This window comes from Faecalicatena contorta (assembly GCF_001404335.1).
Taxonomy (GTDB): domain Bacteria; phylum Bacillota; class Clostridia; order Lachnospirales; family Lachnospiraceae; genus Faecalicatena; species Faecalicatena contortus_B.
This window is the reverse complement of sequence record NZ_CYZU01000041.1, coordinates 1-48,181: the sequence shown is the minus strand read 5'-3', so window position 1 is coordinate 48,181 and position 48,181 is coordinate 1. Positions and strand designations below refer to the sequence as shown.

Genomic DNA, 48,181 nt, shown 5'->3' with positions numbered 1-48,181 from the left:
AGCCTTCTTGAGGCTTCTCTGGCGCTGATTTCATTGCGCTTCCACTGCCAATAGGTTTTCTCAAATGCTTTTGGTATCTTCAGGCTGCGTCTGCCAAAACGAACTCCCCGCGCCTTTGCTACTGCGATGCCTTCGGCCTGCCTCTGGCGGATACTTTCACGCTCGCTCTGTGCAACAAATGACAGCAGCTGCAGTACAATATCGGCAATCAATGTTCCTACCAGATCTTTTCCTTTTCTGGTATCCAGAAGCGGCATATCAATCACCACAATGTCCGCGCCTATCTCCTTCGTTATGTATCTCCACTGCTCAATAATATCCTCATAGTTTCTGCCCAGGCGGTCAATTGACTTTACATAGAGCACGTCCTCCTCTTTCAGGTTTTTCAAAAGTCTTTTATACTCGGGCCTGTCAAAGTCTTTTCCGGATATTTTTTCAACGTAAAGATTTTTTTCCGGTATCTTCAGGGATTCCATTGCAACCAACTGTCGTTCTACATTCTGGTCTTTTGAAGATACCCTAACATAACCAAAGCTTTTGTGCATTATTTTCCCTCCTTTTACGACACAACTATTATCGCATATTTATACACCGCCTCTTGCTGGTATATTTTTCCAATTATGTATTTTGACAGGTGTTAGGCGGGTTGCTTTTAGGGGAGCAGAATGCGTTCACAAAACGCGGGGCGGCTTATGCAATATCGTTTTCATAGGAAGATATTACAACGCAAAAGGAGGACAGCAAAGGCAAAAGTATAATCCGGATTATACCTGTTCCTGGTTCCAGAACGCGCAGCCTTCCGGCTTCGGCTGGAATGTCCAGGCTGCCTGTGCAGTCCTTCTTTTAATTACTCCGGCTGACTGGTGCATTGTAAATGCAAGTTAATTATTATTCGAGGTACTAGTACAGTAGTGCACTAATACTAGCATTTCTCCGCCCTCCGGTTCTCGACTGGCCTTTTTCTAATAATACACCCGTCCTTCTTCAATGATTTCTGCTCTTCCATTCTGTACTGTAACTTCAGTCACTGAACAATTCGCAGGTACTCCGTTTTCCCAGAATCTCGCAATATCCTTCTGTCCTTTTATAAGGTTCAGCATTGCTGTGAGGGCGGCTCCATGTGTAGAAATCAAAAGTGTTTTATCCTCATACTCTGTTCTGGCATACAACTCCTGAAGAAAGTCCTGGATCCTGTCTTCCAGTTGTCTGATCGATTCTCCCCCTTCAGGCACAATATAGTTCTTCGTGTCAGTAAAAAGTTTGTTAAACTCATCGCTGCCCGGCTCTTTGTTCTCGCCCCTGCAGCACATTCCCTCTGCTACGCCAAATCCCATTTCCTGGATCCGGATATCCTCATATAACGGTACATTTCTCCCTGCCAGAATTAGTTGCGCTGTTTCCTTCGCCCTGGACAAAGGACTCGTATATGCGGCGGCAAACGAAATATCCCTCAGCCCATTTGCCGTCTCTTCCGCCAGGTATCTTCCATACGCATTCAAGGAAATATCGGAATGTCCCTGAACTTTTTTTAATTTATTCCATGCTGTTTCGCCATGGCGAACAAGATATAACTTCATTATCTGCCTCCCTGATATATAATCTTATGAATAAACATATTTTACAGGATACTTTTTCGTAAATCATATTTCTCTGCTTATTTAGTATAATCATTACTTTTTCTTTCGTCAACTTTTACTTCTTGTCTTATTTACCAGATGCCTTTATAATAGTTGGTGAAATTAAATTAACTTAATACCCCAGGGGATTCTGCCGCCAATCCCTTGCATGTGGATCCACCCGCAGTACATAGGTTGTTGGCTGCCCCTGGGTATACAAAAAGGAGATTATTATGGAAAAAATTGCAAGTTTTACAATAGACCATTTAAAATTGGTTCCAGGTCTTTATGTTTCCAGAAGAGATGAGGTAAACGGAAATCCTATTACTACTTTTGATATTCGTATGACCAGCCCAAATGATGAACCAGTTATGAATACCGCTGAAGTTCATACATTGGAGCACATCGGCGCTACCTTTCTGAGGAACCATCCCGATTTTAAAGACAAAGTGCTCTATTTCGGGCCGATGGGATGCCGGACCGGATTTTATCTGCTTCTGGCAGGACAATATCAGCCGGAAGATATCGTTGGGCTTATCAGGGATATGTTCAGTTATATATCTGGATTTGAAGGAGAAGTGCCAGGCGCAGCAGCCAGGGACTGCGGCAATTATCTGGACATGAATCTTCCTATGGCGAAATATGTGGCGAAAAAATATCTGCAGAATGTGCTCATCGACATACAGGATTATCAAATGTATTATCCGGAGTAAGGAAGTAGTTGCTTGGACACCATAGTAGTGTAACATAGAGACAGCGCTTCCATCCGTTCCTATGTTACGCTACTGCGGATGTTTCATCCAGGAATGTGGACTCCTTCACTTTTTTAGAAATTTAATGGTTACGACCAATGGAAGTAGGCTGCATTTTAGTTTTGTTTCAAGTGTGTTCTTTTTTCATCTCATTATCCAGTGTAGTTCTTGACCTTGGAGTTTTGCTGTGGTATTCTGATTTTATCTTAAGTGGCTGGTGTTCATACCAATTTCAGGCCACGGGATTTCTATCTTATTCCGGTGCTTCATTTTCGAAGTGTTATCCGTAATTAGAAAAATTTATTTTAACAGAGGAGGAGTCTGCTTATGGCTAAAATGCTGAAGGATTATTTTCCGATTATTCAGACAAGAAAGGAGGTGCTCGGAGAGATTGGATGCCTGGCTTTCGTTTCTGGCATTTGATGAACCCGAACGTATAATGGATTTGATTGAGCGGTTCCCAGAATTCAGAGGTTTGTATGAGGATGTCTATGAGATGTGCCGCAATATCGAGGGAGTGATGAATATGTATTCTAAGGAACTTGCTGAACTCGACCGCAACACGGTGCAGTATATGATCGAGGAACAAGAGAAAGTAATTAAAGAACAAAAGGAGCAGCTCGATAAAAAAGATTCTCTGCTAATTAGACAGGCCGAAGAAATTGCCTCATTAAAAAAGAGGCTTGAAAGATTGTCGGAAAAGAAATGATATCCCCTGCTTATAATGTATTCCTGCCAAACAGATATGTAAAACAGTAAGTCAAATCTGAATATCACCCAACCATAACAGCCAGCAAATAAACTTTCCACAACCCCTATGTCCTGTGGTGAAGGCATCCCGTGCAATTGGATTCTGCATGCACTTACCTGCCCTCTGCGTTTATATGCTGGCTTTTTATCGTTCTTTTTGTTTCCCCTTATTTATGTTCTTCTGCCTCTACCCCCGGCATGATTTTGTATAGCGGTTATTTCTGCGAAGCACTTCCTCTCGGATATACTGATAGGTCGGCTCTTCGCCTTTCTCAGCGAGCATAACCAGCAGTTTTTCCAGCAGCGCCTCGGTTTCCTTGTGCATCAGATAGTGTCCCTTCCCCGCCATAAAGTACTCAAGGGGATCGGTCTTCTTATAAGCTTTGCCTTTGTATATTCTGCAGGCCGCGATGCGGTCCAGAAACATTTCTACTACATAACGGACCGGCATTTTCATGCCTGTCATATCTTTTTCGCCGTTTAATCCATAATCAATCCAATATTCATAATGATGTTTATTCCGGCCTTTATGATGCAGCCATGCCTTGGACAGGCCCTTTTCCTCCCGCTCCGCATTGTTTGGGCTTCTGTTTCCCTGATAGTATCTGCAGCCTACGCTGAATTCTGTCCAGCTGTATTTGGAAAGGTCATGCAAGAGCCCCTGCCAGTACAGGCCCACCCGGAAGCATTCCTTCATGACCAATAGTTTATGTCTGGTTATTGTACAAAAATGCCGTATTGCTTTCATACCGCTTTAACGTCCTTCCTGTCTTCCTGCCAGCCGGTATTTATTTTCCGATCAGAAGCAAGATGCTTCTTTCTTTTAATACCATTGTCTTCTGGTTTTCCAGAAGCTGCGGCTTTTCCAGTATTCCCTCTGCCGTGTCCATAACCCGGTACCACTTCTTTTTCTTTGGCAGGGCAGGCAGGGCAAATGTATGTTTAACCCAATGCATATTGTAGGCTATAAAACAGTCATTGTCGTTCTGCCCGCTTGCACAGTACAAGACCCCCAGCTGTCTGCTTGAGACATCTGCCGGTACCTGCCATGCATTTTCCCCGTGATAGGATACATCCGGAGTGCCGCACGAGATCTGATCCAGCCCCAGCAGCGCATCCGGCCTGTGCAGCACGGGATGATCCCTGCGGAGAGCAATCAGCGCTTTTACGTACTGGAATAAGGAATCATTATTCTTTAGTCTATTCCAATTCAGCCAGGATAGTTCATTGTCCTGGCAGTAAACATTGTTATTTCCCTTCTGGGTATTTTCAAACTCATCACCTGCAAGCAGACAGGGAGTTCCCTGGGCTGTCAACAGGAGAAAGAATGCGTTTTTTATCTGATTTCTGCGAAGCTCCATAATGGAGCGTTTTCTGCTGGGTCCCTCTGCGCCGCAGTTCCAGCTGTAATTATAGACGGGACCATCGTGATTATGTTCACCGTTAGCCTCGTTGTGCTTTTCATCATAGGATACAAGATCCGCCAGGGTGAACCCGGTGTGCGCGGTTATATAGTTGCAGCAGCCATCCTCCTTTGTGTTGCGGCGGAGCGCCCATATCACATCGTCTATCATCCCCTCGTCCCCCTTCAGGAACCGGCGCATCACATTCTGGAACCACTCTTCCTTTTTCAGAATCTTGACCCCCTTTAAAAGAGGATCAGCCATAAGCCCGTCCCATGATACATGATAGGGATTGACCACAAACCCGTCTACATGGTATTCCAGCATATAGTACTGCAGGCATTCCAGAGCGGTCTGATGCAGAATGCCCTCCTCAAAAGGCATTTCCAGGATGACCTCTATTTCTGCTTTGTGGAAGGCTTTTACCATTTCTTTTAACTCTGCGGCAGCATCTCCCGCAGCACTGTAGGCCGCCTTGGGCGCAAAATAACAGCCCCGGCCATAGCCCCAGTAATTTGTTCGTTTTCCCGCATACTCTTCAAACTCGTAGACGGGCATGCACTGTATCTGGTTGATTCCAAGTTCCTGCAGATATGGAAGCTTTTCCACCACTCCCATATAAGTCCCCTTATGCTTTACCTTTGAAGAACTGTGCATGGTAAATCCACGGATATGGAGACTGTAGGCAATAACTTCATGATAAGGGATGCAGGGTCTTCTGTCCTCATCCCATTCGAAGTTCCCCGTCAGAAAGGCGCCCCGTACTTTATGCGACTCCAGATCTTCTTTCTGACCAAAGTCACGGTGGCCGGTTATGCGCCTCACATATGGATCCAGAGTGACCTTCCCGCCGATCCGGTAATTATACTCATATTCCTGCGGGTTGAGCCCTTCCAGTGCAAGAAAGCGTACCTCTCCCATCGCAGGGTCTTCCTGCATGGGATATACTGCCTCAACGTCCGCACTGCCAGCCCGGTACAGCAGCAGCTCACATAACTTCCCCGGTGGTACGGAAACGGCAAAATTCATGCTTTCGGTTCCGATTGTCACGCCTAATGGCCGCGGGCTTCCCTGTACTTTTTTCATAATCTGAAGTCCTCTCTTCCTGCTGTCACTGCCAGCCGTCAGTTCCATACATCTCTACGTTATCCTTATTTATAAAAAATGTTTCCTCATAAATTTCTTTTTCATAATCATTGCCTTCCAGGATGGCAATCCCCGTTTCCACGGCTTTTTTACCGATATTGATGGGCGACTGTGCACCGGTTCCTGCAATGGAGGTCCCTGCTTTCGAGAGCTCACTCTTCACTCCCGGCGAGCCGTCTACGCCATATATCAGGATATCGTTTCTGCCCGCTTCTTCCACGGCCTCCAGCACTCCGAGCGCCACCTGGTCATTTCCGCACATGACAGCGTCTATCTCCGGTTTTTCTGCCAGTATGCGCTTCATTTCACTTTTGGCATTCTCTTTTTTTCCCTGGACATCCGCTCTTGCCAGCACCTCAAAACCGCCGTTGGCAATCGCCTCCTCAAAGCCTGTTATTCTCTCATTAATTGAATTCATGGACGGACACTCCAGAATGACAATCCTGCCCCCGTCCGGACGCTGCTTCATCAGGTCCTCACCGCACAGAAACCCGGCGTTTTTATTATCGGAACCAACATAAGCGTCTATCAAATCTGTATCCTTTACCTGTGTATCTATATTAATCACCGGTATATCAGCCTCTTTCAGCGCTTCCAAAGCCGGCGTGATCTTCTCCCAGTCTACCGGGCACAAAAAGACCGCATCCACACCCTGCTCAATCATTTCCTGAATCTGCTCAATCTGTACATTTACATCTGTGCCGGGATCCTTGACTGTCAGGTGATACTCCTGTTCGGACAGCGCGGTTTCAATGGACATCTTTAAGGTGTCAAAATAGGGGTTCCCCATATCAATACAGCTGTAACCAAATGTATAGCCAGTCTCCTCTTCCCCCTCGTCTTCACCTTCTTCTGTCTCTGTATCCTGTACGGCATTATCTTCAGGCGTACCCACATTCTTTTTACATCCTGCCAGCAGCAAACACGCCGTCAGGACAATGAGTAATACGCTCAGTAACTTTTTTTTCATTCAATACCCTCCTGTTCAGCAAAATTTAAGAACCTTCTTCCATTCTATCGTGTTTCTCCCCAATGTCAATAGGAAGTTACTGATCAGACCGTGCCGTGCACCCCGCTGCACGGCATCGGAGCCGCTGAAGTGATGGTCTCAGGGCATCTGCCCCTCGCCTTAGGCGACTTTAAATGGGCAGATGCCGTTACTGTGCACGCCCGTAGGGTGTGCACAGTAACAATAGGAAGTTACTGATCATACCAGCTCATGTTTTTCCCTTGCTTTTTATCCTTCTTTTTGTTAGAGTTAAGTTATCAATGAAAAAAGGAGACCATTTATGAACGAAAACGAATCACTTACTGTAACACTGACACTCGATAATGACGAAGAGCTGGAGTGTGCCGTCCTCACGATTTATGAGGTGGAAGGCCAGGAATACATTGCCCTGCTTCCGCTCGACGAGGAAGGCAGCAACGACGAAGGACAGGTTTATCTCTACCGCTTCTCAGAACCAGTGGAGGGACAGCCTGAACTGGAAAACATTGAAGACGACGATGAGTATGAACGTGCTGCAGATAAGTTTGATGAATGGCTGGATTCCCAGGAATTTGAAGATTTGGACCTGGATGAAGACCTGGATTCGGACGAGGATTAATGCTTTGCATCCTCAAGAAGTTCCTCGACAAAACGGGAAGGTGAAACATCCTTTCCGTTTTTTTTCTTTACATATACAATTTTCAGCTGCTCTTTTGCCCTGGTCATGGCCACATAAAACAGCCTGCGTTCTTCTTCCGTCCCCTGTTCCTTCAAAGCTTTTTTATAAGGGATCTGCCCTTCATTCGCCTCGATGATATAAACCGTATCAAACTCCAGACCCTTCGCAGCATGCATGGTCATCAGCCGGACGCCCTCCTGCTGTCTTTCCCTGCTGCTCTCCCGCATTTTCAAAGCCCTGGTATATTCCTCCACATGGTCAAACCATTCCTTCATAGATGCAAAAGGCTTAGCCGCCTCTTCCAATTCCGCCAGCACCTCGAACAAATCCCCTGCCTGCATTCTTCTGGATGAGGCATATTCCCGCAGAAAATCATCGTATCCGATCCTTTTTCTCAGATACTGGAGGGCGGCATAAGGGGCCATCTTAGCCAGCATTTTCAGATCCCATTCAAACTGGTCTATTCTGTCCTGCATCCATTCCTTGTCGCAGTAAAACTTTCTCAAATCCTCAAAAGATGCCTCCCTGCCGGATAAGCTTTCTCTGGAAATATACCGCTTGGGGCGGTTCATAATCTGCAGAAAATCCTGGCGGATGCGGCTCCCCGATGCCATCCGGAAATATGCCATAATATCTTTTGCTATAAAGTGGCTGTAAATGTTTGGCATATGTTCCTTCATCTGAAAGGATATTTTGTGTTCTATCAGCTGCTCCACGAGAGGCCGGGCATCCGTATGGATCCGGAACAGTACCGCAATGTCTTCCGGCCGTACGCCTTCGCGGATCCGTTCCCGGATCTCCTCCAGCACATATCCGCCCTCCTCCGCCGGATCCCGCACCTCCTGCACGTGGAGGCATGCTCCCCTGGGTTTCTGTGCACGTATTTTCTTCTGAAACCGGATCTCATTATGACCGATCACCTTCAGAGCATTCTCTACGATATTGGAAGTGGACCGGTAATTGATATCCAGCAATAGCTGTTTCGCCTCCGGATAGTCCTCTGTGAACCGGAACATCAGGCGTGAATCAGCCCCGCGAAACCCGTATATCGCCTGATCATCATCCCCCACGGCAAACAGATTGCTCTGTGGTTCTGCCAGCATCCTGATTACATCATACTGGATCTGATTGATGTCCTGAAACTCATCAATCAGTATATAATGAAACTTCTCCTGCCACATTTTCAGGATATCCGGCCTGGACCGGAATAATTCATAGCAAAGCACAAGCATATCGTCAAAATCGATTTTTTTTGCGGTTTTCCGCTGTGTCTCGTATTCCCTGTATATATTTCTGAAAGCGTCCGGCGCGCACTTTACGGATCTGTATTCTTCTATGTCCATTCTGTTATTTTTCACAATACCGATCTCAGTCACGATCTCCTGCAGGAAATCTTCCTCATCAAAAATCTCGATATCCTGCCTGTTCACAGCCTGCCTCACGATCTGATACTTTTCTTCCTCTGAGAGAATATTCTGAGGGCCGAAATGATATGCCCATTTCAGAATACCATAATAGATCCCGTGGAAGGTCCCCACGGTCACCGGCAGGCCTTTATTTCCCATCAGCTGTTGAAAACGGGACTTCATCTCAGCTGCTGCATACTTGGTAAAAGTAATGACCAGAATTTCTTCTGGCCTTACTTTTCGCTCCTCAATCAGGTATTTCATTCGGTTTACAATCGTCAGGGTCTTCCCGGATCCGGGACCTGCAAGGACAAGACATGGGCCCGCCCCATGAGTGACTGCATCTGACTGAGCCCTACTAAAACTCATACGTACCTCTTTCTACTTACTGACGTTCAGAAATGTGAACCGTCAGCTTAACTTTTCAATTGCAATTCTAATTCGTCTGAGAGACTCTTCTTTTCCGATAATCTCCATGATCTCGGTAGCGCCCCCCGGTGTATTCTGCTTTCCTGAGACAGCGGTTCTCACCGGCCACATCACATAACCGTTCTTACAGCCCTTCTCTGCCACATAGCCCTTCAGCATCTCAAACAGCGCATCATTGCTGTAATCTTCCTGTTTTTCCAACAGCGGAAGCAACTCGGTAAGTACTTCCAGGGAGGACTCTTCATTCGTCTTCATCTTCTTATGCGTATACATTGCTGTATCATAATCCGGAAGCTCCTCAAAAAAGTCTACCTGTTCACGGATATCCGGGAATATCTCGATCCTTGTCTTAATCAGTGAAGCAATCTTCTTCAGATCGTAATCTTTTGTAATACATTCTCTGAGATAGGGTTCTGCCATCTCATAAAATGTATCAAATTCCATGGCTTTTAAGTATTCTCCGTTCATCCATCTTAACTTTACCGGATCAAACACCGCCGGTGATTTATTCATCCTGCGGTAATCAAAAGCCTCCACCAGGCCTTCCAGGGGAAAAATCTCCTGTGTATCGGCCGGGCTCCAGCCAAGCAGCGCCACAAAGTTTACAACGGCTTCGGATACAAACCCCTGCTCGATCAGGTCTTCATAGGAAGAATGTCCGCTGCGTTTGCTCAGTTTCTTGTGGTTCTCATCGGTAATCAGAGGACAGTGCACATAAACCGGCACATCCCATCCGAAAGCCTCATACAGCCGGTTATATTTGGGAGCGGAGGAAAGGTATTCATTTCCCCTGACAACATGCGTGATTTCCATCAGGTGGTCATCAACAACATTTGCAAAATTGTACGTCGGAAAACCATCAGATTTGATCAGAATCATATCGTCCAGCTCGTTATTCGGCACCGTAATATCTCCGTATATCTCATCATGGAAGGTGGTTGTCCCTTCGTTGGGCACATTCAGACGGATAACCCACGGCGTACCCACAGCCAGGTTTGCCTCCACCTCCTCTTTGGAAAGTCCCAGACAGTGCTTGTCATATACGACAATGTCTGTTCCATCCTCCGACACGGATGTCTTAAGGGATTCCAGCCTTTCTTTATCACAAAAGCAATAGTAAGCGTCTCCCTGCTCAACCAGCTGTTTTGCATACTTCAAGTACAATCCGGAAGCATTCCTCTCGCTCTGCACATAAGGCCCGAATCCGCCGTCCTTATCCGGCCCCTCGTCATGAATCAGGCCTGTTTTCTCCAGGGTACGGTATATGATATCCAGAGCGCCTTCCACAAAACGCTCCTGATCCGTATCCTCCACACGGAGAATAAAGTCGCCGCCTTCGTGTTTTGCGATCAGATATGCATACAATGCTGTCCGCAGGTTACCTACATGCATCCTCCCTGTCGGGCTGGGTGCAAACCTTGTTCTTACTTTACTCATGTTCTCTCTTCTCCAATTCATGTTCTTTATTCCATTTGTTCTGGTATGCTGTTACCAGTTTTTCAAGGGCATCATCCACTCTGCTGTAGACAAGCACGTCTGCAAGCTTATCGGAATAATGCTCTTCGTTCGTAATCAGGATCAGCTTATCTCCATTATAATACTGGATCAGCTGATGGCAGAGCGACGCATGGAGGCTTGTTCCGAGTACAAGCAGTACATCCGCTTTCTGGATCTCCACCGCTGCTTTTGTAACAATCCCATTATCCACCATCTCTCCATAAAGGCAGATCTTAGGGCGTATCGTATTCTTGCAGTCCTCGCACAAGGGCACGCCTTTTGACTGTATCATGTACTCAATGGGATATTTTTTCCCGCAATGGGGACAGAAATTATCATAGATACTTCCATGAAGATTAATCACATTCCTGCATCCGGCCCTTTCAAGAAGTCCAAACAGTCTTTTTGTAATCTCGCAGTGTACAAGACCGTATTCCTCCATCTTTTGCAGATTTAAAAAGCCCTTTCCAGGCGGAATCGCTGCAGCCGCAAGCATCTCGGTCCTGTAAAACTCAAAGAAAACTTCTTTCCTTGTGGCATAAAATGCACTGCTCAAAATCTCCTCGGCAGAATACCCATACTTTTGTTCAATCTCGTAAGACTCTTCTCCATCACGTACTCCGGGGTAACCATTCTCAAGAAACATCTCTTTCCCACTTATCGCTACGGTATACTTGCTTTCTTCCAGTAGTTGCAAAATGTTCTTACTACGCATATTCATCCCGCCCTTTCTTCTAGCATGAACAGTCTGTTGCAGGTTATGTTGTTAATTTCATTATAAAACAAGTCCCTGTATTGTTCAATAAACAAAAAAGGCGAATTTTGGTATTTTTATACTTTCTTAAACCGCACTTTAAATACGGTGTCCATGATAAAGATAGCGAGGGCAATGACACCGGCAATCTCAAGTGTCTGGATCAGATAATAACTGCTTTTGGCGCTGTCGTTGGCTATAATATAATACACAATCCGGTACATCCCCGCCCCGGGTACAGTCGGCAGGATCCCTGCAATCAGGAAGATCGTAACCGGTGCCTTAAACACCCGTGCAAAGGTATGCGATGTAAGCGCAATCGCCAGCGCGGAAAAAAATGAGGAAAGTACCACATCCAACCCCGACTGGATGCTGAACAGATACACAAAACCTCCGATTGCCCCGGCGATTCCCGCATGGAGCAGATATCTGCGCGGCGTCTCCAGCAGTACGGCAAACCCTGCCACAGCCACAAAGGAACCTATGACTCCAAATATCAGCTTCATAAACTGCCACCTCCCGGATACATTAGCCCCGTCAGAGCCATTGCGGCCCCTACTCCCAGCGCTACAGCCGCCGCCTTGAGAAATGCCTCCAGTATCCTGGCTCCGCCGGAAATGTAATCCCCCTGCAGGGTATCCCTCACCGCATTTGTAATCGCAACACCAGGCACCATTGGCATAATCGCGCTGATAATGACAATATCCTCATCCAACCCCGGGCAGAATCTTTTCAAAAACGCCGCCGCAACAGCCAGTCCGAAGGAGGACAGCGTGTCCAGTATAAAGCCGTTAATCTGCAGGCGTTTTCCCACAGTCACCACCAATGCAAGCACTGCTCCTACGAAAGCGGCAGCAGCAGTTTCCATGATACCGCCACCAAACAGCGGGGCAAATCCCGCGGGGACGAGCACAGTTGCCAGATTATAAATCCAGACAGGGTACTGCTTTCCGCCGATGTTCTTCAGCTCATCATAAGCCATTTCCAGAGTCAGCTCCCCCGCACAGTATTTTCGTGATATCTCATTCACCCTCATAATCCGGTTCAGATTCGTTCCCCGTTTCTGTACTCTTTTAATCACCGTAATCGGCTCCATATCCGGGTTGCCGATTGTGGCTACAATACCGGTCATCATCACACTGGCCTCAACCGTCTCTGTGTCAGCCGTGCGCAGAATATGATTGATGGTATCCTCCACCCTGTACGTCTCGGCCCCGCTGCGCAGCATCATCTCACCGGCCAGGACCGCCGTATTCATCACAAGCTTATAATCCATCCATTTTCCCGCCTTTGTCCCGGGTGTGCCGGGCATACTGATTTTTTATTCTCCGTTACATATAGTCTGCACAAATCCTTAAACATTTTAACACATTTTTAGAATAAATCCACCTTTTCCGCGGAAAATTTCAGGCGGTCCTAATCTGTTGCGAAAAGTCCTCAGAGGAAATCTCTTTTTAACGTATTGTCACACCCAATTCTGCAAAAACATTCTGGTAATGCTCCAGGTGCTCCCTTGGCGCCATAATCGTAATTCCATTTCCGCCGTTCCCGCCAAACACATTGCTGCCCACTTCTACAGCACCACATTTCATCATATCTATCTTGGTCAGATTGGTGTTTAAAAACGAATAATCTTCCAGCCTTGTCACATTGGACGGAAGCGAATATATACCGATTCTTCCACGCGGGAATGCAAGAAGTGTTGTCATGCCGCTGTCAAACAGCATACCGTCCTGCCATGTATAATTTGCATTGGGTTCCGTCAGCTGAATCCAGCCAAGGTCCGTCAGTTCACTCAGAACACCTGGTTCGATATTTACAATATTCGGAGGAATAAAAAGTTCATAGATCTCCGCGCCTACCCCTTCAAAGGTCCCCCTTGCAATTCCTGAACATCCTTCTGCGGGAAGCACAAGGCGTCCTTCATTTACGATACCCGCAGAGGGATCGTAAGCACAGAGCATACCATCCGCATTTACCGTAAAACCTGCCGGCTGTTCAATCGCCGGTTCATCCGAACCGTCGGTTGGATCATCATTCTCTCCCGGAATGTCGGGTGCCTCCACATCCGGAGTATCCGGAACTATCACATCCGGCGGAGCTGCCGGGTCATCATCCACCGGCGGATTATCCGGAACAATCGGCGTATCCGGTACAATTGGTACATCTGGTACGATCGGATTATCCGGTGTGATGGGTGTATCCGGAACTGAGGGTTTATCATTAACTGCAGGAATATCCGGAATCACCGGCGGGGTCACATTTCCCGTCGGTGATTCCGGGATATGTACTCCCGTGAAATTGAGATTTGGGACCTCTGTCTCTGATATTCCACCAATAGCCGGTATTTCTATGCCCATCAAAAAGAAGTCCGAAAGCAGGTCTGTCTGCTCCGCCTCCGGCTGCACTGTCATCGACTTCACTCTTTTGTTTTCTTTCAATATTTTATTAATATTTGTCTTTACCGGTATTCGGTTCAACGCATTGCCGAAAATATCCAAGGTGCCGGCTCCTTCGCTGTTTGCCCCATATGTCAGCAGCTCTTTTCCCTCATATTTTCCGTAAATCAACCGATATGCGGCGTCCGACTCCGTAAATTCCAAAGCAGGGAGTTCACAGACAAGCCCTGCAGCCAGCATAATTACCATCAGTATCCCTATGATGCGCGATTCCCTTCTTCGCGCAACACCACTCTCAAAAATTCTAATACAACATTCCATTTTCAGTTTACCTGCACCTTTCTTTCTCAACCACAAATAATACTCACACAAATATAAATTTTACATAAGAAAAAGGAACGCCGCAATCTTTCGCAACATTCCTTTGCATTTTCTTAATGTTACCAGCTGCCTCCTCCTCCGCCGCCGAAACCTCCGCCGGAAAAACCTCCGCCGCCAAAGCCTCCGCCGCCAAAACTGCCTCCGGAACCTCCGGACTGTACCGGTTTGGATACGGTCAGCGTGGATGCCGTTTTATTCAGGCTGCTCATCATGAGTCTGTTAAACATATAGTAATCGAAAAATGAATAGCTGTGATATGGAGAGAACCATTCAGGAGCCGGTACTGAAAGGCCTTTCAGTTTTTTAGCAAAAACGTCGGAAAGACCAAACACATAAGCATAAGGAATAATATGATAGAACCACTCCGGGTTCGTTTTTGCAAGTTCATTCATGCGCTCCAGTTCGGCCGTTTCTATAAAATCACGAAGCCCGGCAAGTCTTCCCATCCATTCTATACACTGGGATGTCCGTCTCTTCATAAATCCTGCCAGCCCGATCATCACTCCGGTGGCCGCCAGAACAGGAACCAGCACCCATATATAATTAAAGACTTCATATTGGAATACACGCATAACATAACTGCCCGCATACACTGCGGTAGATAAAAAACAGACCGCCAGTGTGCCTCCCGCCGTCAGTTTGCGGGAAGTATCTGTTCTGGCATACCATGTATCAATATCCCCACAGAAAACCAGCGTGCCAACCAGCAGCATAATCCACAGCAGCACCTGGACAAAGATCCTGCCGCCGCTTGTATAAGAATAGATACTTGTGAGCAACATAAACCAGGCCAAAGGCAGCGTACAGCATACAATCGCCGCTGCCCTGGCAATTTTAGATTCTCTGGTATATATCATATCCTGGCCCTGCTTTTGAAAATAATTCTTCAGCTGTTTTTTCGCCATCTCCAGTGTGCCTGAAAACTTATACTGGAGATCGCTGATTTTACGGATTTCTCTGTATTCAAACAGTTTATTAAAAATGCAGAACTGATAGCTGGGCGCATCCTCAGGAAGCTCCTTCAGCTTGAACAGACTGAGCCCATGGTCCGGTATTTCTTTAATGCTCAGAAATCCTTTGTCCGCCCAGTATATTATCAGGGAAAGCAGGTCTTTATCTTCTACACTGCCGTCAATAATATACCCCACGGCGGCACTGTCCAGATTGTCGGGAGGCTGATACTGAATCGAAGGGATAATCGGTTCGTCCCTTCCGAATCTCACAAAAAGAAAAACAATCAGCAGCAAAAGTATCACGGCCGGCAATAACAGCAGCCATGGCAGGAAAATAAGCTGCCCGACACCTGTGAAATACCCCGCTTCCATGGGCGCAAAGAACGTAATTCCCTCCCCCAGTTCTAAATCCTTTTTCAAAATGCCCGTGACCGTATTCCCCTTCCAGGAAAGATCCAGAATTGCTGCAGCGTTCTTATTCTCCCCATGGGTTCCGTAATAAAACTCCAGAATATCGTGAGGAAATTCTTTTGGAAATGTGATAGTAAATCTGCTTCCGGCAGGAATACTGTTCTGCCATTGAGTCGGAAACACGTTATAATAGGCGTTCTGATACGCATTCTCCTGAAAGCGCGGTGTCACTGTATAAGAAAACCGGTATTCTTTCCGTCCGGTCAGATATGCATCCTCCGAACCAAAACGGATTACCTTAGATCCGCTTTCAGAATCAACTTCCGTTTCCTCCCCGGATTCCAGCTCTGTCATCCGGGCATTATAGGGCACCCCCTGAAAGTTCCCGCCGACTTTAGTTAATACGCTTCCCTTCACCGGAATATAACGGTAGATGCCATGCCGGGGCGTCAGAAAGTCAACTCCGATCTGCTCTGTCACTTTATAGGACTGGTTCTCCCCCACCTCGATGTCTGTGTTAAAATATTGCGTAGTCATATTCCGGTCTTCTTTTAGTTCTACCTCAGGGTTTACAACTCTTTCCACAATCCCTGAACCAAACATAAAAAACACCCATACAACAGCCCATATAATGATAGCGGCGGTTCTTCCGCTAAATTTCTTCATACTGGCATCCCCCTGCTAGAAAGTCACTTTCACATTCTCACGCTCACCGCTGTCATTCACTTCATACAGAGGCTTTCTCTGAAATCCGAAGATACCGGCAATAATATTGCCCGGGAACATCTCTGCCTTCGTATTAAATCGATTCACTACGCCATTATAATATCTTCTGGAACCGGCAATCTCCTCCTCAATCCGCTGAAGCTGATCCTGAAGCTGCAGAAAATTCTGATTTGCCTTCAGGTCAGGATATGCCTCAGATACTGCAAATAAAGACTTTAAAGTGCCGCTTAGAATGTTGTCGTTTGCAATCCGCTCCTCCGCCGTTGATGCATTCATCGCTGCATTGCGCGCGGAAATCACTTTTTCCAGCGTCTGCGACTCATGCTTTGCGTATCCTTTCACCGTCTCCACATAGTTTGGAATCAGATCGTATCTTTTCTTCAAAGACACATCCATTGCAGAAAATGCTTCCTCTGTCTTGTTCCTTAGCTTAATAAACCCATTGTAAGAGCCTGCAAGCCAAATAATCAAAATCACTATAATTGCTAATATAATCCATATTGCCATAAACACGGCCTCCTTTATTTATCCCTGAATTTACTATTTCCAATTATAAGACAGTTTCATACTTTCGTCTATAAAATTTCTGAAATTCAGTACTCTATTCCCGCATCCAGCGTAACTGTTCCTGCATGCCCGGACTGTCGTCATCCAGCCCCGTCCTCTTCACACGGCATGTAAACCGGATAACCGCACATGTGTCTTACTGCCCATTCGTACAGTTCGCCGCGTCAATTGCAATAACAAGAAGCAGCCCCGTAAGTTCATCCGCCGGATTTGCAAAGTCGAGCACGTAGGTATCTCCCCAATGCATAAACTCCTTAGTGATATGCACCACCGAACCGCGGCCGTCGCAGACATCATATTCCCATCCAAGAAAATCTCCTTCCACATGCCAGCCCTTAAAATCCACTTCATATCTCGGGCGGAAAAATGTAAACTTTTTCTGGATTTCTCCCAGAACCACACCGTTCATTTCGATTTCAAACTGCGGCATCAGAGTCATCAGCTTCTGACGGATGGCGCCGACTTCCCTCTGCCGCCAGTCATACACATGAATCAGATGACCCAGCGTAAAAAACTCAGCCTTCACAAAATATTTTGCCGCCCCGCCCTCATCATATACATCGTAAGAATCAGTCCAGGAAAACACCCTCTGTTTAATAAGTAAACGCATCTCCGCTCTCCTTCCAAATGTTAAATTAATAACACTTTCATCTATCATACCACAGCCCACATAAAAAAGCACCCCTTCAAAGCTAAATGAACAAGCTTTAGCCTTGTGAATGTATCCATCCTTTTATATTCCACCAACCGAATTCATCCACTGCCGCCATTAGTTTCCCACCCCGTGGACGAGCCTCTCCTTCCGCCCGGATGCACCAGCTGAAAAACCGGGAAGCCTGCCCCAGGCCGGGAGCATCTATGCCATTTTAAAAGTCCTATAGTAAACGTTAGAGGCCCTTAAGAAAAAAACATAGCAAATGGCGGGCAGAATTTGACGTATCACGTCAAATTCTGAAGCGGCCTAAGACCCGAAATTATCAAATTTCGGGTTGCATGCCGCTGAACCGCCATTTGCTATGTTTTTTTCTTTAGGGCCACTTACGTTAACGGAGCGGATTTTTAAAATGGCATAGATGCTCCCGGCCTGGGGCAGGCTTCCCGGTTTTTCAGCGTCCCCCACGCGAAAATCCCCCGCCCTCCAAAAACCTAAACATTAATTTCTGCTTTTACGCCCAAAATGTCTTTATTTTCCTCCAGCAGAGGCCTGATTACATTTTTAAGGTAAGCCTCAACCTGTTCTTTTGCCCGTCCTACATACTTGGAGGGATCCATGGTCTCCTGCAGATCTTCCAGGCTCATATTGAAGGCTTCGTCCTGTGCGATCAGTTCCAAAAGATTATTATCCAGCCCTCTTTCCTTTACATTCCGGCCTGCTTCCATGGAGAGCTCGCGGATGCGCTCATGCAGTTCCTGTCTGTCTCCCCCCGCCTTCACAGCATCCATCATAATGTTTTCCGTTGCCATAAATGGCAGCTCTGACATCAGACGTTTTTCGATTACTTTTGGGTATACAACCAATCCGTCCACAACGTTCAGGCACAAATCCAGAATGCCGTCAATTGCCAGAAATCCTTCTGGTATGCTCAGGCGCTTATTGGCAGAGTCATCCAGTGTTCTTTCGAACCACTGTGTCGCCGATGTAATAGCCGGATTTAACGCGTCTATCATTACATATCTGGAAAGGGACGCAATCCGCTCGCTTCTCATCGGGTTTCTTTTATATGCCATAGCAGAGGAGCCGATCTGGGTCTTCTCAAAGGGTTCTTCCACCTCTTTCAGGTGCTGCAGAAGGCGGATATCGTTAGAGAACTTGTGCGCGCTGGCGGCAATGCCAGCTAATACATTCAAAACCCTTGTATCCACTTTTCTGGAATAAGTCTGCCCGGATACCGGATAACAGGCCCCGAATCCCATCTTTTCCGCAATCATAGGATCGATCTTGTCAATGGTCTCCTGATCCCCGTCAAAGAGCTCCAGAAAGCTTGCCTGGGTTCCTGTGGTTCCCTTGGATCCCAACAGTTTCAGGCTGCCAAGGACATAATCCAAATCCTCCAGATCCATTTCAAACTCCTGCATCCAGAGCGTCGCCCTCTTGCCGACTGTGGAAGGCTGTGCAGGCTGAAAATGGGTAAATGCAAGCGTAGGCTGTGCCTTGTACTCGTCGGCAAACCTGGAAAGTTCCGCGAGCACATTGACCAGCTTCGTCCTCACCAGCCTCAGTGCCTCCGCCATTACGATGATATCGGTATTATCTCCCACATAACAGGATGTGGCGCCAAGGTGAATAATGCCTTTTGCTTTAGGGCACTGTACACCATAGGCGTACACATGGGACATCACGTCATGGCGCACGACCTTTTCTCTTTCCTTAGCCACATCATAGTTGATATCTTCCGCATGGGCCTTTAATTCCTCAATCTGCTCATCTGTGATATTCAGACCCAGTTCCTTTTCCGTCTCGGCCAGGGCAATCCAGAGCCTTCTCCATGTTCTGAACTTCTTATCGGGTGAAAATATATACTGCATCTCTTTACTCGCATAACGCTCAGAAAGAGGGCTGACATAACGGTCCGTACTCATAAATCTAATCTCCTATTCTTATATATAATAAATGACTGTCAATTCCCCGGTAATTGTATAAACCTGGGATTTCTGCTTCCTATCCATAAAAACGGAAAGCAGGCATCCTACCTGGTCCCCTGCTCAAATGCCTGGCTGATATCCCCGTCCGGCACCTCCATGGGATATTTTCCGGTAAAACATGCATCGCAGTAACCCAGATCTCCCACCATATTTTTCAGCTTACTGACCTCCATGTACCCCAGAGAATCCGCCCCTATCATCTTCCGGATCTGTTCCGGTGTATGGGAATGCGCTATAAGCTGTTCATTGGACGGTACATCGGTTCCAAAATAGCACGGATACAAAAACGGCGGTGAACTGATTCTGACATGAACTTCGGTGGCTCCCGCTGCTTTTAGCATCCGAATGATATTAGCACAGGTTGTTCCCCGCACAATCGAATCATCCACCATGATGATCCTTTTGCCTTTTACCACCTCGGGTATGACATTCAGCTTGATCTTCACGCTGGATTCCCTTTCGCTCTGGCTCGGCTTAATAAACGTCCTTCCCACATAGCTGTTCTTATGGAAGGCCATCCCATAGGGGATGCCCGACTGTTCCGAATATCCCTTTGCCGCAACCAGCCCGGAATCCGGCACGCCAACTACCAGATCCGCCTCCACGGGGTATGATTCCGCCAGTGCCCTGCCTGCGGTAAACCTGGAATGATAGACATTTATCCCGTCCAGAGTACTGTCTGTCCGCGCAAAATAAATATACTCAAAAATACAGCGGGCCTGTCCCGCAGACGGCACAGCCATGCTCGTATCGGATGCGATTCCTTCTTTAGTGATCGTAACAATCTCCCCGGGAAGTACATCACGTACAAACGCCGCGTCCACTGCCGCAATAGCACAACTCTCCGAAGCCAGAAAGTACGTATTATCCCTTTTTCCAATACACAACGGCTTCAGTCCCAGAGGATCCCTGGCTCCAATCATCTTGCGCGGACTGCTCACTACAAGGGCATACGCCCCCTTTATCTTCTTCATCGCATTTTTCACCGCGTCCTCCGCCCTGCTTACATTCAGGCGTTCCCTCGCGATGTGATATGCAATCACTTCCGAATCGATGGTAGTCTGGAAAATAGCTCCCGTATATTCCAGTTCTTTTCTCAAATCAATGGCATTGACCAGATTGCCGTTATGGGCAATGGCCAGTGTCCCTTTCACGTAATTGATAACGAGCGGCTGTGCATTCTCCACCCGGGTTCCCCCTGCCGTGGAATAGCGCACGTGTCCGACCCCCAGATTCCCCTTCAAATCATGCAGGGATTCCTCATCGAACACATCGTTCACAAGCCCCAGGCCCTTTTTTGATAAAACCTTTCGCTGTCCATATGTGTCAGTTACCGCAATACCGCAGCTTTCCTGTCCTCTGTGCTGCAGTGCAAAAAGGCCATAATATACGGATGGCGCCACATTGCCGCCATCCATATCATATGCACCAAAAACTCCACATTCTTCCCCCAAGCCTGTCATAACTTTATCAATTCTGCTCATGAATGTCTCCTATTTATTTGATGCCGATTCTCTTAAATACTTCCTGATATGCGTCCTCTACATTGCCCATATCTCTGCGGAAACGGTCTTTGTCCAATTTCTCGTGTGTCTCCTTGTCCCACAGCCTGCATGTATCCGGTGACACTTCATCCGCAAGGATAATATCCCCATGGAATCTGCCGAATTCAATCTTAAAGTCGATCAGCTCAATCCCCGCGTCATCAAAGAACTTTTTCATAACGTCATTAACCTTAAAGGTATATTCCGTAATTTTATCAATCTCTTCTCTCGTTGCAGCCCCAATCGCAATTGCAAAATAATCATTGATCATAGGGTCGCCCAGATCATCATCTTTATAACTGAACTCCAAAGTCGGTGCTAATAATTTTCTGCCTTCTTCGATCCCAAGCTTCTTGGAAAAGCTGCCCGCAGCCACATTACGCACAATCACTTCCAGAGGAACGATCTCCACCTTCTTCACTGCAGTCTCTCTGTCACTCAGTTCCTCTACATAGTGTGTCGGCACGCCTTCCTTTTCCAGCACCTGGAAGATATAGTTGGTCATGCGGTTATTAATCACGCCTTTCCCAACAATCGTCCCCTTCTTCTCACCATTAAATGCGGTGGCATCGTCTTTATAATCTACAATTACGATATCCGGGTCATCAGTAGCAAATACCTTTTTTGCTTTTCCTTCGTAAAGCTGTTCTAATTTTTTCATACGTTCACACCTGTCCTTTTTCGATTTTTCATACATAAAGTAGTAAGGCTGTCTTTCTAAAAGAAATACAAAGTCTCGCATGATGATTATAATACAAGGGGGACGGAAAATCAATATGGGATTTGGAGGACGAGATTTTGGTGCGGGGTGGGATGGGGACGCTTAATGACAGGGATGCCGGGGTGGGACTGGGGCTGTATATGCCGGTGCGTAATGCACCCGTGCTGCTAAGCGCACTCCAGCATTTCGCACCGGCATATACAGCCCCAGTCCCACCCCGGCATCCCTGTCATTAAGCTGGCTCATCCAGCCGGTAATAAAAAGCCCGCTCCACGGGTGGAATCCCAGGCGGGAGCAGCGAATGTGTATTGACTATGCGTATCATGGCCACATGCTTATTATTTATATGAAATATGTAACTTTTTTCCAAAAAAGCACAAATCACCTCTCTCCCTCAAAAACGATCCTCGCACCCATTCCACATCCGCAGCCCCCGATTTTAGGATCCCCAACCGGGGAACGAGATCTTCTCTGCCGACTGGATGAGTCCAGCTTACCGCGAACCGGGACGTGCTGCCAAAAGTGCCTATCCTGTTGGAAATACATATTAGCGAGCCTAGCAGCAGTAAGCGGAAATCCGCAAAACCAGACAGAACCGAACACATTCACCGCTTAATCTGATGATTAAGCGGTGAATGTGTTCGGTTCTGTCTGGTTTTGCGGATTTCCGCTTACTGCTGCTTGGCGCAGCGGGCTGTAATTCCAACAGGATAGGCACTTTTGGCAGCACGTCCCGGCTCGCGGTAAGCGGCCCCCCGTCCGCTCCCGAGGCTAAAGCTCGTGAGCTATATTCAGTTTCTGGAGAGTTTCCCCAGGAATTCTTTCATTCGTGTGTTATCGGACCCAAAGACTTCTTCCGGGGTTCCCTGTTCCGCGATAACGCCCTTATCCATAAAGATGATATGGTCGGCCACATGTTTGGCAAAATTCATTTCGTGGGTAACGATCACCATGGTCATGTGCTCTGCAGCCAGATCTTTGATTACTTTCAGGATCTCTCCCGTCAGCTCAGGATCCAGTGCCGAGGTGGGCTCATCGAAGAAAAGGATTTTGGGGTTCATAGCCAGGGCCCTGGCTATGGAAACTCTCTGCTGCTGACCGCCTGAGAGCTGGTACGGGTATGCATTTTCCTTATCCTCCAGGCCCATTTTTTTCAGAAGTACGCGCGCTTCCTTAAAGACCTCCTCTTTTTCCCGTTTCTGCACTTTGATCGGGGCATCCGTGATGTTCCTCATGACTGAAAAATGGGGAAAAAGATTGAAATTCTGGAATACCAGGCCATATTCTCCTTCGTAATGGATCTCTCCCGCATCCGGAGTTTCCAGGTTCGTCGCACAACGAAGCAGAGTGGACTTTCCGGAGCCGGATGGACCGATAATTGCCAGGACCTGTCCTTCGTCTACCTTCAGGGAAATGTCCTGCAGTACTTCAAGGTCATCAAAGTGTTTTTTGATATGTTTCATTTCTAACAGACTCATGACATTCCCTCCTATTTATAATAATTTAGCTTCTTCTCGATAAATTCCATGAAAACAGCCACGATCAGGTTAAACACATAGTAGAATATACCCGCAGCCACCAAAGGAATTATGGAGGTCTGGGCAGCCGCTATCTGTTTTGCGGTCGTAAACATTTCCGCATAGGCAATGGCAAATGCAAGGGACGTATCTTTTACAAGCGTAATCACTTCATTTGTCACCGACGGCAGAATTCTTTTGATAACCTGGGGGAAAATGATGCGGAAGAAAGTCTGCACCCGGTTATATCCCAGCAGCTTTGCCGCCTCGTATTGTCCGACCGGCATAGATTCGATGCCCCCGCGGTAAATCTCTGCAAAATATGCGGCATAGTTGACCGCAAATGCAATCAATACCGCACTCAGCCTGTAAGACGCCGTGATCCGGATTCCGAATATGTAGTACGGCCCGAAATAAACCACCATCAGCTGCAGCATGAGCGGTGTCCCGCGCATAATAGAAATATATACTTTCGTTATCCACTGAATGATTTTGATTTTTGACATTCTTCCGAATGACACAAGCAAACCTAACGGCAGTGAAAACAAAAGAGTTGCAAAAAATATCCCTATTGTCCCTAACATGCCCCCTGATAACTGGCTGATCATTGCCATAAAACTTATCTTCATCTTCCTGACCTCCGGGTAGTAAAAAGGCCAGATGGTAATTCTGACCTTTTTCATTCTTACTTTTTAATTTTATTTGCCTAAGCAGACAGCGTCTTCAACGCCCCACTTTTTAGCGATTGTCATGAATGTTCCATCCTCTGACATCTCATTCAGCGTTTTCTGAACCTGATCCCTAAGCTTCTCATTTCCCTTTTTAAATCCGACTGCATACTGCTCAGTGGAAATCGTCTCGTCCAGGGTTATGTATCCGCCTCCGCGGGATTCGATCTGATACTTTGCAACACCTACGTCCATTGCTACTGCTTCTGCAGCGCCTGCTTCCAGATCCATAAATGCCGTATTATAATCCGGTACCTGTGTCAGCTGACTGAAAGTTCCAGCCAATTCTTTCTGGTCTCCCTCCAGAGCTGCCAGTGCAGATGAATCAGCCTGTACTTCCACGATTTTCCCTGCCAGATCCTCCAGTGTTTTGATTCCGGAATCTTCGGCAACTACTACTACCTGACTGTTGTCTACGTATGGCTCTGACCATGTATAATCGTCTTCACGTCCATTCATGGTGAATCCGTTCCAGATACAGTCGATGGTGCCTGAACTAAGCTCCATATCCTTCGCATCCCAGTCGATCGGCTGCTTTTTCAGCTCCCAGCCGTTTCTGTCACACACTTCCTGTGCGAGATCCAGGTCAAATCCCACGTATTCGCCGTCATCATCCTTGTAGCCATAAGGTGGAAAACTTGCGTCAAACCCTACCGTAAAACTGTCTCCCTCGCTTTTCTCTGCGCTTACTCCATCTGTCTTTTCATCGTCTTTTGCGGAATCTTCTGTCTTGGTATCCTCTGTTTTAGTACCCTCTGACTTGCTATCTTCCGCTTTGTTTCCGCATCCTGCCAGCGCTGTTGTCAGCACAAGTGCAGCTGCCATTGCTACTGCTAATTTTCTCTTCATAGATACGCCCTCCCTGCCGTGGTGCTTTATTCTTTTACAAATTGATTACTTTACCACGCTAAAATCTTACATATAATAACATATTTCTATTCGAATGTCAATTGGGATTTGGGACGGGCTCGAGTCCTGACATGATGAAAGGGGACGCTTACCGTGGGCCGGGAGATGCTGCGGACAATGCCTATATGTGACTTCTCCGATACTGCTGTTTCCATTTTTCAAGCAGCACAGAACTTGGCTCCATTTGTATATGCTTCTTAATGTCTTCCATCTCCTGGCGCATCTGGGCGTTGACTTCCACATAGTCATCGTGCTTTGTCAGCAGGATGTGGTATTCCTCCAGGGACATATACTTGTAGGACGCGTACAGATACGGCTTGAGCAGTGCAGTGTCTTCGCAGATCTGGTAAGCCCGGTCGTACATCCTGGCCGACTCCTGATACAAAAACAGCCTCCCGTAAGCTGCGCCCAGCCCGGCGTATATCTTGCCGTAGAACTTGGGATCCACGCTTTCATCCGCCTCTTCGTTGAGAATGGCCTGATACACGAGGATCGCCTCCTCGATCTCCCCGCTCTCCAGCAGGTTATCGCCCTTATACTTCTGACGCTCAATGTCCTTCTGATTCTTCAGCCGCTCCAGCACGTTCTGAATCCGTATCATCTCCGGTTCCCTGAATATCCGGGAGCTCTTCAGGATCGTCAGTACAAACTTTTCCACCGAACCGCGCATCCGGATGACATCCCTGAGCTTCCCCGCCAGTTCCGGCATACCGATCTCTTCCTCCAGCCAGGTACAGAGCTGTTCGTTCATGATCGTGTAGTCAATCAGGTAGAGATTGTTGCACAGATAATAGCATAATTCTTCAATTGTAAATATCTTGCAGTGGATCCTTGTAATCTCATAAGGATGCGTTGCATGCCTGTCATGACAAAGAATTAAACTTCCCATCATTGCCTCCTAAATGTATAATCTTCTCTTCCTGAAAATCCGTAGGCAGGTAAAATTCCCCGAACCCTACGTCCCGCACTGTGATCTTACAGGTCTTTTCATCCAGAAACAGCGTCTCTATCTGCAGCCGCATGGAATATTCGCCTCTCTTCGGGAAATTTTCCAGCGAAATAACCTCTGTTTTTAAAGTCCCCTGCACCAGAGATTCTACATGCAGTTCTATGTTCTCCATATCCTCCAGAAGCACTTCCCACTGATTGTTAGACTCATACCAGTGCGCCCCCCAGGACACAATCGGGTACCACATCTCCTGACCGTCCACCCTCATATTCACCGTAATCTGATCCGTCAGCTTTGTATCCGAGAGGTACACCGGGTCTTCTATGTGCATAAACATCTTCCGGTAAGCCGTGTAACAGGCCCCCTTGCTGTACAGATTATTTCCGATGAAGGCTCTTCTTCCATTACAAAGTACGCGCAGAGAGGTCGGGTACCAGTTGTTTTCAAACCCCTCTCCTGTCAGAAAGACGGAGGATACAATGCGCTTATCAAATACGCTTTCTATAAATTTACAGAAACGTGAATCCGCCTCTTTCGCCTTGTCCTCATTCAGCACCGGATAAACGGCAGCCAGTTCTTTCATATGGGCGCTGGCGACTTCGTCTACCGTGACGAAAGTCGTTTTGCCCCCGCCCAGCCCGGGCTTCAGCCTTCTTAACATAAAAGCCTTGATCTCATTACGGTCACAGCAGAACAGTGCGGCATCGTACTGCCACAGCTCCTTGGGCTGGTAAAAAAGATAGTTGCAGAAACTTTCCTTATAATCCTGAATAAAAATGTGCCTCTTATCGATGTTCATGCGTACCGCAATCCCACGCAGAAGCTGAGCCAGCTCCTCAGTCAGTTCCGGGACAGAAAACACGATCCCCTCAATCTGCGGAAACGACTGCAGCGACATCTGCACAAACTTGGAGAGCAGCCAGACCGCATCATAAGTCTCTTCTCCAAACTCAATCTTTTCTCCTGCCAGGCTCTTGTCCAGCAGCCTCGTAACCGTAAACCCTTCTTTAATTGTAACCAGACGCTTTGCTTCCTTGCCGTAAGCCCATGTGTCCCTAAGTTTACCGATAATCAGTGGGATCTGGTAATTATCAGAATCCACCTCCAGTGTCTCCGGCTCCAGCTGCTGATCGTTGTAGAAACTGATCTGGCAGGTCTTATCATTTATCTCATATCCAATTATATTGCCTTGTCCCATTACAGACAGCCTCCTCACCCTTACCGCCGGGGCTTTTGCTTTGCCCCCCGGCCGCAATGTACTTTCTGCCGGCTATGTCCCGGTCTTCCCGGCGGCATAGTGACATTTTATGTTACCGATTCCAGGCTGGCCTGTGAACAGTAACCATCATCTTCCATTAATATTGTTCAAACATATGGGCGGCAATCGCATCCTCCGCCGCATATGACCTCATCTTTATATCCCGTTCCCTGCCATCCTCCAGCAGGATGTCGTTCAGACGTCCGTACCTTCCCGATTCGCCTTTCTTTACTTCCTTCACACAGGTTTCTTTATCGCTCCTGTATGTATTGCCGTCAATTGTTTCCTTAAAATAGTATTTTAGCTTTTCATTGGCAAACAACACAAACTTCTTCACATACAGGTTCTCGTACATCGGAGTCAGCACCTCGGTGGAGTAATCCACCTCCTCGGAATCCCCTTTCTGCAGCTGATAGTAAAGCATAACACGGCTGCCCTTCTGTCCCTTATATTCGATCAGCGTCTTATCCCAGAGCTGAAGTTCAATCAGCCAGTCTTTCTCATACGCGAGGAAAAATGGGAAATAAATCTGTTTGCCGCTGAGTTCCTGCAGGAACTTCTTCAGGGTCTTGCGTATCATCGAATTATATTCTCTGTTGGAATAGTACTTGAGAACCGCGATCTTACAGATATCTATCGTGTCCTCTCCCTTTTCATACTCTCTGCATATAATATCAATGATGCTCCTGCTGATCTTTCTTTCCTCCACAACATAGCCCCTGGACATATAGGCCAGATATGCCTGCTGCAGTCTGAAATAGGCGCCCTCCGCATAGTATTCCTCGAATACCTGCACTTCCGCAAACAGTTCTTCCGAGAAGAGCATCTGTGTCAGAATCCGCTCCGCCAGCTTATGAGTATGTACCTCATACTCCCGCGCCTCTCTCCAGAGCCGCTTCATATCAGTTGTGGCGCCGCAGTAATAATTGGAAAGATACGTCAGGATCACCTTATCGTACTGACCTTTTTTGAATAATTCAAAACAGATATAGGTCAGAAAATCATCGTTTTCGTAGTTATTCTCTCTGATGTTCTTACTGCAGAGACTAAATAATTCCTCTTCCCCATAGTTCTCTACGCCTTTTTCCCGCACAATATCAAGAGTCAGTGTTTCCTCTGCCTCTTCCATCCGGTTCATGCGCATGCTGTTGATATATTTCTTGCACATATCCATATAACGCAGTTCATAGAACATGCGTCTGCTCTCATAGGGAATCGAATCGGTATAATGCCTGCCGTCCCTGGATTCCCATACAAGCCTGTCCGTCTTGGCGTATAAGAAGACCTGGGCGCCCCGGTCCGTATACGGCACCTTTTGGGTAATGCTTCCGTCATCCGCTATGATGTGGATGAACTTCATGTTCGGTACCTTGGTAGTAATCTCATAGGCATGGCAGATATCATATAATGCCTTGATGCGCTCCGGATTCATGGAACGCTCCACGATAAAGCGCTTATAAATGATTCTCAGCTGTTCGTCGATGTGCCGTCTCTCCAGCTGGTTCCATGCAAAAGCCTCCATCTCATCCCGGTAATGCGCATAGATCTCGCTGGATTCATCCTCATACGTAATCAGATTGGAGTACAACAGAGCACACTTTCGGTAGTCCAGCGTGTTTCCATGCATAAAATACAGGTACACAGATCTTGGCAGTGCCTTGTGGAAATGGCTTTCCTTGATAGAAGCCATATAATATTCATAGAGCTGTGCAATCTTCTGCTCAGTCTCCACTGCTTTTTCATACCATTTAAAATAATCGTAGCCGATACAGTTTCCCTTGATCAAAAGGGTACAGATGGCTGTAAGGATCATGTTTTCCTCATACATCTTGTAGGCCAGTACCAGCGTCTCATACAGATGCCTGTCGAAATTCTTCAGCTGGCTTGCCAGATTCGCCGTATACAGGGCCAGCTCCTTTGTCATCAGCTTATATTTTGCCGCAAAATACAGCACCATAACCTCGAATTTGCCCAGCTTTTTCAGGGAGGAACTCTTATCCCTGAAGCACTTAAATGCCTCCATATAGAACCAGATACTGTGCGTCTTCTCCTCATAAAACTGACGTTCCAGTGCACGCAGGCGTTCGCTGTATATCTTGTACTCCGAGTCTACATTGACCAGCATGCACAGAATCAGCCAGCTCTCCGGATGCTTCATATAAGACTTGGAAAGTTCCTCTGCCACCCGCCGCTGCCCGATCGAATCGTTGCTAAGCAGGGTCGTAAGATATAAATAGTAGGAACTCATCTCAACATTTTTGCCAATTGCAAACCGGTTATAATTATAGGATTCCAGAATCCACTTCGCCTCTTCCAAGCGTTTTCCAAGCAGGCAGATATGCGCGTGTACAAGAAGATACAGTTCTTTCTTATTATCCTTCTCCCTGAGATGCTCTATCTTCTTCAGGGATTCCTCTGTCCAGGTATTCAGGTCTATCCTGCCGGCCTCATAAGTCAGATACCGCTTCACAATGCTGGTAAATTCCATATCGCCCGCACGGTGTTCCTCATCCCGCCTGACATCCTTCTCCACCACAATCTCGTAGGCCAGAGTCTCATAAGGAGTCTGCAGCGTGATCTGTCCGAAATTACTGCCCCGGTGCAGATGCTCCGGTGTGATAATATATTCCAAACGGTAGGAATTGCCGATAAACTCTTCCGTGGTTACCTTCACGTGCTCTACGGATAAGAAATCCCCTTCTGTCTGCACGTCAATAGACAGATATCCCCAGGTATTCTTTTTAATCGTCAAAGTTTCTTTACGAGCCTCTTCCACTTCCATAAAAGCGCGGCTCTCCTCTTCCAGGGTCAGAAATATCTTTTCTTTCTGCTTACAGCCCACAAGAAATTCCTCCAGGGCCTGCTGATCCAGTTCCCATTTGCGCATATTATCGTAAAGGGCCTGGATGCGTTTATCTTCATATTTTAAAATCTCGTAAAAATCTCTGGAGCGGAACAGCTTTTCCGCCTCTGCCGGATCCCGGAAAGAAAGCTTCTTAAAATCTTCCAGGCTCTGAACCTTTCCATAACTTGTCATTACAAAGGGCTTCTCAATGATTGCCGTAAATGCAACATCATATTCCCCTCCATTGCAGACTATGGTAAACCTGCCATGCTCCACATGGCCCGGCACCAGCCCGGAACCATCATATGTATAATAGATATTAACCGGGTTCCCATCGAAGCCCTGTTCCTCACAATGGACACGATAAGAAGAGGGATATACCAACCCTCTGATGGTCCCCTCGCCCTGGTTCTGCAGGGAAAAACTGCCCTTATACATCTCCCCCTCGCCGACACGCATAATAATCCGTGTCTCGGGGAAAATAATCTCCGGCTGCGGAATGTGAAAATCTCCTTTGGAAAGACGTTTAATCTTATTCTTCAAGTTAGTCACCTACTCATATTTCTTTCGTTGCATTTTTTCATAAGCACGCTATAATGAATTATATCATCTTTATACTATTTCTTGCAACGGGTGAATGAAAGAATTTGAAAGGGGATTGTATACATGAATACAAAACCAGAATTTCACGGCAGTGACCTGGAAAAAATATCGGAATACTACGGAATTCCTAAGGATTCCATCATCAGCTTCGGCGCCAATGTAAATCCACTCGGCCTTTCCTGGAAGGTAAAAGAGGCTTTAAGCCGCAATTTGGATATCATTTCCACCTATCCGGACAGAGAATATACTTCCCTTCGCCGCGCCATCGGCGAATACTGTCAGGTATCCCCCGCCCATGTCATGGTGGGAAATGGATCCACAGAACTAATCTCTCTGCTTATTGAACAGCGCCGCCCTAAAAAAACGCTCATACTGGGCCCCACATATTCAGAATATGCAAGAGAACTCTCTTTTTCTGACAGTATACAGGATTACTACCATCTGAATCCCGACACTGGATTTTGCCTCAACATCCCTGATTTTTTAGAAAGACTCGAGGCCGGATATGATCTCCTGATCATATGTAATCCCAACAATCCTACATCCTCCGTCATAGGCACCTCTGATATGCGCAGCATCCTGTCCGCCTGTCAGAAGGCCGGAACCTTTGTTATGATTGATGAAACCTATGTGGAATTTGCACCAGATATCTCTTCCGTAAGTGCCATGTCTCTTATTGAAGAATTCGACAACTTCATGGTTCTGCGCGGAGTATCCAAATTCTTCGCCGCTCCCGGCCTCCGCCTGGGTTACGGAGTCACCAGCAGCCAGTCCTTCCTGGCCCGGGTAAAGGAGCACCAGATTCCCTGGTCTCTGAACAGCATCGCCGCCTTTGCCGGAGAACTGATGCTGCAGGACACCAGTTATATAGAAGAAACCCGCTCCTTAATAACAACCGAGCGCACAAGAATGTTGGAAGAACTGCACAAAATAAGCGGCATCACCGTCTACGACGCCACCGCCAATTTCATCCTGATCCGTATCCGCAAACCCGATATGACTGCCTTTGACCTATTCGAGGCCTGCATCAAACAGGGCATGATGATCCGGGACTGTTCTTCCTTTCAGTGCCTGGAGGGAGAATACGTACGGTTTTGTGTTATGGGGCGCGAGGAGAATTCGAGGCTTATTGAGGTGATTCGAAGGAGTTTGGGGTAGGGGTTGGTATGGGGACGCTGTGCGGAAGTGGAACAGGGCTCTTCTGGTGACGGAATCAGGGCGTAAGCGCCGCTAATCAAAATCGGAGCCGGCATGTTGAACACCGCCGACACTCACGAGAATTCTGATGAATTCTCGCTGCGGGTCGGCTTTCCTCCAGGCCTTGTGGGCCTGGAGGAAGTTCACATGCCGGCTCCGTTTTTGATAAAGCGGCGCTAACGCCCTGAAAGACGCCACCAGAAGAGCCCTGTTCCACTTCCGCACAGCTTGGCGCATCCAACCGTACGGGAAACACACTGCTCACTGTGGGAATTGCGGGCGGGGAAAGCGGATTAAGTTGAATTGGTGCAGCGATTTCGCCCAAACTGCTTTGTTCTTGCCGACTCGATCCACTGCTCCCGTCTGGGGAGCTTCCAGGTCTTGTTTTCTACCGATTTGATGCAGCCCGCTCCCATCAGGCGTCCTACTCCACCAATATCAACGCCACAAAAACAAGATCCTCTCCCCCCGTATTTTTGACTCCATGTCCGTCTCCGTTTTTGCAGTATACTACATCCCCGGCCTCTATTGGCACCGCTTTTCCGTTATCATCATACATTCCCTTTCCAGAGAGAATGTAGTACGTTTCGGTTTCTCCGTGATGCTCGTGATGGCCAAGTTCACAATTGGGCTTGAGCGTTACTTTTGAGAACATTTTGCAGTGGTTTCCAAGCTCTTCTGTGCTTAACAGGGCTTCCTTCATGATGAAGCCTGCACCTCCGTTTGCTTTTTCTACTGTCTCAATCTTTCTTTCGCCTGCTTTTGTCATATTGAAATCCTCCTTTTCTTTACTGTATATTCAGGTTACTTCCGTACGTAATCTGTGCTTTAAACCCATTCTCAATCTAACACAGAACATTGCATACCCATAGGGCACCCCGTAACTCATGCTCTCCGGGCGGATCCGCAGTAAACCGCGGAATATCGTATACATGTATGCTAAAAATCTTTCTTCATCTGTCGGTAATCCAGAACTTGATATCCCAGTTTCTCATAAAGGGCTTTTGCTCTTGTATTGTCATCTTCTATTTCCAGGCGGAAGCGTGTGACACCCTCTTCTCTGTGTGCTTCCATGTATGCAAAAAATTCGCTTCCCAGCCCCTTGGAGCGGTATTCTTCCAGGATATAGAGTTCTTCCAGCCAGTACACATACCCGCCGGCCTCCTGGGAAAATGTCTTCGCGATCAGGCCGTACCCCGCCATGCTGCCCTCATATTCCAGCATATAAATCTTTCCATAAGTTCCGCTGCTGATACATTCCTCGAAGGTTTTCTCAATGTATGAATCCGGTATCGGATGCAGCACTGCCGGTGAATGGTAGAAATCATGGGCCATCTTCAAATATTCTTCTCTGTCTTCCTGTCTCACTTCTCGTATCATATATGCCTCCTGTTGTATCCTTCAAATGTCTTTTTTTCGAAGCAGCTCTTCCTGGCCGCTATTTCCGGCCTCCACAAACTCCCGGCACGAAAACACACGGTCCTTCTCCAGCTCCACTGCCCTAATACTATCATATTTCCCGGAAAAGGTCTACTCTTAACCCATCAGTTTATTGGCCCGGATGCCGTGCAGAATGGTGCGCGTCCCCGTGAAAAATGGCCTCTTAACTTCCTTATGGAATTTTAAGAAATCATCTCCATGATTTGTGTTATAATATTTCTATACTAATTGACTGAATTCTCTAGAAAGGATGGTATATTTATGGAATTAAACGAAGGATTAAGGAAAATATTTCTTGCAGGTGTCGGTGCGGTAGCCACTACGGCGGAAACGGCAAAAGATGTGGTTGAGAATCTGGTAAAAAAAGGCGAGATTACTGTTGAGCAGGGAAAAGTCCTCAATGAAGAATTGAAAAAAAACGCCAAGGAAAAGATGAAGGAGCATGTGTCTGTCACAGTTGTGAAGGAATACAAAGATGCAATGACCGCAGTAGACCATATGAAAGAGGATGAGCTGGAAGCACTCAAGGCCAAAATCGCAGAGGTCGAAAAAGCCGCAGCACAAAAAGCTGCAGAGAAAGCCGCCAAAGAAGCTGCAGAGGAAAAGTCCGGGGACGGGGCCATGGATGAGGATAGCGATGACTCTTGTAAAGCAGCGGAAGAAGCTGTCGACACTGAGGACAGCCCGGCAGGGGAAGACCCCTGTACTGAGGACAGCCCGGCAGAGGAAGCAGAAGCTGCTGTCCCTCAGGACCCCCAATAGCAGGTTCTGCCTATGAATGAAACAATCGTAACCCCGGAGACATCCCAGGCAGAACCCCCTGCTTCCCAAAAGCGCCTGCGGGAGATCCTGCAGGTACTTGGTAAACATCACATAACCCGTGGGCTCACCCCGGCTAAGCTCCGCGAGATTCTGGAAGATTTGGGCCCAACTTATGTAAAACTTGGGCAGATTATGTCCATGCGTTCAGATATGCTTCCGGAAAATTACTGCCGTGAGCTGACGAAGCTGCGCACAGAGGTGAGCCCCCTGCCCTATTCCGTTGTGTCTGGAGTCATCGAAGAAGAGCTCAAAGAGCCGGCGGGAAATATCTTCTCACAGATTGAGGAGACTCCTCTCGGCTCTGCTTCGATTGCCCAGGTGCACCCCGCAGTCCTGAAGGATGGTACAAAGGTCGTTATTAAAATACAGCGGCCGGCCATAAAAGAGATCATGCAGGACGATATTCTGCTTCTAAAAAAGGCCGCTGGTATTCTGAAACTGGCTATAGGAACGGAAGACCTGATTGATTTCAGGACGATTCTGGATGAACTCTGGAAGACCACCCGGGAAGAAATAGATTTTCTTCAGGAAGCTGCAAACCTGAATCTTTTTTATGAGAACCAGAGGGATATTGTGTATGTCACCTGTCCAAAAGTATTTCATGAGTTCACTACTCCGCGGCTGCTTGTGATGGAGTATATTGACGGAATACAGATCGACGAGACAGTACGCCTCCAAGAGCTTGGCTATGATATGACAGAGATCGGCCAGAAGGCTGCCGAAAACTACTGTAAGCAGATACTCGAGGATGGTTTTTTTCATGCGGATCCCCATCCAGGCAATCTCTGGGTAGCCGGCGGACAGATCGCCTGGCTTGACCTAGGGATGACGGGCAGGCTGACTGAACACAACAAACAGCTGCTCAAGAAGGCGATCACGGCGATTCTGGAACACGATATCTATTCTCTGAAGAATGTGCTTCTGGCATTCGGGGAACCCCAGGAACGCGTCAACCATGCCAGACTTTATACAGACATTGATGATATTTTAAGCAAATATATGTCCATGGATTTCGGAACAATGAAGCTGGGAGAATTAATTGAGCGCATGCTTTCTCTTGTGAAGGAACACCGTTTGGCAATTACCCCGGACATTACGCTGCTCGGACGGAGCATGGTCACGATGGAGGGAACGCTGGCAGCCTGTGCCCCGGACGTCAATATTCTGCAGATTCTTTCCATGCACATGTCCACGCTCCTGCTGAAAGAACTGGATATAAAAAAGCTGCTCAGGCATAAGGGACGCCAGCTCTATACTTCTATGGATAAGTCCATGGAGATTCCGGCACAGATTTCTGATCTGCTTAATATTACCAAGAATGGACAGGCCCAGCTGAATCTGCAGCTTTCTGATTCCGAGGAGATACGCGCCGATATTCATAAAACGGCTGACCGGTTTATTCTGAGTATACTGGCGGCTGCTCTATTCATTGGCTCCGGAATGATTATTCATGTACGCACAATTCCACAGTGGTTCGGGATACCTTGGATCAGCTTTTTGGGGTATACGATCTCTGCGGTTATCATCGTTGGATTGATTGTCAGGATATTGCTGGCGCGGCGGAAGTAGGGGGAGGGGGCACTTCGCGGAAGGCGAACCGGGAGGGGCCGGGAAGGCGTGTGCTGTTTTGCATTACGACCCGCGGGCTAACCGGCAGTAAGAGGAACAACAAAGGATTGCAGGGAAACAGCGGCATTCACCGTCTAAGCCGATGCTTAGACGGCTCAGGCCTCTTTGGAAATTGCTTTGGTGAGCAATTTCCATCCCTGCAATCCTTTGTTGTTCCTCTAACTGCCGGTAAGCCCGCTCTACGCTATGCAAAACAGCACACGCCTTCCCGGCCCCTCCCGGTTCGCCTTCCGCAAAGCTGGGCGCATCCTACCGGAGGGAGTGAAAGTCGGTATTTTGTGGCTTGGATGGGTGGGGATGAATGGCGGGGCTGTATTAGGACAAGAGGATTTTGCTTGCTTATATATTGTTTTGATTTTGATTAGGGCAGGCATTTTATATAGCGGTATTGGAGCTTTTTGATTAGGGGCAGGTCTTTTTGGATGTGTTTTGATGTTTTTAGGTAAAGGGCGTATAAGTTTTGGTGGGTTTCTTTTGGGGGCGGGGTTTTGTCGTACATTGCTTTTTGGGCGGCCTGCCGGAGGGTATTGCAGTCTTGTTCGGTCAGGGCGGGCAGGACCTTTTTTAGGGTCTCGAAGGAATCTGTGCTGAATGGGGTTTTTATGTTTGTGCCCAGGACGGCGGCGGCCGCGCAGAAGGCCAGGCAGATCTCGATTATGCCCCTGCCCTGGGCGTATTTTTGTAGGGCGTTTGCTTTCTTTTTTCTTCGCACGGCAGCCTGTGTTGCTGTTAGGATTGTGCACAGGAATGCCAGCAGGTGGGCTGTAAGGATGGCCTGGGCCGGCTTCGATAAGACCGGACGGCTTACTGCGGGTTTGCTGGCGGATGCGGGCGGTACTGCTGCCTGGCTGTCTCCGGTGTATGGGAGGGTGTGCTCTCTTATGACCCATTTGTCTTCATAGGTTTCACACCAGGCATGGCCCATGTCGCCCGTTACTTCTGCACGGTAGGAACCGTCCGGCTGCTCTTTATAGGCCGATGGAGGGATGGCGTAGCCCTCGGCATACCTGGCTGTGTATCCCATGATACGGTACATCAGGACGGCCGTTGTTGCAAAATGGACACAGAATCCCTTTTTGTTTTCAAACAGGAAGTATTCGGCAAAGTCCTGCCCCGAAGGGGTGGCCCCGGGCTCATAATCGTATACCGTATTTTCCTCAAACTCTTTCTGTATAAATTCTGCGGCTTCCTCTGCTGAATGGGTCTCTTGTTTTTCGCACAGGCTGATCAGACGGGTCAGATTTCCTGGATATCCTCTATATTGATTTGGTATCTCATCATTCTCTTCCGGAGCTTTCCACGTACTGTCCTGATAGACTGCGCCGAACGTCAGCGGCAGATAAACGGTGCTCTCGGGGCGGGTTGGAGACGCTACTACAAGTCCTTTTCCGTCTCCCGGCTGAAAATATCCGATGTTCTGCAGGCTTGTTGACTGATCCGGTGAAAACAGGTCATGGGGGATTCCGGCTGTCGTTCCTCCTGCGTTTGGAAACAGTCCTTCCTGGGTATCTTCCTCGTTCTGTATTTCGTTATCCTGGTTTTCCTCCGGTGCAGTATCCTTTGGCTCTTCCGGCTTCTCTTCTTCTTTTTCTTTTGGTTCTTCCTCTTCTTTTGATGCACCGGCAGCCTCTTCCAGCCTCTGGATGACATGTTTCTCGATTGCTGCCTGTGCCCGGATATACACCCCATTTTCTACGGTCTTATGTGCCTCGATCCGGCCTGCTGCTCCCCAGGAGACTGCGCAGAGCACAGAGACCAGCACCGCGGCTGTCAATGCATTTCCCCAGACAGATCTCGCTGTACTGCCTGTTCCTATGGCAAAATAGATACCGCAGGCCAAAACCAGCAGACCACAGGATCTCACCGATGGAAAATAACCTTCCGTGGCAGAAAGGATTGCCGGAATTAAAAGCAGCACTATGACGGCCGCCTTTCCTTTTCCGCGGACCAGAACGAGGGAAAATACCGCTATGATTGGTATGGTGGCTGCCGCAATCCCCACGGCCAGCAGGACCTTGGAGACCTCAGGCACTTCATAGAGAAGAAGCGGCACACTGCCCTCCTCGTGAATACGCAGATAGGCATTCGCCAGTGAATTCACTACTGCTATGGCAGGCACACGGTTTTTCCATGCCAGAAATATCAGGGCCGCGCCTCCTGCAGCCAGATACAGTATTTTTTTCTTTCCCCTGCTTCCCCACAACCACAGCCAGAATATGGACAGCAGAAAAAGGCAGCCGTACAGCCAGGCTTTTAATACATGCAGGGGGAACACGGACAGCAGGCTCTCCCACCATGCCGCGGCAAGAAAGCCCGCAGACAATGCTCTTGCCGCAAACAGACTGATCCGGTTTATTCCCCCGGATGTCTCTCTGCTCTTCTGTTCAAACAGCCTGATGCCTGATTTGCATTCTTTTCTGTTTTTCATCGGCAGTCTCCTCCCTAAAGCTGCAGTAATTCCTGCTTTTCACCATCGACGGTTATCCCGCCCTGTCCGTCGATTTTAACAATACTGCTGAAATGCTCCCCGCGGAATGCATCTTCATAGCAGGCTTTGCGCATATTGTCATCCGTATACGGCTCCATTTCCAGCATTCTCCACAAAAGGCCGTGCACAGTCTCCTCACTGCTGACCTTCCATTTCACAATTCTCATATTCTTCTCTTCAAACCAGGCAGCCATATGAATACATTTCTCCCCCGCCAGCGTCATGCACAGGGAAGCGGCTGATTCCAGCATTTTACTGAATCCCTCACTGCTCTGCCCTTTTTTCGGATACTCCATCCAGACCAGCACGACACATCCCAGGGGAAAGCTGTATTCCTTCACCATCAGTGCATCTTCCTTGGCTGTCAGCTTCCAGTGGATATCGTGTACAGAATCCCATGGGCGGTATTCCCTGATCTGATAGATTTCAGAGGGATCATCCCCGCTTTTCTCTACGGAATATTCATCCGCATCGGCCAGAAACTCCCGGGTTCGTCTCGTAATTTCCAAAGGCATCAGCCCTGCCTTGGGCATGATCCCTACATAAGCCTTATCCGCAAGGGGAATGGTTCTGTAAAACAACCCGAAAAAGTCGAAGATTTTCATACCGTCCAACGCGACTTCCATGCTTCCGCAGTATTCCGATGTAAAATAAAACGGAAGCGCTTTTTTTCTGCCCGGCTCCAGCATTCCGGACATCTTTTTTACCGTCATCTGACCAGAATTTCTTCCGCCGATCTTCACCCGAAGTTCATATTTCCCATTCCAGATCCTGGAGGTATTATACACCCATAATTTCACCCTGATTTTCTGGTTTTTCTCCCCCATAGCCGGAACCTTACCGATCCCCGCCGTCAATCTGGCAGACATGTTGTGCAGACAGGCAAATGAAACAACGGGATACAGGATTTCCAGCACTAAAGCGGCTGAAAGGGCCGGAGTATCATACATCAGGAACAGATACCCGGTTACCAGAACCGCCGCCGCATATCCAACTGTTCGTCTTATCATGCCGTCACCTAACGCCTTTTCATAACCGGTGGCTTCACTTCTTCCAGGATCTGTTCCAGTACATCTTCCGTCCGGATATGCCCGACCTTTGCTTTGGTGCTGAGCAGTACCCTGTGCCCTGCCACACATTGAAACACATCCGCCACATCATCTGGAATCACATACTCCCGGCCCCTCATATAAGCGCCGGCCTTAGCCATAGCCGCCATGGCCACGGTTCCCCTCGGGCTCAGCCCCATCGCAATGTGTTCTCCGCCTCTGGTGGCCTTTGCCAGCTGGGCAATATAAGTGTATACGGCGTCATGTATAAACAGATTTTTCACTTCCTCCTGTGCCCGCACAAGCAGCTCCGCCGTCATCACCCGTCTTACGGGCCCGGTACTCCGCCCTGACTGGTTTCTCTTCATAATCTCTACTTCTTCTTTCACGCTCGGATACCCCATACTGACACAGATCATAAAACGATCCAGCTGAGACTCCGGAAGCAGCTGTGTTCCCGCAGAACCGGCGGGATTCTCCGTAGCGATCACAATAAAAGGATTCCCCGTTTTTCTGGTCACCCCATCCACGGTCACCTGTTTTTCCTCCATAACCTCCAATAGAGCGGACTGCGTCTTTGGCGAGGTCCTGTTGATCTCATCCGCCAGCAGCAGATTGCATATCACCGCCCCCGGCTGGTACACAAACTGCTCCGTCGCCTTCTGATACAGCGTAAACCCTGTCAGGTCGGCAGGAAGCACATCCGGAGTAAACTGGACCCGCTTCTCCTCAAGCCCCATAGCTTTAGAAAAAGCAAGGGCCATGGTAGTCTTTCCCATCCCCGGAATATCCTCCACTAAAATATGCCCCCCGGCCAGAATCGCCATCATAATCTTTTCCGTAATCTCCTCTTTCCCAACAACGGCCCTGCCGACCTCTTGAAGCACCGCATCAATAGCCTCTCTATAATCAGACATAAAACGCCTCCTCCTGACAAATACTTGTTCCCCAAATTATATCATATAATCGAAAGGTTTGGGGAATGGATTCGCCTGTCTGGGGCGGGAGGGACTACGGGGGCGGATGAAACTGGCTATGCGTATATTAAAGCCCCCTTTACCTTTATAGATATCCTGCCCTTTTACGAAATCTACTACCCCAGCCATTCCTTCCCGCTTCATCGATTCCATCCACTGCCCCCGCCAAGATCCCCCGTCAGTGAAGCCACTTCTACCGTCTTGATGCACCAGCTTCAGGAACCGGACATAGGGGCATCTGGAGGCGTCTTACGGCGGTTAGCTGGAGTTAAGTAAAATAGAAGGAAAACCGGGGTGATTTTTGTGATTCCGAATCACAAAAATCCCTGGCCCCAGCGCGCGAAGCCATCAGGGCTTCGCGTGATGTGGCCAGGTTGCCCCGGTTTTCCTTCTATTTTGCTTTACTCCAGTTTACCGCTGTACCTCGTCTCCAGATGCCCCTATGTCCGGTTCCTGAAGCGTCCCCTCAACCGCCAAAATGCCTTCACTGCACAATCCTATAATATTGTTTGGAGGTTATTAGGAAGATGGCTGCGTAAAATACTGCGAATATGAGTACCGTTCCCACGGTACACAGGAAAAACAGGTGTACGTTTGTGAGGTTCATGACCGCCAGCAGTTTTGTAACCGTTTTGAAGGCGAAGGCTACATGGATAATGGCTGCAATCAATGGCAGAAAGAAGACCATTAGTACCTGGGTTTTGATGGAACGTCTTACTTCTTTTTTGCTCATTCCTACTTTCTGCATGATCTGGTAGCGGCCGCGGTCGTCGTAGCCCTCAGATATCTGCTTGTAATAGATAATCAGGACAGTGGCCATCAGGAATAATGCACCTACAAATACGCCAAGGAATAAGAATCCGCCATACATTACATAAAACTCTCCTCTGTAGGCTTCTCTGTACTCGATGCGTGATTCTGCAACCTCTTTTGCCAGACGCTGCTCTATTGCTTTTGCAGCTGTATTTTTATCTTCTTCCTTTCCGCTCATGTTGAAGGAATCGGAATAGATGATCGTGTCTGCACCTTCATAGCCGTATTGCTGTTTTAGGTCTGCGATCTGCTGTATATCTGACATCACTACGACCATTCCCTCCACTGCTCCGGAAACTTCATTCTCTGCCTCTTCTTTCAGGCTGACCGCCTTTTTTACTTTATAGGATACATCCTCTATCTGCAGCACGTCTGACTTCCATTCTCCGCCGGACATATGGATCAGTACTTCATCTCGCTCCAGTGTCTCATTGGTTCCCTCCAGCCTGTTGTAGTCTGATAAGGGGATGATCTCCAGCCATCTGAAGTCTTCTGTTGTGTAAGATTTATCCGGCTTTTCTTCCAGCAGAACCGTACTGTTTATTTCGTCATATATTACAGTAAAGCTTCCGGAACTGTATGATTTTCGGTCTTCTATCTTTACCCCGGCTTTTTTTGTCTCTTCTTCTATAATATGGTCCGTCTTGTCCCGATTTTCCTGTGACGCGTCAAAAACCATCACATCCATGTCCGTAGGAAAACGCGTTGCCAGCAGATTCTCCATGCCTGCATATAGCGAAACGGAAACGGAAATCATGACCAGGACTATAGTGCTTAAGATACAGATATTTGCAAGTCCCACTGCATTTTGTTTCATTCTGTATATCATTCCCGATACGGCGGTGAAATGCCTGCTCTGATAGTAAAACTTTTTATTCTTTTTCAGAATTTTCAGGACAGCAATACTTCCGGCAGTAAACAGACAGTATGTTCCTATAATTACAAGGATGACTGCCGTGAAGAACTTACCTATGGCTGCCAGCGGGGAGTCCGTGGTCTGCGCAATATAGTAGCCGATTCCAAGGTTCACCGCCCCGATCAGCGCGAACAGCCACTTTGTCTTTGGTTCTTTTTCTCCCTGGCTGCCGCCGTGCAGCAGCTCGATCGGATTGGCCTTCTGCACCTGAAACAGATTGAAGATAAAAGTTATCGCAAACGTAATAAGAAACAGTACAATGGTGCCGATCATGGCCGCCGGTTCTACCGCAAACTTCAGTGGAACCTCAAAATGGATCATTTTCAATAAAATCAGAAACATGAGCTTTCCAAGCAGAACGCCCAGCACCAGACCCAAAAGGATACTGATTAGGGTTGTTAGGATTGATTCCCATGCCATCATTTTGGTCAGGTTGCCCTTATCCATCCCCAGCACCTGATATAGCCCGAATTCCTTTTTTCTCTGTTTAACCAGGAAACTGTTCGTATAAAACAGAAATACCACGGAAAATATTCCCGTAATCGTAACCGCCCATCTGAGAACCAGCCTCAGTGTATCTGCACCCTGCATCTGATCCAGCCCTGTATTCCTGCTGATGGCATTCATCACGTAGAACATCATGACTGTCAGCACACAGGTCAGCAGGTAGGGGATGTAAGTCTTTCCGTTCTTTTTTAAGTTTGTTAATGCAAGCTTTGGATAAAACATTACTGCTCACCCCCTGTGCTTAAGACAGTCAGCGCCGCGGAGATTTTCTGGTACATTTCCTCATTTGTCTGATTGCCTCTGTATATCTGGTGGTAGACCTGCCCATCCTTGATAAACATGACGCGGTTCGCACTGCTTGCGGCTTTTACACTGTGTGTTACCATCAGAATGGTCTGCCCGTTCTGATTGATTGTGTTGAAAAGATTCATCAGGTCGTCCGAAGCTCTGGAATCCAGCGCTCCCGTCGGTTCATCAGCGAGGATCAGCTGGGGTCTCGTGATCAGAGCCCTGGCAACAGCCGCACGCTGTTTCTGCCCTCCGGAGACTTCGTAGGGGAATTTTTTCAGCAGATCTGTGATTCCAAGCTGGGCGGCTATGGGCTCCAGCCTGTGTCTCATTTCTTCGTATTTTTTCCCCGCCAGAACCAGCGGAAGGTAGATATTGTCTTCCAGTGAAAAGGTGTCCAGCAGGTTGAAGTCCTGGAAGACGAAGCCCAGGTTCTGCCTTCTGAATGCCGCCATTTCCCTGTCTTTTATAGTACTTAAGTCACGTCCTTTCAGAAGTACTTTTCCGCTGGTAGGTTTATCCAAAGATGCCAGGATGTTCAGCAATGTCGTTTTTCCGGAACCGGATTCGCCCATGATTGCCACGTATTCCCTCGGCTCTATGGAAAAGGTGACGTCCGCAAGGGCCTGCACCTGACTGCCTCCGAATCTGGTTGTATAAATCTTTTTTACATTTTTCACATCTAATAATGACATAAAGCTTTCCTGCCTTTCTTTCCTCATTGTTTTCCTGTCTATGCACATATTATAAGGCACCAGCACTGTCTCCATCCATAACTTTGCCTTTCAAAACCCGGGGAAATCCTTACGTTTTTGTAAGATTCGGTCATTTTTCTCTGTTGCTTTTACGAAAAATATGATATGATGGCACTGTGTTATTATTTTATCAGATAAACACATCCTATGTCCACAAGGCCAAATATCCTTTGGCCCCGCGGGCAGCTGTCTCCCCGGAATCGCTGTGTATTGCACGATTATTCCGTAAAAGGCCTGCTGCTTTCGCGAAAATCAATGAATGGAGAAAGAAGCTATGAGTTTAATTGAAACAGTAAAAGATGCCGGTATTGTAGGGGCCGGCGGGGCAGGATTTCCTACGCATGTGAAGTTGAACACTAAGGCCGAGTATTTTATCGTCAATGCCGCCGAATGTGAACCATTGATTGAGACTGACAAGTATCTGTGCAGAACCTTTGCCGATGAGTTAATTAAAGGAGTCATGTATATTGCCGGACATCTCGAGGCAAAGAAGTCTTACATAGCGCTCAAAGCTAAATACAAAGCCGAAATTGCCGCTTTAAGAGAGGCAATTGAAAAAAATAATGCAGATATCGAGATTTTTGAGATGAGAACCTTCTATCCCGCCGGGGATGAACAGATTATCGTGCAGCAGGTTACCGGCAGGACCGTCCCTGAGCGCGGCATTCCGATTGAAGTCGGTGCCGTCGTGGATAACGTGGGAACCGTGATTGGCATTTACCGTGCACTGACAAACGGTGACAAGGTAACGGACAAGTATTTATCCGTTGTCGGCGAAGTGAAGGAACCCATTATGCTGAAGGTGCCCATCGGAACATCCGTCAGAACATGCATCGAGGCGGCGCAGCCTGTGATCTCCGATTATGCCGTCATTCTCGGCGGCCCTATGATGGGGAAGGTCTTTGCAGATGACAGCGCCATTGACCAGCAGGTCGTGACAAAGACAACCGGCAACATCATCGTTCTCCCGAAGGACCACTATCTGATCAGGAGAACACAGGTTTCCATCCAGAGGATTAAGCATCAGGCGAGAAGCGCCTGTATCCAGTGCAGAATGTGTACAGATCTGTGCCCGCGTTTCCAGATCGGACACAGCATCAAGCCTCATCTTGTCATGAGAAATGTCTGGAGAGAAGAGACGATTGATTCCAACGAAGAATTCGCAAAATGCTACGGCGATGCAGTGAACTGCTGCAGCTGCGGCGTCTGTGAGATGTTCTCATGTCCAATGGGACTCTCCCCGAGACAAGTGAATGATTATATGAAGGTACAGCTTCGTGAACGCGGAATTATGATCGATAAGACTCCGGATCCGACGGCAAGGCCGACGATTGATCTCAACCGGATTCCAACCGACCGCCTGATCGCACGTCTGGGGCTCGGAAAATATAATGGGCTGCATGCACACAGCTGTACGGAACTATTTCCCAGGGAAGTATTCATTCCATTATCACAGCATATCGGCAAGCCGGCGGCAGCAGTTGTTAAAGCCGGCGACACCATACATAAAGGCGACTTAATCGGTCAGGCAGATGAAAAAGCGCTGTCAGCCAATATTCACGCAAGCGTGAACGGGACAGTCACCGAAGCAGCACCAAACGGTATTCGAATAAATGTAAACTAATGGAGGAATTTAAAAATGGGAAATTCAGTAGGAATGTTAGAATTGTCCAGTATAGCGAAAGGAATTGAGACCTGCGACCATGTACTCAAGGCCGCAGAGGTTGAATTATTAAGGTCATCCACGATCTGCCCCGGTAAATATCTCATCATTATCGGCGGTGATACCAGCAGCGTGAATGCTGCTATGAATGTAGGGGAAGAGATAGCAGGGCCATTCCTGGTAGATAAATTGCTGATCCCCAATATCAGCGACCAGCTGATGCCAGCGATCAGTAATACCTCACAGGTTCCGACCACCGGAGCTGTGGGCGTGATTGAGTTCTATTCCGTATCTTCTGCAATTGTAGCGGCGGATACCGCTGCGAAAGCTGCCGATATTCATCTGATCGAGATCCGCACCGGTTTTGCCGTAGGCGGCAAGGGATTTGTTACCATGTGCGGCGATGTCAGCGCTGTGACGGCTGCAGTTAAGGCTGCGGAGGCTGTAAGCGAACTGATGGTTAACAGTGTGGTTATTCCACGGCCGACTGAGAAACTGTTTGAGGCACTGATGTAAAGAAATGCCGAGTTAAGGCGTTTTATCGTTGAACAAAGTGGAATAGGAAAGTTCTGAGCACTTTCCTATTTATATAAAGAAAAGTTCTGCCATGGTGGGAACCTTCATGGCAGAGCTTCTTTTTTACTTTATTTTCTACCGCAGTTTCTTACTACTCTGTAACCAGAGGTTCCCGGTGCAGATACAGCCGTATCTTTGTGCCTCTTCCGACTTCAGATTCAGCGGTCAGGCCGTGGTTTAATTTGTCACAGATGGATTTGCAGAGATATAATCCGATACCCGTTGACTTTTTATCCTTTCTCCCATTGTATCCCGTAAATCCCTTTTCAAATATTCTGGGCAGGTCTTCCGCCTGGATACCGATGCCTGTATCTTCTATTACAAGCACTTCTTCCGGCCCCGGCTCCATATATATGGAAATGGTACCCTGACCTGTATATTTCAAGGCATTTGACAGCAGCTGTTCCAGGACGAGAAGGAACCACTTTTCATCCGTCAATACCATTCCCTCACATTTCTGATAACTGAGATGGATTTTTTTCAATATGAAAAGCTGAGAATATTTGCGCACCGCCTGGCGAACGATATCATCAATGGAGTACCACTGCAGAGACAGATCGGATGACATATCCCCCATCCGCAGATAAGAAAGCACCATTTCCACATACTGTTCCGTCTTGAACAGCTCCATCTTCATTGGTCGGATCAGCTCTGCCTCCTCCTCGATCTCCCCTTCCTCAAATGACTGCAGCAGCAGGCGCATAGCCGCCAGGGGGGTCTTAATCTGATGGGCCCACAGGCCGTAATAGTCCAACATCTCCTGTCTCCCAATGCGGGCCCCTGTTTCCATTTCTTCTTTATAATCAAACAAAATTTGTAGCTTTTCACGGTACAGTAATTCCGTCAGATCTGTCGTAGAAGGCGCCTCTCGCCACTCGTACGGCAGGGCCGCCTGCGCTTCCTTTACCTTTTCAACATGGCGGCAGAAGCCGGTAAAATCGCACACTGCAAACACTGCAGACAACACAGCAGAAAGCAGTACCGCATATCCCAGTGCATCTGACCTGATGTTATACAGGTACAGAACAAGCCAGAATATCCCAAGTATAAGAAGCAACAGGATCATATATTTTAATCTAGATTTTATAAAAAAGCCCAGTTTTTTCTTCATTCCAGCAGATACCCAATCCCTTTCTTTGTACAGATAAAGTCCGTGATTCCGATTCCCTCCAGTTTTCTGCGCAGCCTCGTAATATTAACCGTCAATGTATTGTCATCTATAAACTCATCGCTTTCCCAAAGACGTTCCATAATCCGCTCGCGCTTCACAATCTTTCCCGCATTTTCCATCAATATCTGGAGGATTTTAAAATCATTTTTCGTCAAATCCAGTTTCCTGCCCTCGTATGTTAAAGCGGCATCGTTCAAATTCAAAATGACGCCTTTGTACTCCAGCACATTCAGCTGCCCCTGGAATGAATAAGTCCTGCGCAGAAGCGCCTGGATCTTCGCCGTAAGCACATTCAGGTCAAATGGTTTCTCAATAAAATCATCCCCGCCCATATTCATGGCCATAACAATATTCATATTATCGCTGGCGGAGGACAGGAAGATCATCGGTACTTTCGATATCGCCCGGATCTGCGTACACCAGTGGAATCCATTATAAAATGGGAGCAATATATCCATCAGCACAAGCTGAGGCTCAAACGCAATAAACTCCTCCTGGACATTTTTAAAATCCTTGATGCATCTCACCTCATAGTCCCATTTCACCAGGTGTGCCTCAATCGTCTTCGCAATTGTCAGATCGTCTTCTACAATTAAAATCTTATACATAATGCCCTCTCCTTTGCAAAGGGGTCAGACCCCTGTGCAAATCTCACACAATTTCTGTTATTTACTGTCATCTTTCTTCTCCTATTATACTCTGCTTCTTTTGCATATCACAATACCTAATTTTAGTCGGCTAGTTTTAGCCTAGTCGACGGATGGGGACGCTTCATGACAGGGAGGCCGGGGAAGTGCTGGGGCTGTATATGCCGTTGCGATATGCACCCGTGCTGCTAAGTGTTTCTAGAACAGCCCCAACACCTCCGCGGCCTCCCTGTCATAAAGCTGGTTCATCCAATCGGTAGGAAAGCCCGCCAACCGGGTGGGATCCCGGACCAGGGCAGCGGGTGGGATCCCGGACCAGGGCAGCGGATGTGGATTGGCTATGCATATCTTTTCATCTTCCAGATGTGTATGAACTGGAAGCCGTATCACCTTGCTTATATACACCTACTGGGGACATAAAAGTCCCGCCAATTCTATATCCATACGCTGCCCCCGTTTGAGGCCCCTCCTTAGAAACGAGCTTTTTCCTGCCGGTTGGATGCGCCAGCTCCATGAAGGGATAGCTGAAAACCTCCCGGAGAACATCCATGTCCTTTCAAAAACGCTCTAAGCGGGCCTTAGAAATTCTTGGTGGGAAACAGCCCTGAAAATGGAGAGATTTTTGGATTCCGAATCCAAAAATCAGCTGACCCAGCGCGAGAAATCATC

40 protein-coding genes are annotated in these 48,181 nt (G+C 47.7%); 8 read left to right on the top strand and 32 right to left on the bottom strand.

The genetic code is table 11. From position 1 onward, the window contains the following. Both ARB69_RS17985 and ARB69_RS17980 read right to left on the bottom strand, forming a co-directional pair. Window positions 1-545: recombinase family protein (locus ARB69_RS17985; protein ID WP_055154583.1), on the bottom strand; the 545-nt coding region annotated here is incomplete at its 3' end. 417 nt (window positions 546-962) lie between these two features. Further along, on the bottom strand, window positions 963-1,577 hold the full coding sequence (locus ARB69_RS17980; protein ID WP_050642561.1) for a histidine phosphatase family protein: 615 nt from the start codon (window positions 1,575-1,577) through the stop codon (window positions 963-965). 272 nt (window positions 1,578-1,849) lie between these two features. On the opposite strand from ARB69_RS17980, the gene ARB69_RS17975 reads away from it, so the two are divergent. Both ARB69_RS17975 and ARB69_RS17970 read left to right on the top strand, forming a co-directional pair. After that, window positions 1,850-2,329 carry an S-ribosylhomocysteine lyase gene (locus tag ARB69_RS17975; protein ID WP_050642562.1) on the top strand — a complete coding sequence of 160 codons (480 nt, stop codon included), beginning with the start codon at window positions 1,850-1,852 and terminating at the stop codon, window positions 2,327-2,329. A gap of 430 nt (window positions 2,330-2,759) precedes the next feature. Then, window positions 2,760-3,077: a hypothetical protein gene (locus ARB69_RS17970; RefSeq protein WP_050642563.1), complete on the top strand. Its 318-nt coding sequence runs from the start codon at window positions 2,760-2,762 to the stop codon at window positions 3,075-3,077. Window positions 3,078-3,305: 228 nt separating this feature from the next. On the opposite strand, the gene ARB69_RS17965 is transcribed toward ARB69_RS17970, so the two are convergent. From ARB69_RS17965 to ARB69_RS17955, 3 genes are read right to left on the bottom strand one after another with little or no spacing between them, the layout of a single operon-like run. After that, a complete protein-coding gene (locus ARB69_RS17965; protein ID WP_050642564.1) occupies window positions 3,306-3,866 on the bottom strand; it encodes a DUF5662 family protein in 561 nt (186 codons plus the stop codon). 40 nt (window positions 3,867-3,906) lie between these two features. Continuing rightward, entirely contained in the window at window positions 3,907-5,607 is a 1,701-nt protein-coding gene (locus tag ARB69_RS17960) for an alpha-amylase family glycosyl hydrolase (RefSeq protein WP_055154587.1), read from the bottom strand. 25 nt (window positions 5,608-5,632) lie between these two features. Next, a complete protein-coding gene (locus tag ARB69_RS17955) occupies window positions 5,633-6,637 on the bottom strand; it encodes a sugar ABC transporter substrate-binding protein (RefSeq protein WP_050642565.1) in 1,005 nt (334 codons plus the stop codon). A 319-nt stretch (window positions 6,638-6,956) separates the two neighbouring features. Between ARB69_RS17955 and ARB69_RS17950 the strand changes: the two genes are divergently transcribed. Continuing rightward, window positions 6,957-7,274: a DUF1292 domain-containing protein gene (locus ARB69_RS17950; protein ID WP_050642566.1), complete on the top strand. Its 318-nt coding sequence runs from the start codon at window positions 6,957-6,959 to the stop codon at window positions 7,272-7,274. On the opposite strand, the gene ARB69_RS17945 is transcribed toward ARB69_RS17950, so the two are convergent. The 18 genes from ARB69_RS17945 to ARB69_RS17860 form a co-directional block, all read right to left on the bottom strand. Continuing rightward, on the bottom strand, window positions 7,271-9,109 hold the full coding sequence (locus tag ARB69_RS17945) for an ATP-dependent helicase (RefSeq protein WP_055154582.1): 1,839 nt from the start codon (window positions 9,107-9,109) through the stop codon (window positions 7,271-7,273). The genes ARB69_RS17950 and ARB69_RS17945 overlap by 4 nt on opposite strands. Before the next feature lie 42 nt (window positions 9,110-9,151). Further along, window positions 9,152-10,606: a glutamate--tRNA ligase gene (gene gltX, locus ARB69_RS17940; RefSeq protein ID WP_055154581.1), complete on the bottom strand. Its 1,455-nt coding sequence runs from the start codon at window positions 10,604-10,606 to the stop codon at window positions 9,152-9,154. Further along, window positions 10,599-11,381: an SIR2 family NAD-dependent protein deacylase gene (locus ARB69_RS17935; RefSeq protein WP_050642810.1), complete on the bottom strand. Its 783-nt coding sequence runs from the start codon at window positions 11,379-11,381 to the stop codon at window positions 10,599-10,601. The genes gltX and ARB69_RS17935 overlap by 8 nt, the downstream gene beginning before the upstream one ends. Before the next feature lie 116 nt (window positions 11,382-11,497). Beyond that, complete coding sequence (locus tag ARB69_RS17930) at window positions 11,498-11,926, bottom strand: threonine/serine exporter family protein (protein WP_050642569.1); 429 nt, start codon at window positions 11,924-11,926, stop codon at window positions 11,498-11,500. Continuing rightward, window positions 11,923-12,696 (bottom strand): threonine/serine exporter family protein, encoded by a 774-nt coding sequence (locus tag ARB69_RS17925; protein WP_055154586.1) that lies wholly within the window; start codon window positions 12,694-12,696, stop codon window positions 11,923-11,925. Before ARB69_RS17925 ends, ARB69_RS17930 begins: the two co-directional genes overlap by 4 nt. A 178-nt stretch (window positions 12,697-12,874) precedes the next feature. Further along, a complete protein-coding gene (locus ARB69_RS17920; RefSeq protein WP_242857634.1) occupies window positions 12,875-14,140 on the bottom strand; it encodes a hypothetical protein in 1,266 nt (421 codons plus the stop codon). A gap of 119 nt (window positions 14,141-14,259) precedes the next feature. Next, a complete protein-coding gene (locus ARB69_RS17915) occupies window positions 14,260-16,230 on the bottom strand; it encodes a DUF2207 family protein (RefSeq protein ID WP_242857632.1) in 1,971 nt (656 codons plus the stop codon). Window positions 16,231-16,245: 15 nt separating this feature from the next. Beyond that, on the bottom strand, window positions 16,246-16,797 hold the full coding sequence (locus tag ARB69_RS17910) for a LemA family protein (RefSeq protein WP_055154579.1): 552 nt from the start codon (window positions 16,795-16,797) through the stop codon (window positions 16,246-16,248). Between the two features lie 196 nt (window positions 16,798-16,993). After that, window positions 16,994-17,515 (bottom strand): LURP-one-related/scramblase family protein, encoded by a 522-nt coding sequence (locus ARB69_RS17905; RefSeq protein WP_330377727.1) that lies wholly within the window; start codon window positions 17,513-17,515, stop codon window positions 16,994-16,996. 488 nt (window positions 17,516-18,003) lie between these two features. After that, on the bottom strand, window positions 18,004-19,437 hold the full coding sequence (gene purB, locus ARB69_RS17900) for an adenylosuccinate lyase (RefSeq protein ID WP_055154578.1): 1,434 nt from the start codon (window positions 19,435-19,437) through the stop codon (window positions 18,004-18,006). Between the two features lie 107 nt (window positions 19,438-19,544). Next, on the bottom strand, window positions 19,545-20,984 hold the full coding sequence (gene purF, locus ARB69_RS17895) for an amidophosphoribosyltransferase (RefSeq protein ID WP_055154577.1): 1,440 nt from the start codon (window positions 20,982-20,984) through the stop codon (window positions 19,545-19,547). A gap of 13 nt (window positions 20,985-20,997) precedes the next feature. Continuing rightward, the gene (gene purC / locus ARB69_RS17890) at window positions 20,998-21,705 is read right to left on the bottom strand and encodes a phosphoribosylaminoimidazolesuccinocarboxamide synthase (RefSeq protein WP_055154576.1); all 708 of its coding nucleotides are present in this window, start codon (window positions 21,703-21,705) and stop codon (window positions 20,998-21,000) included. Window positions 21,706-22,556: 851 nt separating this feature from the next. Next, window positions 22,557-23,243, bottom strand: a complete 687-nt coding sequence (locus tag ARB69_RS17885; protein WP_055154575.1) for an amino acid ABC transporter ATP-binding protein — start codon at window positions 23,241-23,243, stop codon at window positions 22,557-22,559. 11 nt (window positions 23,244-23,254) lie between these two features. Then, entirely contained in the window at window positions 23,255-23,911 is a 657-nt protein-coding gene (locus ARB69_RS17880; protein WP_050642578.1) for an amino acid ABC transporter permease, read from the bottom strand. Between the two features lie 69 nt (window positions 23,912-23,980). Beyond that, window positions 23,981-24,859 carry an amino acid ABC transporter substrate-binding protein gene (locus tag ARB69_RS17875; protein ID WP_050642579.1) on the bottom strand — a complete coding sequence of 293 codons (879 nt, stop codon included), beginning with the start codon at window positions 24,857-24,859 and terminating at the stop codon, window positions 23,981-23,983. A gap of 181 nt (window positions 24,860-25,040) precedes the next feature. Further along, window positions 25,041-25,808 (bottom strand): hypothetical protein, encoded by a 768-nt coding sequence (locus ARB69_RS17870; RefSeq protein ID WP_050642580.1) that lies wholly within the window; start codon window positions 25,806-25,808, stop codon window positions 25,041-25,043. After that, complete coding sequence (locus tag ARB69_RS17865) at window positions 25,783-27,066, bottom strand: DUF5716 family protein (protein ID WP_050642581.1); 1,284 nt, start codon at window positions 27,064-27,066, stop codon at window positions 25,783-25,785. Before ARB69_RS17865 ends, ARB69_RS17870 begins: the two co-directional genes overlap by 26 nt. A gap of 157 nt (window positions 27,067-27,223) precedes the next feature. Beyond that, window positions 27,224-30,514: a DUF5717 family protein gene (locus ARB69_RS17860; protein ID WP_050642582.1), complete on the bottom strand. Its 3,291-nt coding sequence runs from the start codon at window positions 30,512-30,514 to the stop codon at window positions 27,224-27,226. 123 nt (window positions 30,515-30,637) lie between these two features. Here ARB69_RS17860 and ARB69_RS17855 point away from each other — a divergent pair, with 123 nt between their 5' ends. After that, window positions 30,638-31,732, top strand: coding sequence for a pyridoxal phosphate-dependent aminotransferase (locus ARB69_RS17855; protein ID WP_055154574.1), 1,095 nt, complete (start codon window positions 30,638-30,640; stop codon window positions 31,730-31,732). A 463-nt stretch (window positions 31,733-32,195) separates the two neighbouring features. Here the strand turns inward: ARB69_RS17855 and ARB69_RS17850 are convergent, their stop codons facing one another. After that, on the bottom strand, window positions 32,196-32,540 hold the full coding sequence (locus tag ARB69_RS17850; RefSeq protein WP_050642584.1) for a cupin domain-containing protein: 345 nt from the start codon (window positions 32,538-32,540) through the stop codon (window positions 32,196-32,198). Window positions 32,541-32,710: 170 nt separating this feature from the next. After that, on the bottom strand, window positions 32,711-33,151 hold the full coding sequence (locus ARB69_RS17845; protein WP_050642585.1) for a GNAT family N-acetyltransferase: 441 nt from the start codon (window positions 33,149-33,151) through the stop codon (window positions 32,711-32,713). Between the two features lie 321 nt (window positions 33,152-33,472). Between ARB69_RS17845 and ARB69_RS17840 the strand changes: the two genes are divergently transcribed. Both ARB69_RS17840 and ARB69_RS17835 read left to right on the top strand, forming a co-directional pair. Further along, window positions 33,473-33,973, top strand: a complete 501-nt coding sequence (locus ARB69_RS17840; protein WP_070102484.1) for a phasin family protein — start codon at window positions 33,473-33,475, stop codon at window positions 33,971-33,973. A gap of 12 nt (window positions 33,974-33,985) precedes the next feature. Then, window positions 33,986-35,602: an ABC1 kinase family protein gene (locus ARB69_RS17835; protein WP_055154573.1), complete on the top strand. Its 1,617-nt coding sequence runs from the start codon at window positions 33,986-33,988 to the stop codon at window positions 35,600-35,602. Window positions 35,603-36,023: 421 nt separating this feature from the next. On the opposite strand, the gene ARB69_RS17830 is transcribed toward ARB69_RS17835, so the two are convergent. The 5 genes from ARB69_RS17830 to ARB69_RS17810 form a co-directional block, all read right to left on the bottom strand. Further along, on the bottom strand, window positions 36,024-38,090 hold the full coding sequence (locus ARB69_RS17830; RefSeq protein ID WP_055154572.1) for a transglutaminase-like domain-containing protein: 2,067 nt from the start codon (window positions 38,088-38,090) through the stop codon (window positions 36,024-36,026). A gap of 14 nt (window positions 38,091-38,104) precedes the next feature. Beyond that, complete coding sequence (locus ARB69_RS17825) at window positions 38,105-39,160, bottom strand: DUF58 domain-containing protein (protein WP_055154571.1); 1,056 nt, start codon at window positions 39,158-39,160, stop codon at window positions 38,105-38,107. 8 nt (window positions 39,161-39,168) lie between these two features. Next, window positions 39,169-40,116 carry an AAA family ATPase gene (locus tag ARB69_RS17820; protein ID WP_055154570.1) on the bottom strand — a complete coding sequence of 316 codons (948 nt, stop codon included), beginning with the start codon at window positions 40,114-40,116 and terminating at the stop codon, window positions 39,169-39,171. Between the two features lie 544 nt (window positions 40,117-40,660). Beyond that, window positions 40,661-42,634: an ABC transporter permease gene (locus ARB69_RS17815; RefSeq protein ID WP_055154569.1), complete on the bottom strand. Its 1,974-nt coding sequence runs from the start codon at window positions 42,632-42,634 to the stop codon at window positions 40,661-40,663. Then, window positions 42,634-43,395 (bottom strand): ABC transporter ATP-binding protein, encoded by a 762-nt coding sequence (locus ARB69_RS17810; protein WP_055154584.1) that lies wholly within the window; start codon window positions 43,393-43,395, stop codon window positions 42,634-42,636. The genes ARB69_RS17815 and ARB69_RS17810 overlap by 1 nt, the downstream gene beginning before the upstream one ends. A 334-nt stretch (window positions 43,396-43,729) precedes the next feature. On the opposite strand from ARB69_RS17810, the gene ARB69_RS17805 reads away from it, so the two are divergent. Further along, on the top strand, window positions 43,730-45,079 hold the full coding sequence (locus ARB69_RS17805) for a 4Fe-4S dicluster domain-containing protein (RefSeq protein ID WP_050642592.1): 1,350 nt from the start codon (window positions 43,730-43,732) through the stop codon (window positions 45,077-45,079). Window positions 45,080-45,094: 15 nt separating this feature from the next. Further along, complete coding sequence (locus tag ARB69_RS17800) at window positions 45,095-45,634, top strand: BMC domain-containing protein (protein ID WP_025657787.1); 540 nt, start codon at window positions 45,095-45,097, stop codon at window positions 45,632-45,634. Between the two features lie 151 nt (window positions 45,635-45,785). On the opposite strand, the gene ARB69_RS17795 is transcribed toward ARB69_RS17800, so the two are convergent. Next, entirely contained in the window at window positions 45,786-46,805 is a 1,020-nt protein-coding gene (locus ARB69_RS17795; protein ID WP_055154568.1) for a sensor histidine kinase, read from the bottom strand. Then, window positions 46,802-47,473, bottom strand: coding sequence for a response regulator transcription factor (locus ARB69_RS17790; protein ID WP_055154567.1), 672 nt, complete (start codon window positions 47,471-47,473; stop codon window positions 46,802-46,804). The genes ARB69_RS17795 and ARB69_RS17790 overlap by 4 nt, the downstream gene beginning before the upstream one ends. Window positions 47,474-48,181 lie beyond the last annotated feature (708 nt).

Bases quoted from the DNA above. Each gene is read 5' to 3' on its own strand.
- ARB69_RS17980 (WP_050642561.1), bottom strand. From the start codon at position 1,577: ATGAAGTTATATCTTGTTCGCCATGGCGAAACAGCATGGAATAAATTA.
- ARB69_RS17975 (WP_050642562.1), top strand. From the start codon at position 1,850: ATGGAAAAAATTGCAAGTTTTACAATAGACCATTTAAAATTGGTTCCA.
- ARB69_RS17965 (WP_050642564.1), bottom strand. From the start codon at position 3,866: ATGAAAGCAATACGGCATTTTTGTACAATAACCAGACATAAACTATTG.
- ARB69_RS17960 (WP_055154587.1), bottom strand. From the start codon at position 5,607: ATGAAAAAAGTACAGGGAAGCCCGCGGCCATTAGGCGTGACAATCGGA.
- ARB69_RS17955 (WP_050642565.1), bottom strand. From the start codon at position 6,637: ATGAAAAAAAAGTTACTGAGCGTATTACTCATTGTCCTGACGGCGTGT.
- ARB69_RS17950 (WP_050642566.1), top strand. From the start codon at position 6,957: ATGAACGAAAACGAATCACTTACTGTAACACTGACACTCGATAATGAC.
- ARB69_RS17945 (WP_055154582.1), bottom strand. From the start codon at position 9,109: ATGAGTTTTAGTAGGGCTCAGTCAGATGCAGTCACTCATGGGGCGGGC.
- gltX (WP_055154581.1), bottom strand. From the start codon at position 10,606: ATGAGTAAAGTAAGAACAAGGTTTGCACCCAGCCCGACAGGGAGGATG.
- ARB69_RS17935 (WP_050642810.1), bottom strand. From the start codon at position 11,381: ATGCGTAGTAAGAACATTTTGCAACTACTGGAAGAAAGCAAGTATACC.
- ARB69_RS17930 (WP_050642569.1), bottom strand. From the start codon at position 11,926: ATGAAGCTGATATTTGGAGTCATAGGTTCCTTTGTGGCTGTGGCAGGG.
- ARB69_RS17925 (WP_055154586.1), bottom strand. From the start codon at position 12,696: ATGGATTATAAGCTTGTGATGAATACGGCGGTCCTGGCCGGTGAGATG.
- ARB69_RS17920 (WP_242857634.1), bottom strand. From the start codon at position 14,140: ATGGAATGTTGTATTAGAATTTTTGAGAGTGGTGTTGCGCGAAGAAGG.
- ARB69_RS17915 (WP_242857632.1), bottom strand. From the start codon at position 16,230: ATGAAGAAATTTAGCGGAAGAACCGCCGCTATCATTATATGGGCTGTT.
- ARB69_RS17910 (WP_055154579.1), bottom strand. From the start codon at position 16,797: ATGGCAATATGGATTATATTAGCAATTATAGTGATTTTGATTATTTGG.
- ARB69_RS17905 (WP_330377727.1), bottom strand. From the start codon at position 17,515: ATGATAGATGAAAGTGTTATTAATTTAACATTTGGAAGGAGAGCGGAG.
- purB (WP_055154578.1), bottom strand. From the start codon at position 19,437: ATGAGTACGGACCGTTATGTCAGCCCTCTTTCTGAGCGTTATGCGAGT.
- purF (WP_055154577.1), bottom strand. From the start codon at position 20,984: ATGAGCAGAATTGATAAAGTTATGACAGGCTTGGGGGAAGAATGTGGA.
- purC (WP_055154576.1), bottom strand. From the start codon at position 21,705: ATGAAAAAATTAGAACAGCTTTACGAAGGAAAAGCAAAAAAGGTATTT.
- ARB69_RS17885 (WP_055154575.1), bottom strand. From the start codon at position 23,243: ATGAGTCTGTTAGAAATGAAACATATCAAAAAACACTTTGATGACCTT.
- ARB69_RS17880 (WP_050642578.1), bottom strand. From the start codon at position 23,911: ATGAAGATAAGTTTTATGGCAATGATCAGCCAGTTATCAGGGGGCATG.
- ARB69_RS17875 (WP_050642579.1), bottom strand. From the start codon at position 24,859: ATGAAGAGAAAATTAGCAGTAGCAATGGCAGCTGCACTTGTGCTGACA.
- ARB69_RS17870 (WP_050642580.1), bottom strand. From the start codon at position 25,808: ATGGGAAGTTTAATTCTTTGTCATGACAGGCATGCAACGCATCCTTAT.
- ARB69_RS17865 (WP_050642581.1), bottom strand. From the start codon at position 27,066: ATGGGACAAGGCAATATAATTGGATATGAGATAAATGATAAGACCTGC.
- ARB69_RS17855 (WP_055154574.1), top strand. From the start codon at position 30,638: ATGAATACAAAACCAGAATTTCACGGCAGTGACCTGGAAAAAATATCG.
- ARB69_RS17850 (WP_050642584.1), bottom strand. From the start codon at position 32,540: ATGACAAAAGCAGGCGAAAGAAAGATTGAGACAGTAGAAAAAGCAAAC.
- ARB69_RS17845 (WP_050642585.1), bottom strand. From the start codon at position 33,151: ATGATACGAGAAGTGAGACAGGAAGACAGAGAAGAATATTTGAAGATG.
- ARB69_RS17840 (WP_070102484.1), top strand. From the start codon at position 33,473: ATGGAATTAAACGAAGGATTAAGGAAAATATTTCTTGCAGGTGTCGGT.
- ARB69_RS17835 (WP_055154573.1), top strand. From the start codon at position 33,986: ATGAATGAAACAATCGTAACCCCGGAGACATCCCAGGCAGAACCCCCT.
- ARB69_RS17830 (WP_055154572.1), bottom strand. From the start codon at position 38,090: ATGAAAAACAGAAAAGAATGCAAATCAGGCATCAGGCTGTTTGAACAG.
- ARB69_RS17825 (WP_055154571.1), bottom strand. From the start codon at position 39,160: ATGATAAGACGAACAGTTGGATATGCGGCGGCGGTTCTGGTAACCGGG.
- ARB69_RS17820 (WP_055154570.1), bottom strand. From the start codon at position 40,116: ATGTCTGATTATAGAGAGGCTATTGATGCGGTGCTTCAAGAGGTCGGC.
- ARB69_RS17815 (WP_055154569.1), bottom strand. From the start codon at position 42,634: ATGTTTTATCCAAAGCTTGCATTAACAAACTTAAAAAAGAACGGAAAG.
- ARB69_RS17810 (WP_055154584.1), bottom strand. From the start codon at position 43,395: ATGTCATTATTAGATGTGAAAAATGTAAAAAAGATTTATACAACCAGA.
- ARB69_RS17805 (WP_050642592.1), top strand. From the start codon at position 43,730: ATGAGTTTAATTGAAACAGTAAAAGATGCCGGTATTGTAGGGGCCGGC.
- ARB69_RS17800 (WP_025657787.1), top strand. From the start codon at position 45,095: ATGGGAAATTCAGTAGGAATGTTAGAATTGTCCAGTATAGCGAAAGGA.
- ARB69_RS17795 (WP_055154568.1), bottom strand. From the start codon at position 46,805: ATGAAGAAAAAACTGGGCTTTTTTATAAAATCTAGATTAAAATATATG.
- ARB69_RS17790 (WP_055154567.1), bottom strand. From the start codon at position 47,473: ATGTATAAGATTTTAATTGTAGAAGACGATCTGACAATTGCGAAGACG.